This window comes from Mycobacterium intermedium (assembly GCF_002086275.1).
GTDB lineage: Bacteria > Actinomycetota > Actinomycetes > Mycobacteriales > Mycobacteriaceae > Mycobacterium > Mycobacterium intermedium.
Map to the genome: position 1 here is coordinate 1 of NZ_MVHT01000031.1, position 57,671 is coordinate 57,671.

At 65.6% G+C, this 57,671-nt stretch carries 51 protein-coding genes and 1 tRNA gene (1 of these 52 running past the window's edge); 34 read left to right on the forward strand and 18 right to left on the reverse strand.

Translation table 11 applies throughout. The annotated features are described in order from the left end of the window. Positions 1–319: 319 nt before the first annotated feature. The 4 genes from BST27_RS12930 (at position 320) to BST27_RS12945 (ending at position 3,044) form a co-directional block, all read left to right on the forward strand. Positions 320–1,132, forward strand: a complete 813-nt coding sequence (locus BST27_RS12930) for a PPE family protein, SVP subgroup (protein ID WP_069422597.1) — start codon at positions 320–322, stop codon at positions 1,130–1,132. Positions 1,133–1,193: 61 nt separating this feature from the next. Continuing rightward, complete coding sequence (locus BST27_RS12935; protein WP_069422598.1) at positions 1,194–2,369, forward strand: PPE family protein; 1,176 nt, start codon at positions 1,194–1,196, stop codon at positions 2,367–2,369. Positions 2,370–2,430: 61 nt separating this feature from the next. Continuing rightward, complete coding sequence (locus tag BST27_RS12940; RefSeq protein ID WP_069422649.1) at positions 2,431–2,727, forward strand: WXG100 family type VII secretion target; 297 nt, start codon at positions 2,431–2,433, stop codon at positions 2,725–2,727. A 32-nt stretch (positions 2,728–2,759) separates the two neighbouring features. Continuing rightward, a complete protein-coding gene (locus tag BST27_RS12945; protein ID WP_079220028.1) occupies positions 2,760–3,044 on the forward strand; it encodes a WXG100 family type VII secretion target in 285 nt (94 codons plus the stop codon). A gap of 122 nt (positions 3,045–3,166) precedes the next feature. Here the strand turns inward: BST27_RS12945 and BST27_RS12950 are convergent, their stop codons facing one another. Beyond that, positions 3,167–5,152, reverse strand: coding sequence for a TPM domain-containing protein (locus tag BST27_RS12950; RefSeq protein ID WP_069420791.1), 1,986 nt, complete (start codon positions 5,150–5,152; stop codon positions 3,167–3,169). A gap of 70 nt (positions 5,153–5,222) precedes the next feature. On the opposite strand from BST27_RS12950, the gene BST27_RS12955 reads away from it, so the two are divergent. Next, complete coding sequence (locus BST27_RS12955) at positions 5,223–6,536, forward strand: deoxyguanosinetriphosphate triphosphohydrolase (protein WP_083148497.1); 1,314 nt, start codon at positions 5,223–5,225, stop codon at positions 6,534–6,536. Positions 6,537–6,540: 4 nt separating this feature from the next. Continuing rightward, the gene (gene dnaG / locus BST27_RS12960; RefSeq protein WP_069420789.1) at positions 6,541–8,472 is read left to right on the forward strand and encodes a DNA primase; all 1,932 of its coding nucleotides are present in this window, start codon (positions 6,541–6,543) and stop codon (positions 8,470–8,472) included. 21 nt (positions 8,473–8,493) lie between these two features. On the opposite strand, the gene BST27_RS12965 is transcribed toward dnaG, so the two are convergent. Further along, complete coding sequence (locus tag BST27_RS12965; protein ID WP_069420788.1) at positions 8,494–8,787, reverse strand: hypothetical protein; 294 nt, start codon at positions 8,785–8,787, stop codon at positions 8,494–8,496. 176 nt (positions 8,788–8,963) lie between these two features. Here BST27_RS12965 and BST27_RS12970 point away from each other — a divergent pair. From BST27_RS12970 to mtnC, 4 genes are all read left to right on the forward strand, one after another. After that, positions 8,964–9,036, forward strand: a tRNA-Asn gene (locus BST27_RS12970). 6 nt (positions 9,037–9,042) lie between these two features. After that, positions 9,043–10,659, forward strand: coding sequence for a bifunctional S-methyl-5-thioribose-1-phosphate isomerase/methylthioribulose 1-phosphate dehydratase (locus tag BST27_RS12975; protein ID WP_069420787.1), 1,617 nt, complete (start codon positions 9,043–9,045; stop codon positions 10,657–10,659). Then, the gene (locus BST27_RS12980) at positions 10,656–11,231 is read left to right on the forward strand and encodes a 1,2-dihydroxy-3-keto-5-methylthiopentene dioxygenase (RefSeq protein ID WP_069420786.1); all 576 of its coding nucleotides are present in this window, start codon (positions 10,656–10,658) and stop codon (positions 11,229–11,231) included. The genes BST27_RS12975 and BST27_RS12980 overlap by 4 nt, the downstream gene beginning before the upstream one ends. Next, entirely contained in the window at positions 11,228–11,950 is a 723-nt protein-coding gene (gene mtnC, locus BST27_RS12985) for an acireductone synthase (RefSeq protein ID WP_069420785.1), read from the forward strand. The genes BST27_RS12980 and mtnC overlap by 4 nt, the downstream gene beginning before the upstream one ends. 13 nt (positions 11,951–11,963) lie before the next feature. On the opposite strand, the gene BST27_RS12990 is transcribed toward mtnC, so the two are convergent. The 6 genes from BST27_RS12990 to BST27_RS13015 form a co-directional block, all read right to left on the reverse strand. After that, entirely contained in the window at positions 11,964–12,245 is a 282-nt protein-coding gene (locus tag BST27_RS12990) for an ANTAR domain-containing protein (RefSeq protein ID WP_069420784.1), read from the reverse strand. Positions 12,246–12,526: 281 nt separating this feature from the next. Beyond that, positions 12,527–13,003 carry a DUF4395 domain-containing protein gene (locus BST27_RS12995; protein ID WP_069420783.1) on the reverse strand — a complete coding sequence of 159 codons (477 nt, stop codon included), beginning with the start codon at positions 13,001–13,003 and terminating at the stop codon, positions 12,527–12,529. Positions 13,004–13,044: 41 nt separating this feature from the next. After that, a complete protein-coding gene (locus tag BST27_RS13000; protein ID WP_139805135.1) occupies positions 13,045–13,488 on the reverse strand; it encodes a thioredoxin family protein in 444 nt (147 codons plus the stop codon). A gap of 87 nt (positions 13,489–13,575) precedes the next feature. Further along, positions 13,576–14,295, reverse strand: a complete 720-nt coding sequence (gene cysE / locus BST27_RS13005) for a serine O-acetyltransferase (protein WP_069420782.1) — start codon at positions 14,293–14,295, stop codon at positions 13,576–13,578. 1 nt (position 14,296) lies between these two features. After that, positions 14,297–15,229 (reverse strand): cysteine synthase A, encoded by a 933-nt coding sequence (cysK, locus tag BST27_RS13010; protein WP_069420800.1) that lies wholly within the window; start codon positions 15,227–15,229, stop codon positions 14,297–14,299. Next, a complete protein-coding gene (locus BST27_RS13015; RefSeq protein ID WP_069420781.1) occupies positions 15,226–16,557 on the reverse strand; it encodes a thioester domain-containing protein in 1,332 nt (443 codons plus the stop codon). The genes cysK and BST27_RS13015 overlap by 4 nt, the downstream gene beginning before the upstream one ends. A gap of 370 nt (positions 16,558–16,927) precedes the next feature. On the opposite strand from BST27_RS13015, the gene BST27_RS13020 reads away from it, so the two are divergent. The 14 genes from BST27_RS13020 to BST27_RS35055 all read left to right on the forward strand — a co-directional run bounded on the left by BST27_RS13020 (position 16,928) and on the right by BST27_RS35055 (position 31,271). Next, a complete protein-coding gene (locus BST27_RS13020) occupies positions 16,928–17,866 on the forward strand; it encodes a family 2A encapsulin nanocompartment shell protein (RefSeq protein ID WP_069420780.1) in 939 nt (312 codons plus the stop codon). Further along, positions 17,853–19,748: a family 2A encapsulin nanocompartment cargo protein cysteine desulfurase gene (locus tag BST27_RS13025; RefSeq protein ID WP_069420779.1), complete on the forward strand. Its 1,896-nt coding sequence runs from the start codon at positions 17,853–17,855 to the stop codon at positions 19,746–19,748. Before BST27_RS13020 ends, BST27_RS13025 begins: the two co-directional genes overlap by 14 nt. A gap of 251 nt (positions 19,749–19,999) precedes the next feature. Next, positions 20,000–20,767: an MlaE family ABC transporter permease gene (locus BST27_RS13030; protein ID WP_069420778.1), complete on the forward strand. Its 768-nt coding sequence runs from the start codon at positions 20,000–20,002 to the stop codon at positions 20,765–20,767. An 83-nt stretch (positions 20,768–20,850) separates the two neighbouring features. Next, on the forward strand, positions 20,851–21,687 hold the full coding sequence (locus BST27_RS13035) for an ABC transporter permease (RefSeq protein ID WP_069420799.1): 837 nt from the start codon (positions 20,851–20,853) through the stop codon (positions 21,685–21,687). Between the two features lie 5 nt (positions 21,688–21,692). Beyond that, positions 21,693–22,961, forward strand: a complete 1,269-nt coding sequence (locus BST27_RS13040) for an MCE family protein (protein ID WP_069420777.1) — start codon at positions 21,693–21,695, stop codon at positions 22,959–22,961. Further along, positions 22,958–23,995, forward strand: a complete 1,038-nt coding sequence (locus tag BST27_RS13045; RefSeq protein WP_069420776.1) for an MCE family protein — start codon at positions 22,958–22,960, stop codon at positions 23,993–23,995. The genes BST27_RS13040 and BST27_RS13045 overlap by 4 nt, the downstream gene beginning before the upstream one ends. After that, positions 23,992–25,161 carry an MCE family protein gene (locus BST27_RS13050; protein ID WP_139805136.1) on the forward strand — a complete coding sequence of 390 codons (1,170 nt, stop codon included), beginning with the start codon at positions 23,992–23,994 and terminating at the stop codon, positions 25,159–25,161. Before BST27_RS13045 ends, BST27_RS13050 begins: the two co-directional genes overlap by 4 nt. After that, on the forward strand, positions 25,158–26,492 hold the full coding sequence (locus BST27_RS13055; RefSeq protein WP_069420775.1) for a virulence factor Mce family protein: 1,335 nt from the start codon (positions 25,158–25,160) through the stop codon (positions 26,490–26,492). Before BST27_RS13050 ends, BST27_RS13055 begins: the two co-directional genes overlap by 4 nt. Further along, positions 26,489–27,613: a virulence factor Mce family protein gene (locus tag BST27_RS13060; protein ID WP_069420774.1), complete on the forward strand. Its 1,125-nt coding sequence runs from the start codon at positions 26,489–26,491 to the stop codon at positions 27,611–27,613. Before BST27_RS13055 ends, BST27_RS13060 begins: the two co-directional genes overlap by 4 nt. After that, positions 27,614–29,095: an MCE family protein gene (locus tag BST27_RS13065; protein WP_069420773.1), complete on the forward strand. Its 1,482-nt coding sequence runs from the start codon at positions 27,614–27,616 to the stop codon at positions 29,093–29,095. A gap of 25 nt (positions 29,096–29,120) precedes the next feature. Then, complete coding sequence (locus BST27_RS13070; RefSeq protein WP_069420772.1) at positions 29,121–29,765, forward strand: Mce protein; 645 nt, start codon at positions 29,121–29,123, stop codon at positions 29,763–29,765. Continuing rightward, entirely contained in the window at positions 29,762–30,442 is a 681-nt protein-coding gene (locus BST27_RS13075; protein WP_372515499.1) for a hypothetical protein, read from the forward strand. The genes BST27_RS13070 and BST27_RS13075 overlap by 4 nt, the downstream gene beginning before the upstream one ends. An 8-nt stretch (positions 30,443–30,450) precedes the next feature. Next, a complete protein-coding gene (locus BST27_RS13080; protein ID WP_069420771.1) occupies positions 30,451–30,942 on the forward strand; it encodes a CAP domain-containing protein in 492 nt (163 codons plus the stop codon). A gap of 137 nt (positions 30,943–31,079) precedes the next feature. Further along, positions 31,080–31,271, forward strand: coding sequence for a hypothetical protein (locus tag BST27_RS35055; RefSeq protein ID WP_372515500.1), 192 nt, complete (start codon positions 31,080–31,082; stop codon positions 31,269–31,271). Positions 31,272–31,373: 102 nt separating this feature from the next. Here BST27_RS35055 and BST27_RS13090 read toward each other — a convergent pair whose 3' ends face one another. The 3 genes from BST27_RS13090 to BST27_RS13100 form a co-directional block, all read right to left on the reverse strand. Then, positions 31,374–33,020 (reverse strand): NAD-dependent malic enzyme, encoded by a 1,647-nt coding sequence (locus BST27_RS13090; RefSeq protein WP_069420769.1) that lies wholly within the window; start codon positions 33,018–33,020, stop codon positions 31,374–31,376. Between the two features lie 90 nt (positions 33,021–33,110). After that, on the reverse strand, positions 33,111–33,437 hold the full coding sequence (locus tag BST27_RS13095; protein WP_232007368.1) for a hypothetical protein: 327 nt from the start codon (positions 33,435–33,437) through the stop codon (positions 33,111–33,113). Positions 33,438–33,543: 106 nt separating this feature from the next. After that, complete coding sequence (locus tag BST27_RS13100; RefSeq protein ID WP_249025699.1) at positions 33,544–37,737, reverse strand: bifunctional nitrate reductase/sulfite reductase flavoprotein subunit alpha; 4,194 nt, start codon at positions 37,735–37,737, stop codon at positions 33,544–33,546. Between the two features lie 316 nt (positions 37,738–38,053). Between BST27_RS13100 and BST27_RS13105 the strand changes: the two genes are divergently transcribed. Continuing rightward, on the forward strand, positions 38,054–38,536 hold the full coding sequence (locus tag BST27_RS13105; RefSeq protein WP_069420768.1) for an LppP/LprE family lipoprotein: 483 nt from the start codon (positions 38,054–38,056) through the stop codon (positions 38,534–38,536). A gap of 30 nt (positions 38,537–38,566) precedes the next feature. On the opposite strand, the gene BST27_RS13110 is transcribed toward BST27_RS13105, so the two are convergent. Continuing rightward, positions 38,567–40,498 carry an acyl-CoA dehydrogenase family protein gene (locus tag BST27_RS13110; RefSeq protein WP_069420767.1) on the reverse strand — a complete coding sequence of 644 codons (1,932 nt, stop codon included), beginning with the start codon at positions 40,496–40,498 and terminating at the stop codon, positions 38,567–38,569. Positions 40,499–40,669: 171 nt separating this feature from the next. On the opposite strand from BST27_RS13110, the gene BST27_RS13115 reads away from it, so the two are divergent. After that, positions 40,670–41,359, forward strand: a complete 690-nt coding sequence (locus tag BST27_RS13115; protein WP_232007372.1) for a VIT1/CCC1 transporter family protein — start codon at positions 40,670–40,672, stop codon at positions 41,357–41,359. Here the strand turns inward: BST27_RS13115 and BST27_RS13120 are convergent. Beyond that, positions 41,282–43,747: an ABC transporter permease gene (locus BST27_RS13120; RefSeq protein WP_232007367.1), complete on the reverse strand. Its 2,466-nt coding sequence runs from the start codon at positions 43,745–43,747 to the stop codon at positions 41,282–41,284. The two genes, BST27_RS13115 and BST27_RS13120, sit on opposite strands and share 78 nt — an antisense overlap. 108 nt (positions 43,748–43,855) lie before the next feature. Continuing rightward, positions 43,856–44,332: a MarR family winged helix-turn-helix transcriptional regulator gene (locus tag BST27_RS13125; RefSeq protein WP_069420764.1), complete on the reverse strand. Its 477-nt coding sequence runs from the start codon at positions 44,330–44,332 to the stop codon at positions 43,856–43,858. A 208-nt stretch (positions 44,333–44,540) separates the two neighbouring features. Between BST27_RS13125 and BST27_RS13130 the strand changes: the two genes are divergently transcribed. After that, the gene (locus BST27_RS13130) at positions 44,541–46,508 is read left to right on the forward strand and encodes an ATP-binding cassette domain-containing protein (RefSeq protein ID WP_069420763.1); all 1,968 of its coding nucleotides are present in this window, start codon (positions 44,541–44,543) and stop codon (positions 46,506–46,508) included. Further along, entirely contained in the window at positions 46,505–47,368 is an 864-nt protein-coding gene (locus BST27_RS13135) for a CbiQ family ECF transporter T component (RefSeq protein ID WP_069420762.1), read from the forward strand. Before BST27_RS13130 ends, BST27_RS13135 begins: the two co-directional genes overlap by 4 nt. 6 nt (positions 47,369–47,374) lie before the next feature. Here the strand turns inward: BST27_RS13135 and BST27_RS13140 are convergent, their stop codons facing one another. Beyond that, positions 47,375–47,821, reverse strand: a complete 447-nt coding sequence (locus BST27_RS13140; RefSeq protein ID WP_069420761.1) for an Rv2324 family transcriptional regulator — start codon at positions 47,819–47,821, stop codon at positions 47,375–47,377. A 125-nt stretch (positions 47,822–47,946) separates the two neighbouring features. Here BST27_RS13140 and ddaH point away from each other — a divergent pair, with 125 nt between their 5' ends. From ddaH to BST27_RS13165, 5 genes are all read left to right on the forward strand, one after another. Further along, complete coding sequence (gene ddaH, locus BST27_RS13145; protein WP_069420760.1) at positions 47,947–48,804, forward strand: dimethylargininase; 858 nt, start codon at positions 47,947–47,949, stop codon at positions 48,802–48,804. Continuing rightward, complete coding sequence (gene rocD, locus BST27_RS13150) at positions 48,801–50,018, forward strand: ornithine--oxo-acid transaminase (protein ID WP_069420759.1); 1,218 nt, start codon at positions 48,801–48,803, stop codon at positions 50,016–50,018. Before ddaH ends, rocD begins: the two co-directional genes overlap by 4 nt. Positions 50,019–50,048: 30 nt before the next feature. Next, complete coding sequence (locus tag BST27_RS13155) at positions 50,049–51,515, forward strand: amino acid permease (RefSeq protein WP_069420758.1); 1,467 nt, start codon at positions 50,049–50,051, stop codon at positions 51,513–51,515. Beyond that, the gene (locus tag BST27_RS13160) at positions 51,512–52,390 is read left to right on the forward strand and encodes a universal stress protein (protein WP_069420757.1); all 879 of its coding nucleotides are present in this window, start codon (positions 51,512–51,514) and stop codon (positions 52,388–52,390) included. Before BST27_RS13155 ends, BST27_RS13160 begins: the two co-directional genes overlap by 4 nt. A gap of 164 nt (positions 52,391–52,554) precedes the next feature. Beyond that, positions 52,555–53,214, forward strand: coding sequence for a TetR family transcriptional regulator (locus BST27_RS13165; protein WP_069420756.1), 660 nt, complete (start codon positions 52,555–52,557; stop codon positions 53,212–53,214). Between the two features lie 134 nt (positions 53,215–53,348). Here BST27_RS13165 and BST27_RS13170 read toward each other — a convergent pair whose 3' ends face one another. From BST27_RS13170 to BST27_RS13180, 3 genes are all read right to left on the reverse strand, one after another. After that, complete coding sequence (locus BST27_RS13170; protein WP_069420755.1) at positions 53,349–54,671, reverse strand: ABC transporter substrate-binding protein; 1,323 nt, start codon at positions 54,669–54,671, stop codon at positions 53,349–53,351. A 79-nt stretch (positions 54,672–54,750) separates the two neighbouring features. Beyond that, positions 54,751–55,584, reverse strand: a complete 834-nt coding sequence (locus BST27_RS13175) for a carbohydrate ABC transporter permease (RefSeq protein WP_069420754.1) — start codon at positions 55,582–55,584, stop codon at positions 54,751–54,753. Next, positions 55,571–56,440 carry a carbohydrate ABC transporter permease gene (locus tag BST27_RS13180; protein WP_197518157.1) on the reverse strand — a complete coding sequence of 290 codons (870 nt, stop codon included), beginning with the start codon at positions 56,438–56,440 and terminating at the stop codon, positions 55,571–55,573. The genes BST27_RS13175 and BST27_RS13180 overlap by 14 nt, the downstream gene beginning before the upstream one ends. Before the next feature lie 62 nt (positions 56,441–56,502). On the opposite strand from BST27_RS13180, the gene BST27_RS13185 reads away from it, so the two are divergent. After that, a protein-coding gene (locus BST27_RS13185) for a TldD/PmbA family protein (protein WP_069420752.1) crosses the window boundary here: on the forward strand, positions 56,503–57,671 show its 5' portion. It continues 349 nt past the right edge of the window; only the first 1,169 of its 1,518 coding nucleotides appear in the window; its start codon is at positions 56,503–56,505; the stop codon falls past the right edge of the window.

Below are 57,671 nucleotides of genomic sequence, written 5' to 3' on the forward strand. Positions count from 1 at the left end.
CCCCTCCCCCCTCCGAGCCCCCTCCGAGGCCGACATGCGTCCCGGCCGTGATCTGTGTAGGATCGCGCGCCGCGCCCGAACAAGGGGTGCCGCGGGGACCAACACATATGACAGGTCTATGTCGGCCGCCAAAAAATCGTTGACACAGGCCGCGCGGGCGTTAAAACGCCGTAAACGTCCGTCACCCAACGCACTTCGGCCAGGAATCTGGACCCGCGGCTGATTAGCGTTACGCCAACGCACAGGGGCTAATACGCAAACACACAGGGTCGGCCTGGGGGATCACAGGTCGCAATGTTTCACATTTAAGGAGCCACGGATGTCATTCCTGCAGATATTGCCCGAAGAGCTGACCGCTGCGGCCACTCAGCTGGGCGCTCTTGGCACAACGTTCACCGCACAGAACGCGGCCGCCGCGGCCCCCACAACCGCGATCGCTCCGGCCGCCTCTGACCTGGTGTCGACGCTGCAGGCCGCGCTGTTCGCCTCGTACGGCACTCTCTACCAGCAGATCAGCGCCGAGGCCGCCGCAATTCACGACCAATTCGTGAACACCCTGGGGATCAGCGCCGGTACCTACGAGGCCACCGAATCCATCAACCAGGCCGCGGCCGTCTCGCCGTTCGACGGGTTCGCCGCCGACATCGGAGCCCTGAGCCAGGCGTTTGCCGACGTCTTCCCGCCGGAGTTCTCCGGCGGTATCGCAAACATCATCAACATCGGGCTCGGCAACTGGGCCTCCGCGACATCCGTCCTCGTCGGCCTTGCCGGCGGTGGTCTGCTTCCCGCCGAAGAGGCCGCGGCGGCCGATGCCGCTGTCGGCGGCGACCTCGCCTTGGGCGAGATTGGTGCGGCGGCGGCAGCCGAAGGCGGCGCAATCGCGGCCGGGATCGGCACCGCCGGCGCAGTCGGCGGCCTCTCGGTGCCGCCCGCTTGGGCGGGGGCGACCCTGGTCTCGAGCACGACGCCCGCAGCGCTCACGGGTGCTGGATTCACCGCCGCCCCGGCGGCGGGCTCGCCCGGGATGCTCTTCCCCGGCGGTCTGGCCAACGCCGCGCGCAACAGCGCCGGCTTCGGTGCGCCGCGCTACGGCGTCAAGCCAATCGTCATGCCGAAGCTCGCCACGGTCTAAGCACCAGCCCATCCGCACCATCAACAACTTGACACAAACCTAAAAAGAACGGGGATACACAATGGATTTCGCCGCTTTGCCGCCAGAAGTCAACTCCGCGCTCATGTACTCCGGCGCAGGCGCCGGCCCGCTTCTCGCAGCCGCGTCAGCCTGGAGTGGTCTGGCCGCCGAATTGAACGCCACCGCAACAGGTTTCGAGTCGGTGGTCACCGAGCTCACCGGTGAGCTGTGGCTTGGTCCGGCGTCGCTTTCCGCGGCTGCCGCGGCCCAGCCCTACATCGCCTGGCTGACCTACACCGCCGGAGCGGCGGAGCAGGCGAGCGTGCAGGCCATGGCATCCGCGGCCGCCTACGAGGCAGCGTTCGCCGCCACCGTTCCCCCGCCAGTCATCGCGGCCAACCGGGCCCAGCTGGCGGCACTGGTCGCGACCAACTTCCTGGGCATCAACACACCGGCGATTCTGGCTACCGAGGCCCTCTACGCGGAGATGTGGGCTCAAGACGCCCTGGCGATGTACACCTACGCGGCCGCCGCGGGTGCCGCCAGTGCACTCACACCGCTGGAGCCCCCGACACCGAACACCAACCCGGCCGGACCGGTCGCCCAGGCCGCGGCCGTCGGCGCCGCAGCCTCGGTGTCACCCGCGACGCAATCGATCGTCGACCTGATCACCCAGTTGCCGACCGCAATCTCGCAGCTGGCTTCACCGATCACTTCGGCTCTCGAGACGGTGGGCGTGATGGACATCCTTCCGGTCATCGACGGCGTCTTGGGCGAACCGTTCATTGCGAACATCATCAACAGCGCCATCAACACCACGGCATGGTGGGTCATGTCCGCTATCCCCACGGCGATCTTCCTGGCAAACACCCTCGCCGGCAGCACGCCGGTGGTGGCGGAGGAGATCGCCGAGGGCGCGGGCGTTGCTGCCGGTGCAGCAGCGGCGGGCTTGGCCGGCGATGTGGAGGCAGCGGGCGTTGGCGCCGCCGTGGGCGAGGCGTCACTGGTCGGAAGCCTTTCGGTGCCGGCCAGCTGGGCCAGTGCCGCCCCGGCTGCCGCGAACGTCGGTACGGCGTTGGCGGGCAGCGGCTGGACGGTTCCCGAGGAAGCAGCGGCGCAGGGTGGTGTCATGGCCGGGATGCCGGGCATGGCAGCCGCCGCCAAGGGTGCCGGCGTCGGTTCGGCACCGCGCTACGGGTTCAAGCCGATCGTCATGCCCAAGCAGGTCGTTGTCTAACGCCCGAAGTAACAGCCACTACCAGAAGTTCAAACACCAAATTTCGAGATAAGGAGATAGCATGACCGCGCGTTTCATGACCGACCCGCACGCTATGCGGGACATGGCGGGCCGTTTCGAGACCCACGCCCAGATCGTTGAGGACGAGGCCCGTCGCATGTGGGCTTCCTCGCAGAACATCTCGGGTGCCGGCTGGAGTGGTCTGGCCTCGGCCACCTCGTTGGACACCATGGGCCAGATGAACACGGCGTTCCGCAACATTGTGAACATGCTGCACGGCGTGCGCGACGGACTGATTCGTGACGCCAACAACTACGAGCAGCAAGAGCAGGCCTCGCAGCAGATCCTCAGCAGCTAACCCCAGCCCAAAGACTCAGGAGGACAATCACAATGACCATCAATTACCAGTTCGGCGACGTCGACGCGCACGGCGCTCTGATCCGCGCCCAGGCTGCCTCGTTGGAAGCAGAGCACCAGGCCATCGTTCGCGATGTGCTGGCCGCTGGCGACTTCTGGGGTGGCGCCGGTTCGGTGGCTTGCCAGGAGTTCATCACCCAGTTGGGTCGCAACTTCCAGGTGATCTACGAGCAGGCCAACCAGCACGGCCAGAAGGTTCAGGCCGCCGGCCAGAACATGGCGCAGACCGACAGCGCCGTGGGCTCCAGCTGGGCCTGACCCACACGCGTTAACCAACGTGGCCGCACACTCCGAGTGTGCGGCCACGTTGCTGTTTGTGCCCTGTTGGTGCCGTGCACCCGACGGCGTGCGCCGAATCGCGTACCCGGGTAGCTGCGGGTTCAGAACCGCCCGCCGCCACCCATGAAGTCGCCCCCGGACGATCCGCCGGAACTCGAGCTGCCGCCATACGAGGTGGGGCTCCAGCCACCGAAGCCGCCTCGCATGCCACCGCTGAGTAAGTCGCCGATGATGATGCCGCCCAAGACCGCGCCGGTGTTGTCTCCGCCGCGATAGCTGTAGGCGCGCTCAGCGGCCATTACGTCCGCGTTGGCCCGCGATTGTGCGTCGGCCGCCAGGGTCGACGCGTGGTTGGCGTAGGCGATCGCCTCGGTCAGGCTGGTCGCCTTCTTTTCCCGCGCCGCCTCGAGCTGTCGCTTGGCTTCCGCGAGGCGGGTCCTGGCTTCGGGTCCGACGCTGCCGCGACGGGTGTCGATGTATTCGGACACCCCGCGCACCCGAGACTCCGCAGTGAACAACGCCTGCTCAAAGGAGCGGTTGAGGCGTTCGCGATTTGCACGTTCTTGGGCCAGGGTCGCCAGCAGTTGGTTCAGATCCGCCTCGGCCTTGGTCAGCCGCGCGAAGGCGTCCAGCGGATCGGTGGTGCCGCGGGCGTGGTCCACGGCTCTGGCCGCCGCATCGCGCACCTCGATGAGTTCACCGCTGTGTGCGGACTGGGTGCCGTGCTGCTGCTGAAGTTGTTCATTGGCGCGCTTGATGCCCGCCTGAACCTCGGCGAGCACCGACGGCAGGCCGGCGACGGCGTGGCGGATGTCGTTGTCCGCACTGGCCACCGCGTCCAAGAGCGTGCGGGCCTGTCCGAGTGCGGATTCCGCGGCGCGCACTGCGTCCACCAGCCGGCTCTGCTGGCCGCTGACCGCGCGGGTGGCCAGCTCGCGAGCCGTGCTGATGTTGCGGTCAGCGAACGCCAGCCGCTCTTTGGCGGTCGTGACGTTGCCCGATATCGACGCCAACGCTTCAGCGCCGAACTCCTTGTTCAACTCGGCCAAGCGTTGTTCGGTGGGCTCGAGGCGTGAGGTGAGTTCGACGTACTGCTGGGTGAGCAGGTCCAGGCGGGACGGAGCATTGATCACCAAGTCGCGCAACTTCTCGAACGCCTCGGTCTGCGACTCCAGCTCGCGATCGGCCCGCGCCGCCGACACGATCACGCGAGTGAGCAGTTCACGCCGCTGCGCCGGTGTCTCCGGGATGGCGTCGTCGAGTTGCTGACGAACCGTGAAAGCCTGGGCCAGGGCCGCCTTGGCGTTGTTCACCGCCTGGGTGAACGGCGCCGTCCGCTCCTCACCGAACTCCTCGATGGCCAGGGCTAGTTCGTTGGTGCTGGTGCGCAACGCGTTGTCGACCTCGACCACCATCGAACGGGACAGGTCGTCGAGGATGTCCACGGGCACGGCGGCCAAGGCCGTCGGATCGGTGGGATCGACTCGTCGTGCCGCAGCCACGGCGGTGGCGTGGCGTCGGCGCTTGCGCCAGCGCATCACCACCAACAGGATCCCCACGGCCAAGGCGATGACACTGAGCGCTGCCAGCAGCGTCCAGCGCCCCGAGGCACTGGGTGATTTGTCCAGACCGTTGGCCGCGGCGATGGCTGCGCCGCTCCAATCGTTTGCCCGCAATGCCGGCTCGATCCGGTTGCGCCTCAGATCGTCGACGTCCCGCGAACTCACGCCCTGCACTGATGAGGGCACCAGGAACGCGTACGCGCGACCGGCGGTGGCCACGGCGAGCAGCGCATCCGAACTGCCCAACTCACTGAGCTGGTACGTGCGTCGGGCCCAACTCTCCGCCTGCTGCCCCGAGAAGTCGTCGACGTAGACGACCCACAGTCGGATGTGCCGTTCGGTGTAGAGGTGGTCGAGGGCCGTCGCCACCGCGGAGCGACCCGAATCCGTCAGCGCGCCGGAGTTGTCGGTGACATAGGTGGGCAGTCGAAACGGTGGTTGAGCGCCCGCCGGTGGCGCGAGCAGACCCCCGGCGAGGCTCACAGTGACGATCGTCAGGATCACACCGAGCAGGCGAGCGCGCATAGGACGCAATCTAATCTAGCCGGGTGACGATGCGGACCGTCGCGCGTCGTCCCTGGCAGACTGTGGGTCGGTGAGCACGAATCAGCAAGAGCCCTACGGCGACTTCGATCGTCAACGGCGGGTCGCGGAAGGGCCGAAGACCGCAGGTCTGCCGGGTACGGAAGGCCAGCATCGCACCGACTTCGCCCGCGACCGCGCCCGGGTGCTGCACAGTGCCGCGCTGCGCCGATTGGCCGACAAGACCCAGGTCGTCGGACCGCGTGAGGGCGATACTCCGCGCACCCGCCTGACCCACTCGCTCGAAGTCGCCCAGATCGGCCGCGGGATGGCGGTCGGCTTGGGTTGCGACCTCGACCTGGTCGAGCTGGCCGGGCTGGCCCACGACATCGGTCACCCGCCCTACGGACACAACGGGGAACGGGCGCTCAATGAGGTTGCGGCCGACTTCGGCGGCTTCGAAGGCAATGCCCAGAACTTCCGCATCCTCACCAGTCTCGAGCCCAAAGTGCTTGACGCCGACGGAATCAGTGCGGGCCTGAACCTCACCCGCGCGGCCCTGGACGCGGTCACCAAGTATCCGTGGTTGCGTGGTGGCGATCGTCAATCCGGAGAGGACCGGCCGAAGAAGTGCGGCTTCTACGACCAACACCGCGAAGCGGCCGAGTGGGTCCGCGACCGAGCCCCCGCGGACCAGCCGTGCCTGGAGGCCCAGGTGATGGATTGGGCCGACGACGTCGCCTATTCGGTGCACGACGTCGAGGACGGAGTCGTCTCCGAACGCATCGACCTGCGGGTGCTCGCCGACGAGGACGATGCCGCAGCGTTGGCCAAGCTGGGAGAGCGCGAATTCCCCAGGGTCGGTGCCGATGAATTGATGGAAGCCGCACGCCGGTTGTCGGGCCTGCCCGTTGTCGCCGCGGTCGGCAAGTACGACGCCACCCTGTCGGCGGCGGTTGCGCTCAAGCGGCTGACCAGCGAGCTGGTGGGCCGGTTTGCCTCAGCGGCGATCGCCACCACCCGCGAAGCCGCCGGACCTGGGCCGCTGGTCCGCTATCAGGCGAACCTGGTGGTCCCCGACCTGGTGCGCGCCGAGGTGGCGTTGCTGAAGATGTTGGCGTTGCAGTTCATCATGTCCGACCCGCGGCACCTGGAAGCCCAGGCTCGACAGCGCGAACGCATCCACCGGGTAGCGCAGTGGCTTTCCGCCGGTGCCCCGCAGTCGCTCGATCCGATCTTTGCCGCGGCTTTCAATGCGGCCCCCGATGACGGGGCGCGACTGCGGGTCATCGTCGATCAAATCGCGTCGTACACCGAGGGGCGGCTCGAGCGCATCGATGCCGCACAACTCGGGCACAACCCACTCGCACGCAGCGGCCTAGACTGAGGCCGTGTCGAGTCCAGGTCGGTCCAGGATCTCCGATCGCGACATCGCCGCAATCCGCGAAGGGGCCCGCATCGAAGATGTCGTCGGCGACTACGTCCAACTGCGCCGCGCCGGCGCCGACTCGCTGAAGGGCCTGTGTCCGTTCCACAACGAGAAGTCGCCGTCGTTTCATGTGCGGCCCAATCACGGCCACTTCCACTGCTTCGGCTGCGGTGAGGGCGGCGACGTCTACGCCTTCATCCAGAAGATTGAGCACGTCAGCTTCGTCGAGGCGGTGGAACTGCTCGCCGACCGGATCGGCCACACGATCAGCTACACCGGGCCGGCGACCAGCGTGCAGCGCGACCGGGGCAGCCGCAGCCGGCTCGTCGCCGCCAACGCCGCCGCGGCCGAGTTCTACGCGCAGGCGCTGGAATCCGACGAGGCGGCGCCCGCCCGGAAGTATCTGACCGATCGCAGCTTCGACGCCGAGGCGGCCCGCCGGTTCGGCTGCGGGTTCGCGCCTTCGGGTTGGGACACGTTGACAAAGCATTTGCTGCGCAAGGGTTTTGAGTTCAAGGAACTGGAGGCCGCGGGTCTGTCCCGGCAGGGCCGGCGCGGCCCGATGGACCGGTTCCACCGTCGGCTGCTGTGGCCGATCCGCAGTTCGGCCGGTGAGGTGATCGGTTTCGGCGCGCGCCGACTGTTCGACGACGACCCGATGGAAGCCAAGTACGTCAACACCCCCGAGACCCTGCTGTACAAGAAGTCATCGGTGATGTTCGGCATCGACCTGGCCAAACGAGACATCGCCAAGGGTCATCAGGCGGTGGTCGTCGAGGGCTACACCGACGTGATGGCCATGCATCTGGCCGGGGTCACCACCGCCGTCGCGTCCTGCGGCACCGCGTTCGGCGACGAGCACCTGGCGATGTTGCGTCGGCTGATGATGGACGACAGTTTCTTTCGCGGCGAGTTGATCTACGTTTTCGACGGCGACCAGGCCGGTAAGGCCGCCGCGCTCAAGGCCTTCGACGGCGAGCAGAATTTGGCGGGCCAGTCCTTTGTCGCGGTGGCCCCAGACGGCATGGATCCCTGTGACCTCCGACTGAAGTCGGGAGACGGCGCGCTCCGCGACCTGGTTGCGCGTCGAACGCCGTTGTTCGAGTTCGCCATCCGCACGGCGCTTGCCGAGATGGACCTGGACAGCGCCGAAGGCAGGGTGGCCGCCCTGCGCCGTTGCGTCCCGATGGTGAGTCAAATCAAGGACCCCACATTGCGCGACGAGTACGCCCGGCAGCTCGCGGGGTGGGTCGGTTGGGACGACGTGGCCCAGGTCATCGACCGGGTGCGGGGCAACGCCAAGAAGACCAGGGGTGCCGGCCGGGCGGGTCCTGCGCCCAGATCCGGCCGCCGAGGCGCGGCCGCCGCAGCGGCGGGCCCCGCCGAGCCCGCAGCGGCCCGTCCAGACCCGCGTGACCCGACCCTGTGGCCGCAGCGGGAGGCGCTGAAGTCGGCGCTGCAGTACCCCGCGCTGGCCGGTCCGGTGTTCGACACACTGACCGTCGAAAGCTTTACCCACCCCGGTTATGCGGCCGTGCGTGCGGCAATCGAGAGCGCGGGTGGTACCTCGACCGGCATCACCGGGGCGCAGTGGCTGGACCTGGTGCGTCAGCAGACCACGTCGGCGCTGACGACGGGTCTGATCAGCGAGCTGGGCGTAGAGGCGATCCAGGTCGACGACGACAAGCTGCCCCGCTACATCTCCGGTGTCCTGGCCCGGCTGCAGGAGGTGTGGGTGGGCCGCCAGATCGCCGAGGTGAAGTCCAAGTTGCAGCGGATGTCGCCGATCGAACAGGGCGACGAATACCACGCGTTGTTCGGCGATCTGGTAGCGATGGAGGCCTACCGGCGCAGCCTGTTGGAACAGGCCAGCGGCGACGATCTCGCCGTCTGAGACGGCGGCAGGCGGCCGTCGTCAGTTGACGCTGTTTACCGGCTGCTCGGCACGGTGTTCGACCGGGGGCTCGGCGGGCCTGTCCACCGGTCGCTCGACTACCGACGTCTGCTCGTCGATCTCTTTCAGGGTCACAAATCCGGTATCGGGCGAGATCCGATTCGCGATCCTGCGACGACCGCTCTCGATCATCGACCTGGCCACTGGACTACCCGTCAGCGCGCGGTAAGTGCCCGCGATCTGCTCGTACCGGCGGCGCCCGGCCTTTGAGCCCAGCACGTAACCCAGTCCCAGCATGGCGACATACCCGATCAAGACGATCCCTCCCGACACAAAAAGCGGTTGGTCCCATCCTGCCTCATCGCGTGGGGTGTGTGTGCGCCCGATCGGTCACTGCAGGTAGTTCTTCGAGTCCCTCTAGTTGGGACCCTCTAGTTGGGACCAGCCATGCCAGTACGCTAGAGTCGTCCCGCGATCCAGCATCGCGGCGATCCCCTGTAGCTCAACTGGCAGAGCATTCGGCTGTTAACCGAAGGGTTGAAGGTTCGAGTCCTTCCGGGGGAGCCGATAATGGCCTTCGTGGCATTCCAGTCCGCGGTGAGCGCGGAGAATTCGATCGAGTGGTCCGGCGGCGCGCTGGTTGTCATCGATCAGCGGGTATTGCCCCGCGAATTCGTTCGGCTGCGGCTCACGACGGTCGACGAGGTCATCGACGCGATCAAGACCCTGGCGATCCGGGGAGCACCCGCGATTGGTGTCGCGGGCGGCTTCGCCGTCGCGTTGGCGGCCTTCGCGCACGACGGCGATCCGGACAAGATCGGGCTGGAGGCCCAGCGCATCGCCGCGGCCCGGCCCACCGCGGTCAACCTGGTCTGGGGTGTGCGACGGGCGCTGGCCAGAGTCCCCGACGGCCCCCAGGCCGTGCTGGCCGAGGCCCTGCAGATGCTGGCGGAGGACGGTCAGCTCAACCGGGTCGCCGCCACGCACGCGGCCGACCTGATCGAGCGATTGTGTCCTGGTCGCCCGCTTCGTGTGCTGACCCACTGCAACACCGGGCGACTGGCTACGGCCGCGTTTGGCACCGCGTTGGGCGCGTTGCGGGTTTTGCATGCCCGTGGCCTCATCGACAGCGTGCTGGTCGACGAGACCCGACCGCTGCTGCAGGGCGCCCGGCTGACCGCTTGGGAGCTGGCCGAGGCCGGCATCCCGCATCGTCTGACCATCGATTCGGCCGCAGCGTGGGCCATGGCCACCGGCCAGGTGGACTGCGTGATCGTCGGCGCGGACCGGGTCGCCGCCGACGGTTCGGTTGCCAACAAGATCGGCACCTACGCGCTGGCCGTGGCGGCGGCGCGGCACGACATACCGTTCGTGGTCGTCGCACCGGAATCGACCCGCGATCCGGCCACGCCGACCGGGCGCGAGATCGTGGTGGAAGAGCGGGGCGCGGCGGAGGTCACGCACGTCGGTGACCGTGCCATGGCCCCGGAGGGCATCGCGGTGTTCAACCCCGCCTTCGACGTCACCCCACCGGAACTGGTCACCGCTGTTGTCACCGAGAACGGTTTTGTCGAGCCGAAAGGTGTTGTCGAGCAGGAGATTACGGATATCTCGCATGCGTTGTATGCGCGCGGCTGGATGCCGGGAACGGCCGGCAACATCTCGGTTCGCACCGGCGAAACCGCGGTGATCACCGGCAGTGGGCTCTCCAAAGGCGAACTCACCGAGCACGACATGGTGACCGTGAAGATCGCCGACTCCCAGCCGGTGTCGGGGAAGCGCCGTCCGTCGGCGGAAACCGCCATCCACACTGCCATTTATCGCGCCACCAACGCCGAGGCGGTTGTGCACGTGCACCCGCCACACGCGACGGCCCAGTCGATCGACGCGCGGGAGGCGTTGCGGTTCAGCGGGTATGAGCTGATCAAGGGCCTCGGCGCAGCGGAGACGATCGACATTCCGGTGTTCGACAATCACTCCGACGTCGCCCGCATCGGCACCGACATCGAGCGCCACCTGACCGAGAACCCCACCGCCGCACCAGTACTCATCATCGCTGGCCACGGAATCACCGCGTGGGGCGCCACCCTGGCGCAGGCCCGCGACCGGGCGGAGTGCCTCGAAGGCATTTGTGAGCTGGTGACGTTGACCGGCCGGCGCGAAGTCGGGAGGAATCTGACGACATGACCCTGCTGCAGATCATGGCCGACACCGATGCCACCGATGTGCGGCTGCTTACCGACGATGCCGCCGTCATCGGCACCGAATTGGCAAGGCGCGGAATAGCGTTCGACCGCTGGCCGGCGATGCCCGATCTGGACGCGGCCACGCCGACCACCGACATCCTGGCGCGCTACCGCGAACACGTCGCTCAACTGAACGCCGATGGCCGCTACAAGTTCATCGATGTGATACGCCTGCAACCCGACGACGGTGACCCGGATTGGGCCGACAAGGCCGCTGAGGCTCGAGGGAAGTTTCTGTCCGAGCATCGCCACGCCGAGGACGAAGTGCGCTTCTTCGTAACCGGCCGCGGCTGTTTCTATCTGCACCTCGAACCGGAAGTGGTCGCGGTGGTGTGCGAGGGCGGTGACCTGTTGTCGGTGCCGGCGGGCACCCGGCATTGGTTCGACATGGGTCTGCGCCCCGACTTCGTCGCGATCCGGTTCTTCGAGCAGCAGGATGGCTGGATTGGTGACTTCACCGGTGACCCGATCGGCCAACGGTTCCCGAGCATCGATCAGCTTGTCGCGGCGTGATCGACGCAGTCGTCCTCGACATCGAGGGCACCACCAGTCCGACGAGTTCGGTGCGCGAGGGTCTGTACGGCTATACCCGGCAGCATCTGGCGCGCTGGCTGGCCGATAACCAAAGCGGCGCAGCGCATTCGGTTCTCGCCGGCGCTCGCGAGATCGCCGGGCGACCCGACGCCGACATTAACGAGATCGCCGGGCGACCCGACGCCGACATTAACGAGATCGCCGAAGTAATGTGTCGCTGGCTTGATTCCGACATCAAAGCGGAGCCGCTCAAGACCGCGCAGGGCTTGATCTGTGCCGCGGGATTTCGCGGCGGTGATCTGTACGGCGAGTTCTTCGATGATGTGCGGCCGGCGTTGACCGCCTGGCACGCCGACGGGATTTCGCTGTCGGTGTTCTCGTCGGGTTCGGTTCGTAATCAACAAGACTGGTTTAGCTACGCCCGCGGTGGCGAGATGGCGTCGCTGATCAGCAGTTGGTTCGATCTGACCACGGCCGGGCCCAAACGCGAGGGCACGTCATACCGCCGAATCGCCGACGAGATCGGTCTGCCTGGCGGGAATATCCTCTTTCTTTCCGACCAGCCCGACGAGCTCGACGCCGCGGTCTCGGCAGGATGGTCGGTGGTCGGCGTGGCCCGGGCCGGCGAGCCCAATTCGCCTCGGCCGCCGCACCGTTGGGTCGACTCGTTCGCCGATGTCGATCCACGAGCCACATAGCCGGGCACGGTCGTCACGACGAGTTCTGCGCGCCCCACTCCCGCTCGGCGGCCAACTGGGCTGGTGTGTCGGCGGGCTGACTTTCGTCGTCACGACTGGCCAGGTTGACCAGGGCCCCGGCGAGGGCAAAGACCGGTATCCCGTGTCGCTCGCTGGCCGAGACCAACTCTCGGAAGGCTGTGTAGGTGCTGCAGCGGCGCCAACCAACAAGTATGCCGACCGCGGTGTCGAGAGCGCGCGTCGACCCGTTGCGGCGATCTCTAATCGTCGTATGACTTTCCAACCCCTGAGTCATGTGTCATCGACCTTCCTATTCCTGTCGCTATTCCTGTCGCGGCCAGTGTCAACCGTGCGACGCCTATGCGTCGGTCAGCGGCGCGTCGCGTAGCTCACACTCGGCGCCGGATTCAGCTATTTTGTTGCGGGAGAAGGAAATCAATGACAACGACAGCGCAGGGGCGAACGGCGCGTGGTATCGAAGCGCGCCCGTGATCGCATCGCCTAATTGTAGGACATGAAGATGGCGAAGGTTTGGATTCGGCGTGTTTGGCTCGCCCGCGTCTTGAAGCTCGAGAGTTAGGCCGCGGCTGTCCGGCGGAACCGGGCGACGAGCGGATACATCTGGCAGCCAAGGCAAATCCCGAAGGCAGCGTTGAGGAACGAAGCGAACAGCGCGAAGGCCGTCGCGACCACGCCCACCACCGGCAGCGACGCCACGAACCCGGCGACCCCGACGACGGCGAAAACCAGCCCGACCAGCTGTGCAAACTTCAGCGGCGGAACCGGTTCGCGTTCCTTCACCGGTGCGAGCCGCGGCGCAACGAGCTTCCGGAAAATGAGCCCGTAAGGACCGTTGCGTGGGCCGCGCAGGGCGGTGATCGCGAAGACGACGGCCTGAGCGGCCAGGATCACCGTGGCGGCGGGAATGCTGAACGCTGACACCGCCAACGTCGTTACGAGGACGGTGCTGGTGATCCATGCCGCAAACCGCGGACCCCGCACGTCTACTAGGCCCGTGTCTTGGCCCTTGTTTTGGCCCAAGTCGGTCGACATCAATGCGCTCCTGTCGGTAGGGGTGTTTCGGTCGAAAACATCTAGTCACTGGCCTTTCCGGCCAACAGCGATTGCACAGCCGTTTGCAACTCGGGGGCCTTGGGCACGCCCGCGGTGCGGTAGTGCTGACGGCCGTCGGCGTCGAAGATGAAAGTGGTGGGTAGCGACAACACGGAGAACCGTTTGGCCGCAGCGGGGTTCGCGTCTATGTCCAACTCCACGTGCGCCACCTCGGGCAGGGCCGCGCACACCTGGTCGACCACCCGCCGCACCGCGGCACACGGGCCACACCACTCGGCGCTGAAGTGGACGATGGTCGGGCCGCTCTCGGACAAGCCCAAATCCGAGGTGTCCTGCCGCGCTTCGGCGTCGCTCGTTGAGGTCTGGCGCAACGTACCCGAACGACGATTGACCGCGACGCCGATGACGCTCGCGGCACCCAGCGCGGCCGCGGTCGCCGCAACCGCGACTACCAGAGTGCTCACCAGCGCACCATTTCCATGCAACTCCAACGAATTCTTGTCTTCGACGACGCAGTAGCCAATAACCCCGCGCCCGGCGGCGCGTATTCCTCAGATCGAAAAGTCCTCGCCGTACCAGACCCCCGCCTCGGGCGGCCGGATGACGCGCTCGGGCTGTTGCCCGGTCTGCGCGGCGCCGGCGGAATCGCCCGCCTTGCCGTTACTTCTGGATTCCAGCCGGGCCACCCGGGTGAGCAGCGACTGAAGGCTGACACCGACCAGGTCCGGCAGCCGCGACTCGTCCTCGCTGGCCTTCGCGGGCCTGCTGACGATCTGCCCGGGAACCCCGACCACGACCGAGCTGGCCGGGACCTCCTTGACCACGACGGCGTTGGCGCCGATGCGACTGCCGTCGCCGATCTTGATCGCGCCGAGCACCTTGGCTCCGGCGCCGATGGTGACGCGATCACCCACGGTGGGGTGGCGCTTACCGGTATCGGCGCCGGTCCCACCGAGGGTGACTCCGTGGAAGATCGTGACGTCTTCACCCACCTCGGCGGTTTCGCCGATCACCACGCCGGTCGCATGGTCGATGAACAGGCCCGGGCCGAGCACGGCACCTGGGTGAATCTCGACACCGGTGAAGATGCGAGTCAGCTCCGCCAGCGTCCGGGCCAGCACCCGTGCGCCACGCAGCCACAACCAGTGGTTGATCCGATGAGCCCATACGGCGTGTACGCCCGGATAGGCGAAGATGACTTCCAGCACGGTCGGTCGGGCGGGGTCCCGCTCCCGGGCCGCTTGGATGTCACGCCGGATGGCTGCCAACACGTCAGTCGCTCAGATCCTTGAACAACACGGTGCTCAGGTAGCGCTCACCGAAGTCGGGTAGCACCACAACAATCAGCTTTCCGGCGTTCTCCGGGCGCCGTGCCACCTTGAGGGCGGCCGCGACGGCCGCACCCGAGGAAATGCCGACCAGCAGACCTTCCTCCCGGGCAAGCCGGCGCGCCAGCTCGAGCGACTCTTCGTTCTCGACGGTGACGACCTCGTCGACCAAACCCAAGTCCAGCACCGGGGGAACGAAGCCCGCGCCGATGCCCTGGATCGGATGTGGTCCCTTCTGGCCGCCGGAGAGCACCGGCGACGCGGCGGGCTCCACCGCAATGAACTGCGTGCCGGGCTTGCGTTCCTTGATGACCTGGGCGACGCCGGTGATGGTGCCGCCCGTTCCGATCCCGGAAACGAAGATGTCGATCTTGCCGTCGGTGTCGTTCCACACCTCTTCAGCGGTGGTGACGGCGTGCACGGCAGGGTTGGCCGGGTTCTCGAACTGCTGGGGGATGAAGTACCGCTGATCTGTCTTGGCCAGCTCTTCGGCCTTGGCGATCGCACCGGGCATGCCCTCGGCGCCGGGGGTGAGGACGAGTTCGGCGCCGTAGGCGCGCAGCACCTTCCGCCGCTCGAGGCTCATCGTTTCCGGCATGGTGAGCACCAATTTGTAGCCGCGGGCGGCGGCCACCATCGCCAGGGCGATGCCGGTGTTTCCGCTCGTTGGTTCGAGGATGATGGTGTCGGGCCCGATCAAGCCGGCCTTCTCGGCCGCGTCGATCATGGCCACGCCGATCCGGTCTTTCACACTGTTGGCCGGGTTGAACGATTCCAGCTTCGCGACCACGTCGGCGACGGCGCCGTCGGTGACCCGGCGCAGCCGAACCAGGGGGGTGTTTCCGATCAGTTGTGTGATGTTGTCGGCAATGGTCATCCACATTCTCCAACGAGGTCGGCGTGGGCCTGGTGTGCATCCCAGGTGATGTCAACTTCCATTGTCACGTGTGTGGGGGTGGTTAGTGCAACCGGTGTCAGGCGATGGGACGGCCCCGCCAGCGCCACTCCGGTCAGTACGCGCCCACTGAGCTGGTGCGACGTCGTGGCGGTGAGCGCGGTCGCGGTCGTGCCGGGGGCGCAGCGCACGTAGAAGTTGGTGCCCCGTTTGATCGTCTCGGTGATCGGGACACCGTCCGCGTCGACCACTTCGCTGCCGGCCGCGGCGGTCACCCGCAACGGGACACGCGCTCCGAACGGCCCCACCCGCTGGGAACCGGCGTTCCACTCGGCGACCGCAGCCTCGTCAACCAGCGGGTTTCGGTTTCCCCGAGCCGCGGTGAACGCCCCGGCCAACAGGTAGTTGTAGAGGTGCACGATGCGGTCGGAGTTGCGGTAGTGCCCGGAACCGGTCAGCCAGAAGTCGACGTGGTCGATGTCGAGGGCACCGGTCGTGCGGCCGGAATCGGCACCGGCGGGAACCAGTCGGTAGTAGCGGTAGCCCAGGGCGCCACGCGAACGGCTGCTGGTCGACAGGGTGCTGCCCACCCCGAGCGTCTTCTGATAGCGGCCCTTGCCTGTGTCCGTGGTCAGCTGTGACCCGGAGACGTCGTGCCAGATCAGCCCGTCAGCCGACTTTTGCAGCCGCACGCTGGTTTGCGACCCGGTCCATAGCGAGTAGCCGCCCAGCTGTGGCTGACCGTCGAATTCGAAGGTCAGCACCGGCCCCGGGCCGCGGTGCACCGCGATGGGCGCATTCAGGGGACGGGTGTCGAGCGTCATGCCGTTGGTGAAGTACCAGATGGCGGCCTGTGTTCCCGCGATGGCCTCGTGTTCGCTGATGTTGCCGGGGCCGAGGGGATACCCCGCGGCGCGCAGGCGTCGGCTGAGGTCGGCGATCGAGCGCATCGGAAAGGAGTGCCGCAGGATCCACTCCACCTCGGCCTCGCAGCCCCGGGTGCTCAGGTGCGGCAGTGCCGACCAGGTGCCGAGCCGATATGGCGACGGGTGATGTGGTGCGATGCCCATGAAGTCCAGCGAGTATGCCCGCAGGTTCGGGTGCAGCTTGATCAGGTCGGTCCGCGCGGTGGTGCCGTCGGTGAACACCACCTTGTCGACGGTGTGGGAGTAGGTGCCACCCCGATAACGGGTCATGCGACTCGGCTCGATCGCCGGTCGCACCCGGATGCGACGACGGGTTCTCACCGGAGCCGCGAGGCGACTGGGCGCGGAAATCGGCTCAGAAATAACGTCGGAAAGCACGGACATGGCTGGTTGATCTTCCTCAAAGAATGTGGCTGCGCATCACCGTGCCGCCGGGCGGTGTGCCATACCGCCGCCTGCGGGGGAGCGCGAGGGTAGCTGAGGGGCTAGACGATCAACAGCAACAACAACAACAAGGCATGACGAGGCTGCGCGAAGGAACGAAGCGCGGCTGAAGGGCCTGTTGCATAGGGCCACTATAGGCCATGGGTGTTCGAGGCTGTTTCAATCACGCTTGGTCAAAGATTTGTGTGTGAACGTTGCAGTCCCTTACCCTCGCTGGGCGCCGGCACTCCATGTGGGGCAAGATTAGGTCCTGCGCCACTAGCTTTCGCTTAAAATCGACGTGATTTGAACGGTGGAGGGAAGGACCAACATGACTTCGGCTGCACAAGGGGCTCAGAACGAGTCTCAGGCACTTGATGATCTCGCTGCCCGGCAGCTCGCCAATGCGACCAAGACCGTCCCTCAGCTCTCGACGATCACCCCGCGCTTTCTGCTGCATCTACTCAGCTGGGTGCCGGTGGAAGCCGGCATTTACCGCGTCAACCGCGTCGTCAACCCGGAGCAGGTCGCCGTCAAGGCCGAGTCCGGGGCAAGCGGCATCGACGAGGTGCTGCCCGAGACTTACGTCGACTACGAGACGAGCCCGCGCGAGTACACGCTGCGCAGCATCTCGACGCTGCTCGATGTGCACACCCGCGTCTCCGACCTATACTCCAGCCCCCACGACCAGATCACCCAGCAGCTGCGGCTGACCATCGAGACGATCAAAGAGCGTCAGGAGTCCGAGCTGGTCAACAACCCCGAGTACGGGTTGCTCTCCCAGGTGACTCCCGAGCAGACCATCCAGACGCTGGGCGGGGCGCCGACCCCAGACGACCTGGACGCGTTGATCACCAAGGTCTGGAAGACCCCGAGCTTTTTCCTGACGCACCCGCTGGGCGTCGCCGCGTTCGGCCGCGAGGCCACGTACCGCGGCGTGCCGCCCGTCGTCGTGAACCTGTTCGGCGCCCAGTTCATCACCTGGCGCGGCATCCCGATCGTTCCGTCGGACAAGGTGCCGGTGGAGGACGGCAAGACCAAGTTCATCCTGGTGCGCACCGGCGAAGAGCGCCAAGGCGTGGTGGGTCTGTTCCAGCCCGGTCTGGTCGGGGAGCAGGCGCCGGGGCTGTCGGTGCGGTTCACCGGCATCAACCAGTCGGCGATCGCCACCTACCTGGTCACGCTGTACACGTCCCTCGCTGTGCTCACCGACGACGCGCTGGGCGTGCTCGACGACGTCGCTGTGGACCAGTTCCATGAGTACAAGTGAGTACCGCTCGGTAGACGCCGAAAGCGACCTTCCCGTCAGCGCGGCTGAGTTGGCCGCGCTCGCCAGCCAGCTGTATGCGGCGAGTATCCGGCCCGGGCCGGACAGCCCACCGCAGACGGCGCCGCTGGCGCCGCGCGGGAATGTGCCCGACACGACGTCGGCGGCCTCGCTGGGCCGCACGGCCGGCGGTGCCTCCGATCCACTCTCCGCGGGTGTGCCGGCAATAGCCTTCACCGATACGTATGTGCCCGCGCCTTCGTCGCCGGGGCCGGAAGCCACGCCTCCCGGCGTGGTGCCGGTGGCGCCGCGTGGCAATCTGCCGGACACCACAGCGGCCCCATCGGCAGCCTCGGCCGCGGCCGGGGTGGCGGACCCGTTGCTTCCGCCCGGTATCGGCGATTTCACCGCCTTGGCGGTGCCGACCGAGGGCATTGTGCCGACGGTGCCCGGCGTCCTGGCAGGAGCGTCACCCAGCGTGCCTGTGGCGCCACGCGGATCGGCACCTGGCTGGCTGCCCGAGGCTCCATCCGTCGGTGACCTGGGTTGGTCCGACGCCCCGTCGGTCGCGCCCGGCGGGGACGAGGGCAACTATTGGTTCCTGAGCCGGCCGGAGGTCGTCTCGGAGCCGGTGCCGGAATTGCCGGACCAGCACGAGGTGTTCGACGTCAACGCCGTGCGGGCGGATTTCCCGATCCTGAAGGAAACCGTCAACGGCAAGCCGCTGATCTGGTTCGACAACGCGGCGACCACCCAGAAACCGCAGGTGGTCATCGACCGGCTGGCGTACTTCTACGCCCACGAAAACTCCAACATTCACCGGGCGGCACACGAACTGGCGGCGCGTGCGACCGACGCGTATGAAGAGGCACGCGAAACGGTGCGCCGCTTCATCGGCGCTCCGAGGGCCGAACAGAACATCTTCGTGCGCGGCACCACCGAAGCCATCAACCTGGTGGCCTACGCGTGGGGCGGCAAGCACCTCAAGCGGGGCGACGAGATCGTCATCACGCACTTGGAGCACCACGCCAATATCGTTCCGTGGCAATTGCTTTCGCAGCAGACCGGGGCAATTCTGAAGGTCGCGCCCGTCGACGAGGCGGGCAATCTGCTGCTCTCGGAGTTTGAGGACCTGCTCGGGCCGAAGACCAAACTGGTGGCCGCCACGCAGGTGTCCAACGCGCTGGGGACCGTGACGCCGGTGGAGAAGATCGTCGAACTGGGGCACCGCTACGGCGCGCGCGTCCTCATCGACGGCGCTCAGTCGATTCCGCATCTGCCCATCAACGTCGCCGAACTCGGCGTCGACTTCTTCGTGTTCTCCGGGCACAAGATCTATGGCCCCACCGGCATCGGGGTGCTGTACGGGTCCGAGGATGCCCTCGAAGAGACCCCGCCGTGGCAGGGCGGCGGCAACATGATCGCCGATGTCACCTTGGAGCGGTCGCTGTACCAGGGCATACCGAACAAGTTCGAGGCCGGAACCGGAAACATCGCCGACGCGGTCGGCCTGGCCGAGGCGCTCCGTTATGTCGAACGGGTGGGTATCGAGCGCATATCGGCCTACGAACATTCGCTGCTGGAATACGCGACTCCTCGGCTGGCGGACATCCCCGGTGTTCGACTGGTGGGCACGGCGACCGAGAAGGCCAGTGTGCTGTCCTTCGTGCTGGCCGGGCACGAGCCACTCGAAGTCGGCAAGGCGCTCAATGCCGAGGGCATCGCGGTGCGCGCGGGCCACCACTGCGCCCAGCCGATTCTGCGTCGCTATGGTCTGGAGGCGACGGTGCGCCCGTCGTTCGCCTTCTACAACACCTTCGAAGAGATCGATGTTTTCCTGCGCGCGGTGCGCCGGATCGCCGAAGGCGGCGCGAACGTAGGCTGAACCGCCCACCCGTTCCACCGTTGTTCTCTGCTTGATTCCAAACCTGGGAACCGACTTGCGCTGCTCGTAAGCTGGCGATGTGTTTCTATCCGCAATTCGGTGGCGTTGCGCCATACCTTGCTGTGGATACCGTTAAGCCATTGCGGGACAAGGAATTTCACTTAGAGAATCCATTTGTCGAGTAGACGTAAAAGAGGGTCTGGCATGAGACGCACTCCGTTGTGGACCACCCGGGGGGGTACATCGACCCGATGAATACCGCCACCATTGCGAAGCCCATGCAGGCGCTGGGTGAGTTTTTCCAGCTCTGCGCGGAGACGTTCCTGGTGATGGTGCGACGCCCGTGGGCCTGGCGTGAAATTCTCGAGCAGATCTGGTTCGTGGCTCGGGTGTCGATCTTTCCGACCATCATGCTGTCGATTCCGTACACCGTCCTCATCGTGTTCGTCCTCAACATCCTGCTCGTCGAGATCGGCGCGGGCGACCTGTCCGGAGCGGGGGCGGGACTCGCGTCTGTGACTCAGGTGGGGCCGGTCGTCACGGCGATGGTCGTCTCCGGTGCCGGCTCGACGGCCATGTGCGCGGACCTGGGCGCGCGCAAGATTCGCGAGGAAATCGACGCGATGCAGGTGATCGGGGTCAACCCGGTGCAGGCTCTGGTGGTCCCGCGCGTCTTGGCCGCCACCTTCGTTGCGGTGCTCCTCTATTCGGTCGTCGCGGTCACCGGACTGGTCGGCAGCTACATCTTTGTCGTGTATGTGCAGCACGTCACGCCGGGGGCCTTCGTCGCGGGGATGACGTTGCTCGTGGGCCTGCCGCAGGTGGTGATTTCGCTCATTAAAGCCACCCTGTTCGGAATCTCCGCCGGCCTGATCGCCTGCTACAAAGGACTTTCGGTGGGGGGAGGTCCCGCCGGCGTGGGTAGCGCGGTGAACGAAACCGTGGTCTTCTCGTTCATGGCTTTGTTCTTCATCAACATCTTGACGACCGCGCTTGGGGTAAAGGTGACCGCCAAGTGACTCGCGTCAACGAAGTTGCGGAGCGAAGCGACGAGTTGGGGCCACCTCCGCGGGCGCGGGTAGCGCCCGCGAGCCAGCCGGCGGTGCGGGAGCCGTCGTGGTTCGCCACGGTCGGCCCAAGGTTGGTGGCCGCCACGCGCCGGATCGGCGAACAAACCGCCTTCTACGGACGGTCCCTGGCCAGCACCGGCGACGCGGTGCGCCGCTACCCCGGAGAATTGCTGCGGCTGATCGCCGAGATGGGAATGGGCACCGGCGCACTGGCGGTGATCGGCGGCACCGTCGGCATCATCGGCTTTCTCACGCTGACCACCGGCGCCTTGGTCGCGGTCCAGGGTTACGACACGCTGTCCAACGTAGGTGTGGAGGCGCTGACCGGCTTTCTCTCGGCGTTCCTGAACGTCCGGATGATCGCGCCGTGCACCGCCGGCGTGGCACTGGCGGCCACGATCGGTGCGGGCGCGACGGCGCAGCTGGGCGCCATGCGAATCAACGAAGAGATCGACGCGCTGGAAGTGATGGGCATCCGCGCAATCACCTACCTGGCGTCCACCCGCATCATCGCCGGTGTCTTCGTTGTCATCCCGCTCTATGCGGTCGCCGTGCTGGCCTCGTTCGTCGCCGCCAAGTTCCTCACCATTGCCGTTTACGGCCAGTCACGCGGCGTCTATGAGCACTATTTCGTGACGTTCCTGCATCCCACCGACCTGATGTGGTCGTTTCTGTCGGCGCTGACAATGGCCGCGGGTGTGATGGTGGTGCACACCTACTACGGTTTCACCGCGACGGGCGGCCCGGCCGGTGTGGGGGAGGCCGTCGGTCGTTCCGTGCGGTCGTCGATGATGGTCACCGCCTTTGTCTGCCTGATGATTTCGCTTTCCGTCTACGGTCAGCACGGCAACTTCAACTTGTCGGGATAGCGGCCATGACCAATCGCAGTGACCGTGGAGCATTCCGGCTGAACCGAACGCGGGTCAGCAAGATCGATCCGATCTGGTACGCGCCAACGCTGTTCATCGTCATCACCGGTCTCGTAGCGCTGACCGCGGCGTCGTTCTCCGGCAAATTCGAGAGTTTCGTCCCACTCACGGTGGTCTCGGACCGCGCGGGACTGGTGATGGAAAACGGCGCCAAGGTCAAGCTGCGCGGTGTGCAGGTGGGACAGGTGGCGTCGATCGGCACGGACACGAAAACCGCTCAGCTGAAACTGAAGATCTACCCGGACGTATTCAAGTATCTGCCGAGCGACGTCGAGGCGGAGATCAAGTCGACGACCGCGTTCGGAGCCAAGTTCGTCGATCTCATCGTGCCCGAACACCATAGTTCGGTGGCTTTGAAGCCAGGCGCAGTCCTGCGCTCGCGCAATGTGACCGTCGAAGTCAACACCGTTTTCGAGAACCTGCAAGCGGTGGTCCAGGCCCTTGACCCGGCCAAGCTGAACGCGGTCCTGTCCGCTTTCGCGCAATCGGTCCGCGGCAAGGGCGATCGGATCGGACATGCCATCACCGATGCCAACAAGGTGCTGCTGGCGGTCAATCCCCGGCTGGGCACCGTGCACGAGGATTGGCGGCTGTTCCGCAAGACCATGGCCGTCTATTCCGCTGCGGCGCCGGACATCCTGTCGATCCTCAGTTCGTTCACGACCACCAGCGACACCATCACCGCGAACCAGCAGTCGTTGGATGCGCTGCTGTTGTCGACCATTGGCTTCAGCCAGACCGGTATCAACGTGATCGGCCGCAACGAATCGAACATCGTGAATGCCATCAACCTGCTCGATCCGACCACCAGACTGCTGGAGATGTATTCGCCCACCTATACGTGCCTGTTCCAGGGCGCGCAGTGGTATGTGGAGCACGGTGGCCGGGAAACATTGGGCGGCAACGGCTATTCGTTCATCATGGATGCCGGTCTGCTCTTCGGCGACGACCCGTACCGGTACCCGAAGCATCTGCCGAAGGTGAATGCGAAGGGCGGTCCCGGCGGAAAGCCCAGTTGCGGTTCGCTGCCCGACCCCAGCGCAAACTACCCGGTCAAGGCTCTGGTCACCGACACCGGTTGGGGCACCGAGCCAAATGAGATCCGCACCAACATGGCCGTCGGAAATCCCTGGTGGTCCAACTACTTCCCGACGACCAAGAACCCGCCCGAACCACCGCGCTACTTCTTCCGTGGGGGCACGCCGCCGCCATGAGTAAAGGAAGGCAGAGTCTTTGGAAGATCTGGGCGCGCGTCGGGTTGTTCACCGCGGTGTGCCTGGTGTTCACGTTCGCATTGATCACTGTGTTCGGACAGTTTCGCTTCGAGGATCGGGTCGGCTATCACGCGGTCTTCACCAATATTTCGGGGCTGAAGTCGGGCAACTTCGTGCGTATCGCCGGCGCGGAGGTCGGCAAGGTCGGCGACATCACCCTGCACCGCGATGGGACGGTGACCGTCGACTTCGCGGTGGACAAGAAGCTGCGACTCACCGAAGGCACCAGGGCCGTGGTGCGGTACGAAAACCTGATCGGCGACCGGTTTCTCGCTCTCGAACAGGGCGCCGGGTCGCCGCACCGACTGGCGCCGGGCGCCACGATTCCGCTGGCGCGGACGTCGCCGGCGCTGGACATCGACGCATTGATCGGCGGGTTCCGGCCGCTGTTCCGCGCGCTGGACCCAGACCAAGTCAACGCCCTCTCGGGGCAACTGCTGCGCGTCTTTCAGGGACAGGGCGGCACCCTGTCGTCGGTGCTGGCGCAGACCGCGTCACTGACCTCGACGCTGGCCGGCCGCAGCGAACTGATCGGCGAGCTCATCACCAACTTGAACACCGTGCTGCACACCTTCGCCACCCGCGACCGCGAATTCGCCGACGGCCTGGACAAATTGGTCGAGTTCGTGGACGGCCTGGCGGAGCGCAAGACCGACATCGCCAACGGGCTGGCATACATCAACGCCGCGACCGGCTCGATTACCGACCTACTCGTGCAGGCGCGCCAGCCGATCAAGGACCTGGTGCACGAGACCGACCGCGCGTCGGGTCAGATTCTCGCCGACGGCGAGTATGTCGACAACCTGCTCAGGTCGCTGCCCGACGTCTACCAAGTCCTGTCCAGACAAGGTCTGACGGGTGACTATTTCGGCTTCTACTTCTGCGAGGTCTTGCTCAAGGTCAACGGCAAAGGAGGTAATCCGATCTACGTGAAGCTGATTGGCCAGCCCTCCGGACGGTGCACGCCGCAATGAGCCGGTTCAAAGGCAAGCCGGGCAAGAACCGCAACCCGGTCGTGCTGGGAGCGATGGGTGCCGTGATCGTCACCTGCGTAGTCTTCATCGCCTTCCAGTACGACAAGTTGCCGTTCGTCAACAACTACGACAACTACGCGGCGTACTTCTCCGAAGCCGGTGGCATCAAGCCCAGGAACCAGGTCCGGGTGTCCGGCGTGGGTGTGGGGCGGGTGTCCGACGTTCGCTTGGAAGGCAACAAGGTTCGGGTCGGTTTCACCGTCCGAAAGAACGTCGAGTTGGGCGATCGCACCGAAGCGGCGATCAAGACCGAGACCATTCTCGGATCCAAGATGCTGGAGCTGACCTCGCGGGGCGGTGGCCGCTTACGCGGCCCGATCCCGCTGGAACGCACCACCTCGCCCTACGACCTGCCCGATGCGTTGGGAGACTTGACCACTCAGATCAGCGGCCTTGACACCATCCAATTGTCAAAGGCGCTGACGACATTGGGGGACACCCTCAAGGAGACGCCGCCGAACCTGCGGCCGGCGCTCGACGGGGTCGCCAGGTTCTCGGAGACCCTCAACAATCGCGACGCGCAACTGCGCAGCCTGCTGGCCAACGCCAACAATGTCAGCTCAGTGTTGGGCCGCCGCAGCCAACAGATCGCCGTTCTGGTCCAGAACTCCAACGCGCTGCTGGCAGCGTTGCTGCAAGAGCGCGATTCGATCGACGCCCTGATGAACAACATCACCGCGGTTTCACACCAGATTTCCGGGCTCGTCGATGACAACCGCACCCAACTCAAGCCGGCGCTCGACAAACTCAACGGCGTGCTCGAGGTCCTCGACAACCGCAAAGAGGAAATCCAAAGGACGCTGCCGAAGTTCAAGCGGTATGCCATGTCGTTCGGCGAGGTGCTGGGCTCCGGCCCGTTCTTCAAGGCTTATGTCGCGAACCTGATTCCCGGCCAGCTGAGCGGTCCGATCCTCGACTCGCGCATGTATGACCGGTATTTGGACCCCAACCAACACCTGCCGTCGGAGTCAGTCGACCCGCCGACCGGAAGTCCGCCCGTCCCACCGGAACTCGCCCCGGTGCCGATTTGGTCTCAGCCGCCCTCGCCGGAGCCCAGGCCGGGCCCGCCCCCGGACTACGTGCCGCCCGATCGGGGGGCGCCGTGAACATCAGCCGGAGCCTCATTCGCCGAGCCACGGCGGTCACCTTGATCGCGACTCTCGTCTTCGCTTCGTTTCTGGTTGGCAACAAGCTGTGGAAACACGTTGATACCAACACCTATTCGGCGTATTTCCAGAATGCCAACGGCTTGTTCGTCGGCGACGAGATTCGCATCCTCGGCGTCGCGGTCGGCACGGTGGACAAGATTGAGCCGCTGCCCACGAGCTCGAAAGTGACCTTCTCCGTCGACAAGCAGTACCCGATCCCGGCCGACGCCCGCGCCGCGATCCTGTCGCCGTCGTTGGTGACCGCGCGGGCGATTCAGCTCGTCCCCGCCTACTCCGGCGGCCCCACCTTGGCTGCCGGGACATCCATACCGCTGAGCCGCACCGCGGTGCCCGTCGAATGGGACGACTTCCGAAAGCAGTTGAAGGCGCTGACCGAGTCGCTGCAACCGGGTCCGGACGGCGTCAACTCGCTGGGCGAATTCATCAATGCCACCGCGGACAATGTGCGCGGTGAGGGAGAGACCGCGCACGACACCATAATCAAGCTCTCCGAGGCGATTTCAGCCCTCGGCGATCACGCCGACGACATCTTCAGCACGGTACGCAATCTGCAACTGCTGGTATCGGCCCTGCACTCCAGCAGCGATCTGCTGGCCTCGTTCAACCGCAACCTGGCAAGCGTGACGACGGTGCTGTCCAACAGCCCCAATGAGGTCGCCAACGCCCTGCAGGGCCTGGACGGGGCGTTGGCGGATGTGCGCGGTTTCCTCGCGGAGAACCGGGAATCGATCGGTGTCACGTTCGACCGGCTGAGTTCGATCACCACCGCGCTCAATGACAGCCGCGCCGATATCAAACAGATCCTGCATGTGGTCCCGACGGTGTTTCAGAACTTCGTCAACATCTACCAACCCGCGCAGGGCGCGATGAGCGGCATCATTGCGCTGAACAACTTCGCCGACATCCAGCAATGGATCTGCAGCTCAATCGAAGCGGCGTCCAGGCGGGGCTTGGACAGGGTGTCGAAGCTGTGCATGCAGTACGTCGAGCCGATCATCAAGAACCGCATCTACAACTTCTTGCCGTTCGGACTCAACCCGTTCGTCGGCCCGCAGGCCCGGCGCAACGAGATCACCTACAGCGAAGACAGACTTCGTCCCGACTACATGCCCCCTGAGCCGCCCGCACTGCCCGAGCCGCTGGCCGCGCCGCCCGAGGCGTTGCCCGCCGAGCAGACAGCCGCCACTTCACCCGCACCGGGCCCGGTCGTGGTGGACCCGAGCCTAGGTCTGCAGGGCCTGATGGTTCCGCAGGGGCCCCCATCATGAAGCGCGCCGTCGTCGTTGTACTCAGCGTTGCGTGCATCGCCGCGCTGCCCGGATGCGCTGGTTGGCACGGCCTGAACTCGTTGACCCTCCCGGGAACCGCGGGTGGGGGCCCGGGCTCGTACACCATCCAGGCGCAACTGCCAGATGTGGTGAACATCCAGGAAAACACCCGGGTTCGGGTCGCCGACGTCAACATCGGCAACGTCACCAAGATCGAGGTGCAGGACTGGCACGCGCTGGTCACCATGCGCATCAACGGCGATGTGCACCTGCCGGCGAACGCCACCGCCAAGATCGGCCAGACCAGCCTGCTGGGTTCGATGCACATCGAACTCGCGCCGCCCAAGGATGAGCCGCCGGTGGGCGAACTCAAAGACGGTTCGCTCATTCCGTTGTCGCACGCGAGCATGTACCCGACCACCGAGCAGACCCTGGCGTCCGTCTCGGTGCTGCTGAATGGCGGCGGGCTGGCTCAATTGCAGGAGATCACGCAGGCCGTCGCGAAGGCGTTCGCCGGCCGCGAAGACGACATGCGCAGCTTGTTGCACCAGATCGACGAGTTCATCGCCGGCACGAATGAGCAGACCGACGACATCATCGGCGCCGCCGAGAATCTCAATGCGCTGGCCGGCCAGTTCGCCGCCAAAGACGAGGCCGTCGACAAGGCGCTGACCAGCGTGCCCAAAGCGTTGGCGGTGCTGGCCAAGGAGCGCGAGCAGATTGCCGACGCTATCGATCAACTCGGCAAGTTCAGCGCGATCGCGGCGGACGTCCTGCATCAGAGCAAGGAGTCTCTGGTGAACAATCTGCGGCAATTCGCGCCGGTGCTGCGGCGGCTCGCGGACGCCGGTCCGGCGCTGACCAAGGGCCTGGACGGCTTGGCAACGTATCCCTGGCCGACGTCCACGGTGACCAACTGGTTCCGTGGCGACTACGCCAACCTGACGATGATCGTCGACCTGACGCTGAGCCGGATAGATACCGGAATATTCACCGGCACTCGCTGGGAAGGCAACATGACCCGCCTGGAACTGCAGTGGGGCCGCACGATCGGCATGCAGCCGAGCCCGGCCACCGCCGGTAACCCGCTGACCTTCCCTTACCACTTCGAGAGTTACTAAATGCTGCGCCTGAACCGCAAGACCTGGATCCAATTGGCAGTCCTGTCATTGGTGACGGTGTTGTCCTGTGGTGCAATGGTTTTCAACTACATGCGGCTGCCGGAGACGCTGTTCGGGGTCGGCGAGTACACCGTGACGGTCGACCTGAAGGAGTCGGCCGGGCTGTACCAGAACGCGGTCGTCACCTATCGCGGCACTGACGTGGGTCAGGTCAAGTCGGTCGATGTCACCGCGGACGGCGTGCAAGCGGTGCTCGCCATGCGATCCGGCGTGCAGGTGCCGTCCGACGTCAGGGCTTCGGTGCACAGCCGTTCGGCAGTGGGAGAGCAGTACATCGAGCTGACTCCGCTGCCCGGCAAGGATCTCGAGCATTCCCGCTTGCTACGTGCCGGAGACAAGATTCCCGCCGGCAATGTCGACGTGCCCATCGACATCGGACTGCTGCTCGACATGACCAACCGTGCGTTACAAGCCATTCCGCGGGAGAACCTGCGCACGGTGATGGACGAGTCCGATCGGGCGGTTGGCGGCCTTGGGCCCGAATTGTCCCGGATCGTCGACGGGTCGGCGGCGCTGGCGATCGCCGGCGGACGCAGCGTCGACTCGCTCGCCACCCTGATCGACCAGACCCCACCGGTTTTGAACTCTCAGGTGCAGACCTCGGAGGCGATTGCCACCTGGGCAGCGCAAACCGCCGCGATCACGGCCCAGTTCAAGGCGCAGGATGCCGCGCTGCGCGACCTGATGACGCAGGGCAGCGAGGGCCTGGAGGAAGGCCGCGCGCTGTTGGATCGGGTCGCGCCGGCATTGCCGGTGTTGATGGCCAACCTGGTCAGCCTCGGCGACATCGCCGTCGTCTACCGCCACGACATCGAGCAGATCCTGGTGCTGCTGCCGCAGGGCATCGCCGTCATGGCCGGCTCCCTGGTGCCGAACACCGGCACCAAGCAGGACTACCGGGGCTTTTATCTGGATTTCAATCTCAACATGAACCTGCCGCCACCGTGCACCACCGGCTTCCTGCCGCCGACGCAACGACGCGCGCCGTCCAACGTCGACGCGCCAGACCGGCCCGCCGCGGACTTGTACTGCCGGATACCGCAAGACTCGGAGCTCAACGTCCGTGGGGCACGCAACATTCCATGCGAGACCAAGCCGTGGAAGCGCGCACCCACTGTGGAGCTGTGCGAAAGCGACGAAGAGTACGTACCGCTCAACGACGGTTACAACTGGAAGGGCGACCCCAACGCCACCTACAGCGGCCAGGGCGTGCCGCAGTATCCGCCGGGACAGGATCCGCGCCTACCACCGCCGCGGGGCACCGCGCCGGCACCTCCGCCCGTAGCCCCGCCGGTAGCGATTGCCACCTACGACCCAGCCTCCGGTGAGTACATCGGACCCGACGGGCACCGTTACACCGAAACCGATTTGGCGCACCCGCGCGCCAAGAACTGGCAATCACTCTTAGTGCCAACACCGTGAGCCATTGCGGTGAGTAAGGAGCAACATGGCCGACGAACCTGACACCGTCGAAGTCGACGACGGCACCGAAGTCGAGGGCGTTGCCGAGGCCAAAGATGTCGTGGACGTCGAGGACGTCGAGGAAGCCGAAGAGGTGGATGAGGCCGACGAGGACGAAGGCACACCGACCGACCGGCCCGCTCGCCGTCGCTCAACCCCCGTCGTCTGGGCACTGGTCGCTTCCGGCGTCATCGTGGCATTGCTGATCGGATTGACCGGCTGGTACGGATACCGCGCTTACCATGAGCATGAGGCCAAGGCGCAGCGCGAGTTGTTCTTGGCCGCCGCACGCCAGGGAGCGGTGAACCTGACAACCATCGACTACACCGAAGTCGACACCGACGTCCAGCGGATTCTGGACTCGTCCACCGGAACGTTCCGCGACGACTTCGAGCGGCGGGCCGCTCCGTTCGTCGAACTCGTCAAGGCGGCGCAGTCGAAGTCGCAGGGCACGGTCACCGAGGCCGGATTGGAAGAGCAGCACGGTGATTCGGCTCAGGTGTTGGTGGCGGTCGCGGTGAAGTCGCGCACCGCCGCAGGCGAGGAGGCACCAAGGGAATGGCGGATGCGAATAGAGGTCAAGGCGGTCGGCGACGACGCCAAGATGTCGAACGTGGTGTTCGTGCCATGACGACCGTGAGCGAAAAAACCGACGGCGCGATCGCCGCTTCGAGCTACCCGGATCTGGAGCCGACAGCCGAAAGCGCATTGGCACTGGAAGATTCGGACGTTGCGGAGGCCGACGCCGAGGGAGCCGAGGAAGACTCCGATGAGGCGGTGGACGCCGAGTCCGAGATCGAGACCTCAAGGGACAAGACGCCAATCGCTTGGACACGGGTGCTCGCGTATGGGGTACTCCCCGGTCTGGCGTTGGTACTGGCTCTGACGGCGGGATACTTCCGATGGATAGCCGTATCGGAGGCCGATGCCGCTCAGGCGCGGAGCGAAACCGTGCGGATTGCCAGCGAAGACGCGGTGGCGTTGCTGTCCTATAAGGCCGATACGGCCGACAAGGAACTGGGCGCGGCGCGTGACCGACTGACCGGTGACTTCAAGGACGCTTACACGTCCCTTACCCGCCAAGTCGTCATTCCGGGCGCAAAGGAAAAGCAGATCTCGGCGGTCGCGAAAGTCAGCGCGGCGGCGTCGGTATCGGCCACCGAGAACCACGCGGTCGTCCTGTTGTTCGTCAATCAAACCGTGACGATGGGCGAGGGTGGCACTCCCACCGACACCCAGCCCGTCATTCGGGTGACGTTAGAGAAAGTCGATGGCCGATGGCTGGTTTCGCACTTCGACCCGGTATGACCCCCGGTATGAGCCGTAGTCTTGGCGGGCTGTCAGCGCTGCCGGCCGCCGTAATCCTCGCGGGGGTGTTGGCGGCCCCGGCCGCGCACGCCGACAACAAGCGGCTCAACGACAGCGTCGTCTCCGCCGTCTACACCATTCAGCACCAAGCCGGCTGCACCAACGATGTCATCCCGAACAACTCGCTCACGCTGGCCGCTCAGTGGCACGCCGACGACATGTTGAGCAACCGAAGCATCAACGACGACATCGGATCCGACGGATCGACGCCGCAGGACCGCGCCAATGCCGCCGGGTTTCGCGGCCGAGTAACCGAGACGGTGGCGACCAACCCGGCCTTGTCGATCAGCAGCCTCGAACTGGTGAAACAGTGGTACTACGACGACTATTCGATGTCCATCATCCGGGACTGCGCCAACACTGCCATCGGGGTGTGGTCGGTGAACAGCCTGGATCGCACCGTCGTGGTCGCCGTGTATGGACAGCCCGCAGCGCGCTGACAACGCCCGTCTGCTCGGCATCACCGGCAGGAGGAGCAGATGATCTGGGTCGACCAGATCTGTTGGTAGGCAATGGGATATCGGCGGAGAGCCTACCCCGCCGACTCTACCGATCTCTGCACGGCAAGCTGCTCAAGTTGCCCGACGCCACGCGAGTGTTTCCCGCACACGGTGCCGGGTCTGCCTGCGGCAAGAACCTGTCCAGCGAAACCTGCTCCACCATCGGCGAACAACGCCGAACCAATTACGCGGCCAGTATCACCGACGTGGACGAATTCGTCGCCTCGCTCACGTCGGACCAGGCGACGCAACCGCGCTACTTCGAATAACCTGTCCGGCGGTTTCGGCGCCTGGCGAGCAACCCTCGCGAGCAGACACAAAGTTGTACAAAACGGGCCGCTCTGATACCAGTTTGCGTCTGCTCGGCGTGATTAGTCGTAGGTGGGCCACCACATCGTGTCCTGGATGGCCTGTTTGACGTTGTCGTGCGTCCTCGTCGCCACTCCGTCGGCCACGGCGGCCGCACAGACGGCCTCGGCGACCGCAGCCGACGTGGACCGCAAGTCGCAAACATCGGGCAACAGCGAGTCGCCCGGATTTTTCGGGTTGGCCAGCAGCGCAATCGCTTTGGCGGCGGCGTGCAACATGTTCTGGGTCAGCAACCGAGCCCCGGAGATGATCACCCCGAGCCCGATGCCCGGGAACACCAGCACATTGTTGGCTTGGCCGATGGTGTAGGTGACCCCGTCGTATTCCACCGGCGCGGCCGGGCTGCCGGTGGTAATGAGGGCCTTGCCCTTCGACCATTGCACGATGTCGACCGGCATGGCCTCCATCCGTGAAGTCGGGTTGGACAGCGGGAAGATCATCGGCCGATCGCAGCAGGCCGTCATGGCCTCGACCACTTCTTGGGTGAAGGCGCCGGAAACCGCTGAGCTGCCGAGCAAGACGGTAGGGGAGGCCAACTTGATGGCCTCGAGTAATCCGACCCGTTCCCCGGGCTCGACGCCGAGTTGTTTGCGGTTCTTCGCGTAGGGCACCTGGAAGTCCCGCAGGTCCTCCATGTCGTCGAAGAGCAGGCCCTGCTTGTCGATGGCCCAGATCTGCGACTCGGCCTGCTCGACGGTGGCGCCGTCGGCGACGATGGCGTCCCTGATCTGATCGGCGACACCGATCCCGGCCGTGCCGGCGCCGAATACGATGATGCGCTGATCGCGGAAGCGGGTGCCGTTGGCTTCCGTCCCGCCATCGACGGCGGCCACGACCACCGCGCCGGTCCCTTGCACGTCGTCGTTGAACACGCAGTATTTCGAACCGTACTTCTGCAAGATCTTCCGCGCGTTCGCCGGGCCGAAATCTTCGAAATGCAGCAGCGCCCGAGGAAACATCTGGTGTGCGGTTTCGATGTAGTGGTCGATGAACTTGTCGTATTCCTCACCGCGCCGCCGACCATGGCGAACACCCAGATAGAAGGGATCCTGCAGCAGCTGTTCGTTGTCGGTGCCCACATCGAGTGACACCGCCAAGGTGCGGCGCGGGTCGATGCCGCCGCCGGCGGTGTACAATGCCAATTTGCCCACCGCGATCTGGATGCCACCCACGCCCCAGTCGCCGATACCCAGGATCGCCTCGGCGTCGGTGCACACGATCAGGTCGATGTCGTCGGGCCCTTGCCCCAGCGTTTCGAAGGCCGGGCCGACGTCCTCGGGTTGGTCGATGCTGAGGAAAAGCCCCCGTTGCCCCCGGTATTCGTCGGAGAACCGCTGGATGGCTTCCCCGACTGTGGGCGTGTACACCACCGGCATCAGCTCGGGCAGATGATCGGTCAGCATCTTGAAGTACAGCAGCTCGTGCCGGTAGTGCAACTGCTCGAGCAGCAAATTCCGTCCCAAATCCGTTGCCATGGTTTGCAATTGGCGCCACACCCGCTCGGCTTGTTGCTCGAGCGTGAGTACCGCCGATGGGAGCCGCCCAGTCAGGCCCAGCCGCCGCCGCTCTTCGTGGGTGAAGCCGACCCCGCGATTGAGGCTGGGGGTGGACAGCGCGGCGGGAAAACGTGGGACGTTGACATCGCCCATGACGACCTCCGGGGGTGACTTGCTCGCGTCAAGTCACCGTAACGTCAGTCGAGGCCGACGGGCCTTAAGTAAACGCGATGAATACCGCGATCAGACACTGAGCGCGGCGTCCGCAGCGTTCGGGGTCGAGTTCTGCATCGTGGCGGCGGGCGAGGCCTCCGCCGAATCGTTGGCGGCAGCCATCTCACAGACGCACGGCGCGGCACGCTTCCGCGACTCACGCCACAACTCAAAACCGCGTTTGCGCTTCATGTGCTGCGCGTAGACCCGGTCGCACTGCTGCTGCGAGAATGCCAGATCCAGCTTGACGGGCAATCCCGCCCAGTCAACCCGGTCGAATGGCGACGCCCCGTCGGTCGGGCCGTCATCTGTCGCGGCGGCGCGTAGCTTGCATTGCAACGGGCATTCCCGAGTCACGACTGCATTCCCTCCCGCTAGTGCTAACTCGACTCTGGGGTGAATGCTGCGACTGAGATGTTTCCAGCGCGGGATTCGGGATGTTTCCGCCGTATTAACTCTTGTGTTAGTAGACGTCGCGGTGGTAGCGCTTGTCGGCGCTCAGTGCGCGGACATAGGCCTGGGCCTCGTCCGCCGCCAGCCTGCCGTGCTCGGCCACGATCTCGCACAGCGCGCGATCGACGTCTTTGGCCATGGGGTCGGCGGTCCCGCACACGTACAGCTGTGCCCCGTCCTGCAGCCACTCCCACAGCTGGGCGCCGCGCTTGCGCATCAGGTGCTGCACGTAGACCTTCTCGCGCTGGTCACGCGAAAACGCGAGGTCCAGCTCGGTGAGCAGCCCGTCGGCGTGCATCGCCTCGATCTCGTCCCGGTAGTAGAAGTCGGTGGCGGCGTGCTGCTCCCCGAAGAACAGCCAGTTGGGCCCGGTGTGGCCGAGTGCGCGCCGCTCCTGCAGGAAGCCGCGGAAGGGCGCGATCCCAGTACCCGGCCCGACCATGATCATCGGGGTGTCGGGATCGCTGGGTGGACGGAAATTCGACGGCCGGACGTAGACCGCGATCTGATCGCCGGGGGAGCGGTCCGCGAGGTAGGTCGAGCAGACCCCGCGCCGCGGAATGCCCTTGAAGTTGTAGCGCACGGGCGAGACTGTCAGGTGAATCTCGTTCGGGCTCACCTTGGGACTCGACGAGATCGAATACAGCCGCGGTTGCAGCGGTTTGAGGATGGTCAGCCACTCGTCGGTGGTCGCTCGCACCGGCAGCTGCGCAAGCAGGTCCACCGATTGGCGGCCCCACGTCCAGTCGGCGAGGGCGGTCCTGTTCTCCGGACGCAGCAGGGCGGCCAGTTCGCTGTCACCGGAGCGTTGCTGCACGAACCTGAGCAGGTCCGGGCTGATGTGGGCGATCTCGAGCCGGTCGGTGAGTGCGGCACGCAGTGACATTGCCCCCTGGTTGGCCAGCTCGACCGTCGCATCGCCGTCCAGGCCCGTCACCGTCAGCCACTCCTCGACGAGGTGGTCGCTGTTGCGTGGCCAGACACCAAGCGCGTCGCCGGCCTCGTAGCGCAGCGCTGATTCCGGAAGGTCGAACACCAACTGCCGTACATCTTTCGCCGACTGCGCACGGGTGAGCGTGCAATTGCGAACCAGGCTGGTGAGTAGCGGCCGCTTCCTGGTGAACCGTTGCGAATCGGGTCGGGTCTGTTCCCGGGTGGTCGTGACCGCCAGCCCATTCGGCTTGGCCCTGTCCGGCTCGGCCGTCAGTGCGCGCAGGACCGCGTCCAACCAGCGTGCCGCGGCGTCCTCATAGTCCGGGTCGCAGTCCACCCGCTCGGCGATGCGGGTGGCCCCCAGCGCGGCGAGGCGCTCGTCGATTTTGCGTCCGTGGCCGCAAAAGTCGTGATAGTTGGAGTCGCCCAACGCGAGAACCGCGTACCGGGTGCCGCCGAGGCGGGGGGCGTCGTCCGATGTCAACGTGTGCCAGAATCCGGCGCCGTTGTCGGGTGGGTCGCCATCCCCGGTGGTACTGGTGATGACCAGCAGCTCCGTCGTCGTCGACAGGTCCGCGGTGGGGTAGTCGTCCATGCTGTGCAGGGCGACCGGCAGCCGAGCGTCACGAAGCTTGGCGGCGATCTCCGCGGCGAGATCTTCGGCATTGCCGGTCTGTGACGCCCACAGGATTACGATCGTTTTTCGCTCGGCGACCGGCCTGTCTGGGTGGAAACCGATCAGCGGCGGGGCCACCGGCTCCACGGGGGGGTCGGTCTGGGGCTCGGTGCGCGCGAACATCCCCGCGAGCAGACCGTCCAGCCACAACCGGGTGGCGGTGTCGAACGGAGCGCTGGCGGGAACGGTGGGCACGCCAGGCATGCGGCGACCCGTTTCCGACCGGAGCCCGGCCAGCAACCCCGCTAGGTAGGAGCGGCCGAGGGGACCGAACTTCGGCATCGGTTCACTTGCCACACCGAGCATCTCGGCCAGGGCGTCGACGTGCGACACACTGAAGTTCTCGATCTCGTTCAAATGAACGGGCGCGGCCTCATCCATCTTGGCGGGCACGGCAGAGATGTCACCCGAGTCAGGCTGAGCGGCCGCGACTTTGGTGAGGCTGACCGCGCACACCTTGTATTCGGGCTGGCGCGATATCGGGTCGATGGCGTCGTTGGTGACGGCGTTGATCGACAGGTACTCGCCGTAGCTGTCGTTCCAGTGGAAGGGTGCGAAACAGCTCCCGCGTCGCACTCGATCGGTGATCATGGCGGGCAGCACCGCTCGGCCGCGGCGCGAAGCGATTTCAATGCGGTCGCCGTCCTGGACCTGGAGCGCTTCGGCATCGTCGGGGTGAATCTCGACGAACGGCCCGGGATTGAGTTTGTTGAGCTTGGCGACCTTGCCGGTCTTGGTCAGCGTGTGCCATTGATGCGCCAGGCGTCCGGTGTTGAGCAGGAACGGGTATCCAGCGTCGGGCATCTCCTCTGCGGGCAGGTGTGGGCGCGCGAAGAACACGGCACGACCGCTCGGGGTGGGGAAGGCCAGACGCGGCACGGTACCGTCCTCGCGCACTAACTGAGGTCGGCTGACACCGTCATTGAGGTAGCGGATCGGGTTGCGGCCGCTGGTTGCCCCGGGCGGACACGGCCACTGCACGGGTTGCTGACGTAGCCGCTGGTGGCTGATCCCGCGCAAGTCGTAACCGGTTGCCGGGTTGGAGAACCGCTTGATCTCGTCGAACACGTCCGAGGCGGTCTCATAGTTGAAGTGGTCCGAATACCCCATCGCGCAAGCGATCCGGGCGATGATCTCCCAGTCCGGCAGCGCTTGTCCCGGCGGCTCGACGGCCTGTTGGGACAACGTCATGGTGCGTTCGGAGTTGACCATGACGCCGTCGGACTCGGTCCACAGTGCACCCGGCAGCAAGACGTCGGCGTACGCGTTGGTCTCGGTCTCGAAGAACGCATCCTGGCTGATCACCAGTTCTGCCTTCTCCAGGCCGGCCAGCACCGTCTTCCGGTTCGCCACCGTGGCAACGGGATTGGTGCAGATGATCCAGCATGCCTTGATCTGCCCGTCGGCCATCCGGGAGAACAGGTCGATCACGCCGCCACTGACGTCGGTGCGCAGCGACTCACGTGGAATGCCCCACTGGTCCTCCACGAACTCCCGGTCGTCCGCGGACAGCACCGACCGCTGGCCCGGCAAACCTGGCCCCATATAACCCATTTCGCGACCACCCATCGCGTTGGGTTGCCCGGTGAGTGAGAACGGCCCGCTGCCGAGTTTGCAGATCGCGCCGGTAGCCAGGTGCAGGTTGCAGACTGCGTTGGTGTTCCAGGTGCCGTGGGTGCTCTGGTTGAGTCCCATGGTCCAGCAACTCATCCAGTTCGCGGCTTCACCGATCCAGCGGGCGGCCGTGCGGATGTCGTCGACGGGAATTCCGGTGATTTCGCTGACCACCTCAGGGGTGAACTGCTCCAGCAAGCCGGGCATGTCTTCCCAGCCTTCGGTGAACTCGGCAATGAATTCGGCGTCGGTGTGGCCGTTTTCGACGATCAGGTGCAGCAGGCCGTTCAGCAGTGCCAGATCGGTGCCTGGCGCGATCTGCAGGAAGAGATCCGCCTTTTCTGCAGTGGCGGTGCGGCGCGGGTCGACGACGATCAACTTGGCGCCCGCTTTGACGCGCTCCATCATCCGTAGGAACAGGATCGGGTGGCAGTCCGCCATATTCGCGCCGATGACGAAAAAGACGTCGGCGTGGTCGAAGTCTTGGTACGAGCCGGGCGGGCCGTCGGCGCCCAGCGACAGCTTGTAGCCCGAGCTGGCGCCGGCCATGCACAGCCGTGAGTTGGATTCGATCTGGTTGGTGCCGATGAAGCCTTTGGCCAGTTTGTTCGCCAGGTACTGGGCCTCGATCGACATCTGACCAGACACGTAGAGCGCGACCGCATCGGGGCCGTGCTCGTCGATGATCGCGCGCAACCGTTGCGCGCATTTGTCGATGGCTGCATCGATATCGATGGCCTCGAGGGGCTCGGCGCGGACGTCCCGGTAATGCGCCGATTCCATCCGGCCCGGCCCGGCGAGCATGTCCGCGGTGGTGGCGCCCTTCGTGCACAACCGGCCGAAATTCGCCGGATGAGTCGCTTGCCCAATGGATTTGGCGATGTGACGGCGGCCGCTTTGCGGGTCCGTTGTGATCTGCAACACGACGCCACAACCCACGCCGCAGTAGGTGCACGTGGTGTTCACGGCATCCCCAGCCACGTGACTTCCTTCCGGATTCATGGCGCCAACCAGCGCAATGGTGCGATCGCAATCGTGCGACAGCGATGTTTCGGGATGAGATTCCCGACGTTTCGGCGGGTTTACGTACTTCTCGCACGGGTCTTTGTCCGCAGTGCGTTCTGTGAAACAGCGCCAAAACACTGGTCGACGGTGACCATGGGAACGATCCGGCGATCGTTGCCCAGGCTACTAGCGGAAGCACCCGTGAAAGGCCCACCACCTGGGGTTTTGACCAAACCGGGGGGACATTCACAGGGTTCGCTAAGCTCGCCACGTGCGTGGTCAACTCAGCGTGATGGCGGTGATTGCTGGTCTGGTTGCCTGCCTGCCGGCCGGCGGCTGCGGCGACAAACCGCGACCATCGGCGGCGGCCCGCTCGGATACCTGCCGGGTTTCGGACGGACCGTCGGCCGACACGGTGCGGCGGGCGATAGCTTCGGTTCCGGTCGAGGTGCCGGGGTCCTCTTGGGTCGAGATCGCCCGGGGGCACGCCAAGAACTGCCGTCTGTACTGGGTGCAGATCATCCCCACGATCGCCTCGGAATCCACCCCCCAGCAGCTGTTGTTCTTCGACCGCGACACTGCGCTGGGCCCGGCCACTCCCAAGCCGAAGCCGTATATCACCGTGCTGCCTCCCGCCGACGACACTGTGCAGGTTCGGTATCAGTGGCGGGTGGGCTCGGATGAGGAATGCTGTCCGAGCGGCAGCGGCACCGTGAAATTCCAAATCGGACCGGACGGCAAGCTAACGGCGCTGGGGCCAATACCTCATCAATAGCGTTGGTGTGCAACGCTTCACGGTTGTTCTCTAGTCGGGCAGATTCTCCGGGTGCAGCATCTCGGCGTACCGCAACGGTTCTGGGATGCCGAAGCCGTCCACCAGTGTCTGGGCGTGCGGGCGCAACCGCCGGCAGCGGTCGTTGATGCCGCGGGTGACCGCCTTGGCACGCTCTGTCGACAGATAGGTGTGCTCGATGTACCACGCCTTGTCTTCTTCGATCACCGACAACGCGTAGAGGTCGCACACCAAGTCGAGCAACTCGCGGGCCTCTCGGTCCTCGCACGACTCGATTCCGGCGACAAAGGCTTCCAACACGACGCGGTCGATGTGCGCCTGCGCCGCGTGCAGCACGTGGTCCTGGACCGCGTTGAAGGCGTCGAAGGCCGACATCTCCTTGGATTTTGCCTGTAGCCGACGGGCCACCGACGACACCAGATACTCTTCGCGTTCCTCGAACATGTTGACCTGGGTACCGCGGTTGAACAGGCTGCCCTCTTCTTCGCTGTCCTGTCGGGCATCCACGATGCGTTGCATGATCGCCTCGGCCGCAGTGCGTTTCATCACCCGATCGCTAACGGTGTTGGCCGCGAACCGGACCCACTCCACCGGGCTCATGCTCTTGATGTCGTCGGCGTAGGCGGTCAGCAGTTCTTTGGCCACCAGCTGGGTCAGCACGTGGTTGTCGCCTTCGAAGGTGGTGAAGACATCGGTGTCGGCCCGCAGGGCGATCAATCGGTTCTCGGCCATGTAGCCCGCACCGCCACAGGCCTCTCGGGCCTCCTGAATGGCCCGGCTGGCATGCCAGGTGTTGGCCGCCTTGAGCCCGGCGGCACGAGCCTCCAGCTCGCGTTGCTCTTCGCTGTCGACGACGTCCGAGGTCTGCAGGTCGTGGGTCTTGGACACCAACTCGTTCTGCGCGAACTGCAGCGCATACGAGCGCGCGATCAATGGGAGCAGCCGGCGCTGATGCACCAGGTAGTCCATGATCACCACTTCCTCGCCGTCGGGTCGGCTGAACTGCTTGCGCTGCAACGCATATCGGGTGGCGATGTCCAACGCCACGCGGGCGGCGGCGCCGGCGCTGCCGCCCACCGTGACCCGGCCGCGGATCAAGGTGCCGATCATGGTGAAGAACCGGCGATTCGGGTTGTCGATCGGTGAGCTGTACGTGCCGTCCGGCGCAACCTCCCCGAACTTGTTCAGCAGGTTCTCGCGCGGAACCCGGACGTGGTCGAAGATGATGCGCCCGTTGTCCACACCGGGCAGACCCCCCTTGTAGTGGCAGTCCGATGTCGTCACACCCGGGAGGTCATTGCCGTCGGCGTCGCGGATCGGGACCAACACACAATGCACACCGTGGTTGATCGGTTTGCCGTCTTCGTGGGTGATCAGCTGCGCGAAAACCGCTGCGATGGTTGCCGTCTCGGCGGCGCCGCCGATGTAGTCCTTGCGCGCCGTCGGGGTGGGGGAGTCGATGATGAACTCTTCGGTCTCGGGATCGTAGGTCGCCGTGGTCTCCAACGCCTGGACGTCGCTGCCGTGCCCGGTCTCGGTCATCGCGAAACAACCGAGCAGTTCGAGGGTGATGGTCTTCTTCACGTATTCCGCGTGCCGCTCGGTGCCCAGGTTTTCCACCGCACCACCGAACAGGCCCCATTGCACGCCCGCCTTGACCATCAGCGACAGGTCCGACATGGCCACCATCTCGATCATGGTGATCGCCGCGCCGACGTCGCCGGTGCCGCCGTGTTCTTTGCGGAACCCCTCGTCGGACACGCCCGCCGTGGCCATGATCTGCATCTGCTCGGCGACCTTCGCGCGGGCGATGGCCGTGTTGGGCGTGTAGTGCGGGCGGAACGCTTCGTGATGCAGCTGTTTCCGCGTCAGGTTCTTGACGTCGCGCCAACGCCCGTCCAACGCGTTGCGTAGATGTTCGGCAGTACTTGTCGTTTGGGCCATACTCGACCGTAACGCGCAATTTGCGTCGCGGGAATAAAGTTATGCATTCAATTGCGTGCGTGACGCCGCCATGGCCGACCGCCCGAAAACACCCACCGCGAGTTGAGTTTAGATAGCGCAATGCCCCAGAAAGATTTGGACGACGCGGACGGTCATTCCGAACCGGCCCAGATGTCTGATGTCGGACACTCTCACTCCGACGTCAGCGGGGGGTGGCTGCGAGCGGCCGCCTTCGGGGCGATGGACGGCCTGGTCAGCAATACCGCGTTGATCGCGGGCGTGGCCGCCGCGGAAAGCGCCCACGCCACCGTTGTCAGCGGCATCGCCGGCCTGTTAGCCGGGGCGTTTTCGATGGCCTTGGGTGAGTACACGTCGGTGACCACCGCCAACGAACAGATCGACTCGGAAGTGCACGTCGAACGTCGCGCGTTCCGCACCCGTCAGGAGGCCGAACGCGAGGAACTGGTCGCAATGCTGATGCGGATGGGCATGACCGAGGCGACCGCGCGTGCCGCTACCGAGGAAATCCACCGCGATGAAAACAAGGCGATCGGCTTCCATCTGGTGCAGGAGATCGGCGTCGATCCCGCCCAGAAACCGTCGGCCCGGTTGGCCGCGACGTCATCCTTCGCGATGTTCGCCATCGGAGCGTTAATCCCGCTGCTCCCATACCTTCTCGGGTATGGGTCATTGGTGCCCGGGCTGCTGTGCGGGGGGATCGGGTTGATGGTTGCCGGTGGCCTGACCGCGCCGTTCACCCGCAGGCCGATCTGGTGGGCTGCCTTACGGCAGCTGGCCTTCGGCGCGATCGCCGTGGCCGCCACCTATTTGGTTGGCCTGCTCGTTGCCTCCCTCATCTGAAGGATGGTCGTGCTGGCCTCGAGCGCTGGCAGGGGTCACCGGGCGTAGTCGATAGAGGACAAAGCCGGCCCACAGCGCCCCGAGGACGGCGAGGATGCCCATGTCGAACACCCACCAGCCCGCGTAGTGGGTCCATGTCTCGTTGTGGATGGCCAGCGCGTCGACCCTGCGCACGTCAACCGTGGCGGCCGACGCCGCGAATCCCCAGCGGGCCGGAATCAACCAGGAAATCTGGTCGAGGCCCCATTTGCCGACCAGCGGCAGAATGCCTCCCGCGAACAGCACCGATGCCAACACGACCGGCACGAACAGCGGTAACACCTCGCGCAGCGACCTGCCCAACGACGACAACGCGAGCCCGACGATCGCCGACACGACGGTCGTTGCGGCCACGGCCGCATAGAGCTCCACATCCGCACTGCCGAGCAGGGTCGCGCCGTAGGCCGGGCCACCTTTGACGACGATGACGACGGTGGTCAGGATGGCGGCCTGAACGGCCGCGACCGCCCCGAAAACGATGAGCTTGGCGAGCAGATACGCCGACGAGGCCAGCCCGACGGCCTGCTCTCGTCGAAAAATCAGGCGCTCGCCGACGATGTCGCGGATGGTCAGTGTCGTGCCCGCGATCACCGCGGCGATGTTCAGCGCGGCCAGGATTTCGATGGCTTGATGTGGGTTGGGGCCGGACGGATCGGACCGGTTGAAGCCGGAACTGCCAGGGACCAGCAGCGGCAACGCGGCCAGCGCAGACGTCAGTAGCAGCAGGAAGAGCAAGAAGAAGTGGCCGGCGACCAACAGTCGAGCCTGCCGCCGGAGCATCAACCACAGTTGCCGGCCAACACCGGGACTGGCCGGCGGCCGCATCGGTCTGGCCACCGACGGCGGCGTAAGCCAGACCGACGCCTGTTGGCGGTCGAGAAACGCCTGGTGGGCTCCCTGCGGGTCGGCGCTGATCCGCCCGAAGATCTGATACCAGTCGACGGTGCCGAAGGCGGATTCGAGCTGCGTGGGTGGCCCGGCGAACGCCAAGGTTCCGGTCGGGGTCAGCACCAGCACTTGGTCGCACGTGTTGACATGCGCCAGTGCGGGGGTTGCTACGACGACCACACAGCCAAGGTCGGCCTGTCTGCGCAGTACCGACATGACGTGATTTTCCTGCACGGGATCCAGGCCCGCGGTCAGCTCGTCGACCACCAGCAGCGACGGCCTGGTGAGCAGCTCGACCGCCAGCGATGCGCAGCGGCGCAGTTCGGGCGGCAGTTTGCCCACCCGGGTCTCGCGGTATGGGGCCAACCCGAGTTCATCGATGAGTTGGTCCACCACCCGACGCCGATGGTCGGGTGGCGTGTCGGCAGGTAAACGCAGCTCGGCGCCGTATTCCAGTGCTCGTTCGACGGTGAGATGCCGATGCACGCGTTCGTCGCCGGACACGACCCCGACCCGGAAGCGCATCGCTTCCGGCTCGGCATGCGCGTCGTGCCCGTCGACCGTCAACACCCCGGAAGTGAGCGCTCGGGTGGCGCCCAGCACCCCGAGGAGAGCGGAGTTGCGGCCCCGCGACGGTCCCGCGACCGCGACGAGCGAACCCGGGCGCGCCGTGAACGTGATGTTCGACAGCAGCGCCTGTCCATTGACGGTGAGGCCCAGCTGGTACGCGGAGATACCGATTGTCCGGGCGCCGGGTTGTAGCGGTAGCCGGCTGGTTGTCGGGTAGGGCTCAGCGGAGCCGGTGTCCGTCCCGGTGTCCGATATTGCGCCCGCGCCGGTGTGAGCTGGCGGTGTCGGGGCTTCTTCGCCGGCCGGCCGGTAGGGCACCTCGATCAGCTCCGTCGACGCCGGTTCGGGCGGCGCGGCCGGTGGCGGCTCCGGCGGGACGGGTAGCGGTGTGGTCTCCCATTCGGTCGGATGGTGCTGGGTGGCCGGTTCGGGCGCAACAGGTTCTGTGGGTGCGGCGGGCACGGGGGCCGGGGGTTCGGGATGCGCTTCGGCAGCCGCCGGATCCAGAGATGGCAGCGGCACCGGCCGCGGCGGATCGGTTGGTTGTGCCGACGGACCAGGGGGCGCCCCGAGTTGGAAGCTCAATCGCGGCCCTTGCTCCGGGTCGCTCAAAGTAATCGACTGCCCATCGGCGATATCCAGTGTCGACACCCGGGCGCGTCCGACGTAGAGGCCGCGGCCGCTGCGGTCGATGGCCACCCAATGGGCTGCGCTGTACCGCAGCACCAAGTCCGGGATCAGCTCTGGCGGGGTGTTCTGGTCCACCAGGCCGGGCCGGTCCAGCCGGATGTCGCACTCGTCGCCGACGCCGACGATCACGTCGCGGCCAGGATGAAAGACGTAATGCAACGGACCGACCCACACGGTCAATAGCGAGGTGTTCGATGTCAAAGTGCCTCGCTTCGCATGGCCGCCACCCTATTGATGCTGGGGCTAGATACCTACCCGCTTACGCCTACTACTCACGATTACCAGTCCAGCATGAGAAGGGACTACTGATTACAGAGTATTGCGGCCCGGTGCCGCGGCGGCATTGTCGAGCAGGCGGCGCAGCACCTCGACAGCCTCGGCCAACACCTGGCGCTCGCTCGGTTCGAGCCGAGCCAGTTGCGGTGCGATCGCGGCCGCCCGGTCGGCGCGGACCGCATTCAGGGTGCGAATTCCGTCAGGCGTGATGCGAATGCGGACCGCCCGCGCATCTCCGGGGTCGGTGGTGCGTGACACCAGGCCGGCTTCTTCGAGTCGGCGAACCTGGGTGGTCATCGTGGGTTGCGAGCAGTGGTCGACGGCGGCCAGATCGCCGATGCGTGCTTCGCCCTGAGCTTCGATCGTGGCCAGCAGTCGCGCCTGCGCCGCGGGCAGCGGCATTTGGATTCGCTGGGTGGCCAGCCTGTTGAGCCGCGCCACGACGGCCAGCAGGTCGGCTCCCAGGCCGTGCAGGGCTTCGGTGTCTCGACCGACGGCGGATGAACTCATATGCCCATCGTTGCATAGCTTTGCTATGCGAGACCAACCGTGGACCAGCGTGTTTCGCGAGCTCATGCGCGGGTGCGTGGAAAGCGGTGTAGTGCACCGGCTTAGCGTCTGTCCTGGCAGAATCGGTGAAGTGAGCTCGCCGGACCCCGCACATATCCACCATCAGCGTGGTCCGCTTCGTCCGGGCGAACTGGCTCAAGCATCGGTCATGGCCGCGTTGTGCGCGGTGACCGCCATCATCTCCGTCGTCGTCCCCTTTGCCGCCGGCCTTGCGCTGCTGGGTACCGTGCCCACCGGCCTGCTGGCGTATCGCTACCGGTTGCGGGTGTTGACCGCCGCGACGGTAGGCGCTGGCATGATCGCCTTCCTGATCGCCGGCCCGGGCGGCTTCATGGGCGTCGTCCACAGCGCCTACATCGGCGGGCTGACCGGCCTGGTCAAGCGCAAAGGTCGCGGCACGCCGACGGTGATTGTGGCGTCCCTGATCGCCGGACTGATTTTCGGCGGCGCGATGGTCGGCCTGTTGGCCGTAATGACCCGGCTGCGCTCGCTGATCTTCAAGGTGATGACCGCCAACGTCGAAGGGTTCTCGTCGTTCCTGGGCCGGATTGGCTTGCCGCGCGTCGGCGCCGACCTTGAGCGGTACTTCGCGCAGGGCTTGCACTACTGGCCCTGGGTGCTGCTCGTCTATTTCACCGTCGGCATCGTGATCGTGTCGCTGATCGGGTGGTGGGCACTGTCGCGACTGTTGGAGCGGATGCGCGGGGTGCCCGACGTGCACAAGCTGGACGCTCCCGTGCATGATGACGGCCCGATCGGGCCGGTCCCGGTGCGTTTGACCAACGTGCGCTTCCGGTATCCCGGAGCCGGCCAAGACGCGTTGCCCGAGATCAGTCTTGAGGTCAATCCCGGCGAACACCTGGCGATCACCGGCGCCAACGGCTCCGGAAAGACCACGCTGATGTTGCTGCTCGCCGGTCGCGAGCCGACGTCGGGCACGCTCGAGCGCCCCGGGTCGGTGGGCCTGGGCAAGTTGGGGGGCACGGCGGTTGTCCTGCAGCACCCGGAAAGCCAGGTCCTGGGCACCCGGGTTGCCGACGACGTGGTCTGGGGACTGCCACCGGGCACCAAGATCGACGTCGACAAGTTGCTCGCCGAGGTGGGCCTCGAGGGCCTGGCCGAACGGGACACCGGCGGCCTGTCCGGCGGGGAACTGCAGCGCCTTGCGCTAGCGGCGGCGTTGGCCCGGGAGCCGGCCATGCTGATCGCGGACGAGGTCACCACGATGGTTGACCAGGAAGGCCGCGAAGGGCTGCTGCGCGTGCTGTCCGGACTGACCAAACGACACCGGACCGCGCTGGTGCACATCACGCACTACAACAACGAGGCCGATTCGGCCGACCGCACGATCAAGCTCAGCGATTCGCCGGACAACGCCGGACTCGAGACCTCGGATGTGCCGATGCCGGCCGTCGGCGCCGACGGCGACCACAAGCCGGCCCTCGAACTCATCGGTGTCGGACACGAATACGGCAGCGGCACCCCCTGGGCCAAGACCGCGCTGCACGACATCAATTTCGTCGTGGAGCAGGGCGACGGCGTGCTGATCCACGGCGGCAACGGCTCGGGTAAGTCGACGCTGGCATGGATCATGGCCGGGCTCACGGTTCCGACGACGGGCGCCTGCCTGCTCGACGGCCGGCCGACACACGAGCAGGTCGGCGCGGTGGCCTTGTCGTTCCAAGCGGCTCGGCTGCAACTGATGCGCAGTCGCGTGGACCTCGAAGTCGCGTCGGCGGCGGGCTTTTCGCATCGCGACGAGGAGCGGGTGGCCAGGGCGCTGAGCGTGGTGGGACTGGATCCGGCGCTCGGCAAGCGCAGCATCGACCGACTCAGCGGTGGTCAGATGCGCCGTGTGGTCCTGGCGGGCCTCCTCGCGTGTTCGCCCCGGGCGTTGATCCTCGACGAGCCGTTGGCGGGGCTGGATACGGCCAGTCAACGCAGTCTGCTGCGGTTGTTGGAGAACCTGCGCCGCGAGCAGGGCTTGACGGTCGTCGTCATTTCGCACGACTTCGCCGGAATGGAAGGACTCTGTCCGCGCACGCTGCATCTGCGCAACGGCACGGTGGAATCGGCGCCGACGGTGTCGTTGCCGGGAGCGGGAGCAGCATCATGACTTCGTCCGTCGTGAAGTCCTCGACCGCGAACCGCCGCGGAGCGAAGCGGCCCGGCCGTCCGGTCGTGTTGCTGGTTCCGGTGCCCGGCGACTCGGTCATCCACAACATGTGGGCTGGAACCAAACTGCTTGTGGTGTTTGGAATTTCGCTGCTGCTCACGTTCTATCCGGGTTGGGTGTCGATCGGCTTGATGTCGGCCCTGGTGCTGGTCGCGGCGCGGCTTGCGCACATACCGCGCGGCGCGTTGCCTTCGGTGCCGCGCTGGCTGTGGATCGTCATTGCGATCGGCTTCATCACCGCCGCACTGGCCGGCGGCACTCCGGAGATCACCATTCACGGAGTCGAGGTCGGACTCGGCGGGGCGCTGAATTTCCTGCGGATCACCGCGCTGTCCATCCTGTTGCTCGGGTTGGGTGCGATGGTGTCCTGGACCACGAATATCGCCGAAATCGGGCCCGCGGTAGCCACCTTGGGGCGTCCGCTCCGACTGTTGCGAATACCGGTGGACGAATGGGCGGCCACGCTGGCGTTGGCGTTGCGTGCCTTCCCGATGCTGATCGACGAATTCCAGGTGCTTTACGCCGCCCGGCGCCTGCGACCCAAACAAGTGGTCAAGGGCCGCAAGGCGCGGCGCCGCCAGCGCTGGCTGGAGATGATCGATCTGCTCGCCGCGGCGATGACCGTGACGCTGCGGCGGGGGGACGAGATGGGTGACGCGATCACCGCACGTGGCGGCATCGGTCAGTTGTCGGCAAAGCCGGTGCGTCCCAAGCTCGCAGACTGGGTGACGATCGGGCTCACCCTCGCGGCCAGTGCTGCGGCCGTGGCGATCGACACGATCTTTATCACGAGCTACTAGAGCGTTTCAGGGCCGCATCCGGTCGATAAGGTTCGACAGCACGACAACACTTTCGCTGCGTTCGATGTCAGCGCTCGACCGGATGCGCTCGAGTGCGGTTTCCAGGTGCCGCATATCGCGGGCGAGGACGTGCAGGATCGCGTCGGACGTTCCGGTCACGGTGGCCGCGGTGACGACCTCGGGGATGTCGACCCACGCCGCCCGTAGCTGATCGGGCGCAATCCTGCCGCGGCAGAACACTTGCACGTAGGCTTCGGTGTTCCAGCCCAGCGCGTTTCGGTCGATGACGGTGGTGAAGCCTTTGATGACGCCGCTGTCGACCAGTCGGTCGACGCGGCGCTTCACCGCCGGCGCGGACAGGTTCACCTTCAGCCCGATCTCGGCGAACGTGGCCCGCGCATTTTCGGCCAGTTCGACCAGGATGCGCTCGTCAGTCTCATCAAGCCGGTCCACCTCGCACCCCCGTCTGCCCTTCGCGCAACAAATCATCGGTTAGCAGGATTTCGCACAATATTTTAGTCATATATAAGCAAGATTCGTCGTTTGCTTGTGCAAATAAGGGCAAATATGGTGGATTTATGACGGACTTTTACGTCGCTCCGGCATGGCAAGACGCCGAATGGCCGGCCCCCATCCGCACCTCACGGGCCCGCCGCTACGCCATGACCCCGCCTGCGTTCTTCGCCGTCGAGTACGCCATCAACCCCTGGATGGACACCACCACCCCGGTGGACGTCGGTGTCGCGATGGCCCAGTGGGAGACCCTTCGTCAGACCTATCTGCGCTTGGGACATACGGTGCAGGTTGTCGAACCGGTCCCCGGGCTGCCCGACATGGTCTATGCCGCCAATGGCGGGTTCATCGCCCACGACATTGCCGTGGTTGCCAGATTCCGGTTTGCGGAGCGATCCGGGGAGTCCAAGGCCTACTCCCGGTGGATGTCATCGGCGGGCTACCGGCCAGTGTCAACCCGCCATGTCAATGAGGGTCAGGGCGACCTGTTACTGATCGGTGAGACGGTGTTGGCGGGTTACGGCTTTCGCACCGACCTGCGTGCGCATGGTGAAATCGCCGCGCTGCTCGGGGTTCCGGTGGTGTCGCTGGAACTGGTCGACCCTCGCTTCTATCACCTCGACACCGCACTGGCCGTGCTCGACGACCGTACGATCGCGTACTACCCACCGGCGTTCAGCGAGGCGGCGCAGGCCACGTTGGCCGAGTTGTTCCCCGACGCCATCGCGGTCGGCAGCATGGACGCCTACGCTTTTGGCCTCAACGCGGTCTCCGATGGCCGCAACGTGGTGCTGCCCGCTGCGGCATCGGGTTTCGCCGCGCAGCTGCGGGCGGCCGGATTCGAGCCCGTCGGTGTCGATCTCTCCGAACTGCTCAAGGGCGGCGGTTCGGTCAAGTGCTGCACCTTGGAGGTACACCAGTGACGATTCTCGACACGCAGGCCTTGTCGCCTATCGACTTGATGGAAAGGCATGCAGCACACAACTATTCACCACTACCGGTGGTGGCGGCCAGCGCCGAGGGCGCATGGATCACCGACATTGACGGAAGGCGCTACCTGGACTGCCTCGCGGCGTATTCGGCGGTGAACTTCGGCCACCGCAACCCGGAGATCATCGCGACGGCGCACGCCCAACTCGACACCGTCACCCTGGTGAGCCGGGCATTCCACTCCGACCGGCTCGGGCCATTCTGCGCGGCGTTGGCCGACATGTGCGGCAAAGACATGGTGCTGCCGATGAATTCGGGTGCTGAGGCCGTCGAAAGCGGACTCAAGGTGGCCCGCAAGTGGGGTGCCGAAATCAAGGGTGTCCCCGACGGGCAGGCCAATATCATCGTCGCGGACAACAACTTTCATGGCCGCACCATCAGTGTTGTCAGCTTCTCCTCCGATCCGGTAGCGCGCAACGGCTTCGGGCCCTTCACGCCAGGCTTTCGCTCGGTGCCGTTTGGCGACACCGCCGCATTGGCGCGCGCCATCGACGACAACACCGTCGCGGTGCTGCTCGAACCCATCCAGGGCGAGGCCGGCATCATCGTCCCGCCGGATGACTACCTGCCGGACGTCCGAGCATTGTGCTGGGAACACAACGTGCTGATGATTGCCGACGAAATCCAATCCGGGCTGGCCCGTACGGGCTACACCTTCGCCTGTGACCACTGGGGTGTTGTGCCGGACGTCTTCCTGCTGGGCAAGGCACTCGGCGGCGGTGTGGTCCCGCTGTCTGCGGTCGTGGCCGACCGCGACATCCTCGGCGTACTGCACCCCGGTGAGCACGGCTCGACCTTCGGGGGCAACCCACTGGCGGCGGCCATCGGCAGCACGGTCGTGGCCATGCTGCAGCGCGGCGAATTTCAGGCTCGCTCAGCTCGATTGGGTGAGCGGTTGCACGACCGGCTGCGTGGGTTGATCGGTGCGGGCGTGGTGGCGGTCCGAGGTCTGGGCTTGTGGGCCGGTGTCGACGTCGAGCCGTCACTGGGCAGCGGCAAGCAGATCTGTCTGCGCCTGGCAGAGCGGGGTGTGCTGGTGAAGGACACGCACGACTCGACGCTGCGCTTCGCTCCGCCGTTGGTGATCACCGAACGCGAAATCGACTGGGCGGTGGATCAGTTTGCGGAGGTGCTCCAGGGGGCATAATTAGCTGGCTTAGCGACGGGAGGCGCGCAATTGCCGGCTACTTCGATCAGCCTGAAAAAGCAGATGCTGCGACGCCGCCCGGTCGGTGTCAGTTCTGGACAAGATGAGGCCGAGGGTGGCCTCAAGCGGAGCTTCGGCACCTTTCAACTGACCATGTTCGGCGTCGGTTCCACCATCGGCACCGGCATTTTCATCGTGCTGGGCCAAGCCGTACCCCAGGCGGGCCCCGCCGTCATCATCTCTTTCGTCATCGCGGGCGTCGCCGCCGGACTCGCCGCGATCTGCTATGCCGAGTTGGCTTCTGCGGTGCCCATTTCCGGGTCGTCGTATTCCTATGCCTACGCCACGCTCGGCGAAGCGGTAGCGATGTGCGTCGCGGCTTGCCTGTTGCTCGAATACGGCGTGGCCACGGCGGCCGTTGCGGTCGGTTGGAGCGGATATCTGAACAAGCTGCTGCACAACGTGTTCGGGTTCCACCTGCCGCGCGCGGTGTCCGAGGCGCCGTGGGATGCACACTCGGGGGCTGAGCCCGGGTACGTGAATCTGCCCGCCGTCGTCCTGATCGTGATGTGCGCGCTGCTGCTCATCCGGGGTGCCAGCGAGTCGGCCAAGGTCAACACGGTCATGGTGCTGATCAAACTCGGTGTGCTGGCCATGTTCGCCGTCCTCGCGTTCACCGCCTTCGACGCCGACCACTTCAGCGACTTCGCCCCGTTCGGGGCCGCCGGCGTCGGTGCCGCCGCTGGCACGATTTTTTTCACCTTCATCGGCCTCGATGCCGTGTCGACCGCGGGTGAGGAGGTCAAGGACCCCCAGCGGACCCTGCCGCGCGCCGTGATCGCGGCGCTCATCGTCGTGACCGGCGTCTACGTGCTGGTTGCGTTGGCCGGGCTGGGCACCCAGCCATGGCGCGACTTTGCCGGACAGCAAGATGCCGGACTGGCCACCATCCTGGACAACGTCACACGCGGACATTGGGCGAGCACCATTCTGGCGGCGGGTGCGGTGATCTCGATCTTCACCGTCACATTGATCACCCTCTACGGCATGACCCGCATCCTGTTCGCGATGGGCCGCGACGGGCTGCTGCCCAAACCGTTCGCGAGGGTGCACCCGCGCACCCTGACTCCGGTGAACAACACGCTGATCGTCGCCGCCGCGGCATCGGCCCTGGCGGCGTTCATCCCACTGGATCACCTGGCGGACATGGTGTCCATCGGCACGTTGACCGCATTCATCGTGGTGTCTCTCGGGGTGATCATCCTGCGGGTGCGCCAACCCGAGCTGCCCCGCGGCTTCCGGGTGCCCGGTTATCCCGTCACACCCGTTCTCTCCGTGCTGGCTTGTGGCTACCTGTTTTTCAGTCTGCATTGGTACACCTGGATCGCGTTCAGCGGCTGGCTCGTCGTGGCGCTGGTCTACTACTTCGTGTGGGGGCGTCACCACAGTGCGCTCAACGAGGCTCCCAACACGGTCGCGGACAAGGATCCTGCGTGACCGTCGTCGTGGGCTACCTGGCCGGCAGGGTCGGTCCCTCGGCGTTGCAGTTGGCGGTGCGAGCGGCGCGGACCCTGGGTACGTCGCTCACCGTGGCCACGATCGTGCCGCCGCGCTGGCCGACACCGTCACTGGCGCGCGTCGACGCCGAATACGAGCAATGGGCCGAACAGCTGGCCGTCGACTCCGCCAAAGAGGCCCAGCGCTACCTGCGCACGTTGGCCGACGGGGTCGAGGTCAACTACCGCCGTAGCGCCCACCGGTCGGTTCCAGGTGGATTGCTCGCGGTGGTGGCGGAGACCGGCGCCGACCTGGTGGTGTTGGGCTCGTATGCCGGCGGGCGACGCACGCGGGTGTTGATCGGCTCGACGGCCGACTCGCTGCTCCATTCCTCGCCGGTGCCGGTTGCCCTCAGCCCCCGCCAATACGATTGCCGCTCAGCCAGATTCACCCGGCTCACGTGCGGCTACGCGGCGACCGCGGAATCGACCCACGTGGTGCGCCGCTGCGCCGGGATGGCCAAGCGATACGGGATGCCGTTGCGAGTGATCACCTTTGCGGCCCGCGGACGCACGATGTATCCACCCGAGGTGGGACTGCACGCCGAGGCCGGCGTCCTCGAGGCGTGGGCTGCGCAAGCGCGCGAGATGCAGCAACGCCTCAAGGCGGACGGCGTCGTCGACGAAGACGTTGTGCTGCAGGTGGTTACCGGAAACGGCTGGCAACAGGCGCTGGAATCGGCGGACTGGAAGGACGGCGAGGTTCTGGTCCTGGGCACCTCGCCCCGGGGCGAGATCACAAGGGTTTTTCTCGGCTCCCACAGCGGCAAGATCATCCGGCATAGCCCGGTGCCGGTGCTGGTGCTGCCGGGTTGACGGCGCCAAAGACGGCCTGACCTCGGCCTATGCCAGATTTTGAACAAATCTGGAGAAAGATGTACCACTTGAACAAATTGCCTGATATGTTCATGACCAGTGGTCATATGACCGGTGGTCATGAACACTGTTCCACCCAGCAGTGACGAGGTGAGGAGCCCTCGATGACGCTTCAACACGGACTCGCGCACGCGCGACATGACCCTCGCCCCTCGGCACTGCCGCGAAATCGCAGCAGGTACCAGAACACTGCCGTGTCGATGATGCGCAACGCGGTCCTAGACGCGATGCAACGGATGCTTCTGGAACGGAAATGGTCGTCGATCACCATGGCAGGCATTGCGGCCGCGGCGGGCATCAGCCGGGGCACCCTGTACAACGAGTTCGGCTCGCGAATCGGACTCGCTCGCAAGTACGCGCTGCGACTGACCGACGCCATCATCGTCGGACTCGAAAAAGCCATAGAAGCCAGGCCCGGCGACGGCTACCACACCCTGTATTTGACTTTCACCGAGTTCTTCAACCACGTCGACAACGACCCACTCGTGCGTGTGCTCCGCAACGAGGATGCCCCCAACGATCTTCTCCGCATGATCACGGTCGAAAGTCAATTCATCCTCGACTACGCCGGCGAACAACTAGCGGAGATCTTTCAGCGAAGCTGGGTGCGCGCCAATGCGGATGACGCGGCCATGATGGCTCGGGCAATCGCGCGTGCCGCGCTGAGTTTCCTGGCCCTGCCGCCGGACAATTCGGCGGATGCCGCAGTCGAGATTGCGCGCGTATTCGCGCCCTGCATCGACGTCATCGCAGAAGCAAGCTGAGGCGCGCCCGTGTGGCCGCGCAGGCCGCGCCGAGCGTCACGCCAGAGTGGCGGCGGCCGTCGAGCGTCACACCAGAGTGGCGTTCGCGCCGGGCTAACCCGGGCTAACCCGGGCTAGCCGGGGCTAGCGCCGGGCTAGCGCCGCGCTGCGGCATTGGCCGCGTCTTGGGCCTGCCGTAAAGTTGTTGCCACATCGGTGCGGCCAAGGAACATGTCGTCGAAATAGGATTCCAGCACCTCGTATCCAGCGGGAAAGCCCGGACCGCCGGGGGCCGGAATGCGTGGACCTTTGAGGACGTCGAAGAACGGTGCGACGTCCACTCGCTTGGCTTTCCAGTACTCGAAGTACACCGGCTGGGCTGACAACACCGCGGGGATGGCCGCGCCCTCGCGACCCAGATAGACATTCCCTTCCCTGCTGCCCATCCACGCCAGTACCTCACGTACCGCCTGCGGGTGCTTGGTCGCCGAATTTCCTGCTGCGGCAATGCCATTGGTGACGCTGACCCGGCCCTTCGGGCCGGCGGGCATCATCGCCACACCCCAGCGGAAGGGGGCGTCGCGGGCCACGGACGCGAGGTTGTAGGTGCCGGACTGGAACAGGGCCATCTTGCCGGCCAGGAATTGGTTGCGGGAGAAATCCCCGTTGTCGTTGGTGTCGGATGCCGGGGGCGCGACGTTGTCCTCGTTGATCAGCCGCACGAGGTAGCGGAACGCTTCGATCGCGGCGGGATTGTTGAACGCGAACTCGTCGTCGCGCTGGAAGACACCGCCTGCCGAGCCGATGTAGTTGAGATAGATCCCCTGGGGGTCGTTGGCCGCGTTGTACCCCCACTGCCAGACGCGTCGAGAATCGAAATCCGGTGAGTTCGCCCGATGTCCGTCGGCGTCAACGGTGAGGCGGGCCAACAGTGGGCGCAGCGTGTCCTCCCGATCATTGGGACTCCACCGCAACGTGTCGAGGTCGACCGGATTGATGCCGGCCGCATCGAGCAGGTCCGCGTTGTAAAACAATGCGATGCCACCGTCGGTCAGCTGGGGAACACCCCACAACACCCCGTTGCGGGTGAACTGGTTGATCACCGCGGGTTCCCAGTCCGGCTCGACGTTGACCGGCATCAGCCGGCCGCTGTCGGCGTACGCTGCGAAATACGCGTTGGACACCCAGAAGATGTCTTCCGCGCTGTCACCAGCCACGTCGGTGCGCAGCGTGTCGAAGTAGTTCGCGTAGGACACGATGTTGGTGCGCACCTCGATGTCGGGGTGCGTGCGGGTGAACGCTTCGAACGATCGTTGGTACGCCGACGCGATGGGTTCGCTCCACAACCGCACCGTCACCACGATTTTGCCTTTGGGCGGCTCGCCGGCCTGATTGAGCAGCACGGCCATCACCGCCAACAGCACCGCGACCAGCACCAAGGCGCCCGCGGCCATCGTCGAGAAGCGAGGCCGGGTCATGTCTTCCGCCGAGATTGCCGTGGTGGTCGTGGATATGCGCGAACAGCAGCCGTGGCGGCAATCTCGTTGCCCGGCATGCTCACTTGAGTCCCGAGACGACGATTGACGACACGATGTGGCGCTGCGCGGCGACGAACAGAACGATCAGCGGCACGATCGCGATTGTCGTCGCCGCCATCACCAACGTCCACTGGGAATTGAACCGCGACTGCAGGTCAGCCGTGGCCACGGTCAGCACCCGCCACTTGCGTCCACTGGTGATCACCAACGGCCACATGAAGTTGTTCCACTGCGAGACCACCGTGATGAGCGTCAGCGTCGCCAGCACAGGACGGCTCGACGGCAGGATCACATGCACCAGCACGTCCAAGGTGTTGGCACCGTCGAGGCGCGCGGCGTTGATCAAGTCGTTCGGAATGAGGCGAAAGTGCTCGCGCAGCAGGAAGATCGCGTACGGCGAGCCGAACAGGAAGGGCAGTACCAACGCCCAGAAGGTATTGCGCAGACCCAACTGGGCCATCATCAGATACAGCGGCACGACCGTGACCGTGGCCGGGACCATCAAGGTCGCGATGTACACCCAGAACAGGACGTCGCGGCCGGGGAATTCCAGACGGGCGAACGCGTAGGCGGCCAGCACCGAAAACGTCATCTGGCCCAACAGAATCACCGCGGTCATCAACGCCGTCACCGCGGCGGCCCGGCCGAAGCCCGCGCCGGCCAGGTCGGTGTAGTTGTCCAACGTCGGAGGCCGCGGCCATTCCAGGGGAGTGCCCGTCGCGAACTGACGCGCTGACGTGAATGAGGTGAGCAGTCCGAGCAGGAATGGCGCCAACGTGATCACCGCGCCCAACAGCAGGACGGCGTAGATGGCCCACGTCGACAGATTCCAGCGAAAACTAGGTGAGGTCATAGGTGATCCGTCTGCGGAAATACAGGTGCTGAATGAAGGTGACGCCGACCAGGATGACGAACAGCACCACCGCCATCACCGACGCCCGCCCGATGGCCGCGGCGCCAAACGCTTCGGCGTAGATGCGGTGGGCCACCAGGTCCGTGCTGCCCCCCGGGCCGCCTCCGGTCAATGCGTACACGATATCGAAAATTTGTGCGGCGCTGACGATTCCGGTGACCACGACGAAAAACGTCGTCGGCCGCAACATCGGCAGGGTGATGCGCCAGAACCGCTGCCACACGTTGGCGCCGTCGGTGCGAGCCGCCGCGTAAATGTCGTCGGGAATGGCCAACAGCCCGGCCAAGAACGACAGGGCGGTATACCCGATGTTGGTCCAGACGACGACGGACGCGGTCAGCGGCAGCGCGAGGTCGGGATCGGTCAGCCAGTCGATGCGACGTCCCAGTATGGCGCTGACCGCCCCATCGGTCGGGGCCAGGATCCAGCGCCAGATCACCGCGATCGCCAGGGGCGCGCAAATCCAGGGTAGTACGTAGAGCGTGCGGAAGAAATTGTTGCCAGGCAGCTCACGTGCCAGCAGCATCGCGGCGAGCAGCCCGAGCGCAGTCTGGGCCGGGACCACGATCGCCACGAAGATGGCCGTCACCAACAGCGAGTCGGCGAAGGTGCCGTCGGTCAGCACCGCCTTCCAGTTGGCCAGGCCGACGTAGTGCAAGGGGCCCAGCAGGTCCCAGCGGTACAGGCTCAGCCACACCACGACGAGGATCGGGAGCAACAAGAACGCGACCACCCCGAACAGGCTGGGGGCCAGCAAGGCATACGCCAGGGCGGTTGTCCGAGACCGCTTCTTCATCGCCGCGCCGGTCATGGAGGTATTAAAGCCTGCAGTCTGGGTAGGTCGTTACGGTGTTAGCCGTGACGCCACATCGGGAGATCGATCCGGACTTCCTGAACCTGCCCCGCGCTGAAATAGCCGAGGCCGCGTTGTCGGCCGCGACCGCGGCGGGAGCCAGCTACGCCGATGTGCGGATCCATCGGATCAGCACCGAGATCATCCAGCTGCGCGATGGCGAGTTGGAGACCGCGGTCATCAACCGCGAATGCGGCCTGGCCGTGCGGGTGATCGTCGCCGGGACGTGGGGATTTGCCTCCCACGCGGAGCTGTCGCCGTTCGTCGCGGCGGCGACCGCGCGTCGGGCGGTACACGTGGCGACCACGCTGGCGCCGCTGAACAAAGAGCGCATCAAACTGGCCGCCGAACCGGTGTACACCGACGCCACCTGGGTGTCGAGCTACCAGATCGATCCGTTCGACATTCCCACGGCCGACAAGATCGAAGTGTTGGCCGAATACTCCGGGCGGTTGCTGGCGGCCGACGGCGTCGACCATGCGTCGGCCCGGTTGACCGCCGTCAAGGAACAGACGTTCTATGCCGACACGTTCGGGTCGTCGATCACCCAGCAACGGGTACGGGTGCTGCCGGTGCTGGAGGCGATGACTGTCGACGCCGCGGAGGGCAGTTTCGAATCGATGCGGACCCTGGCGCCGCCGACAGCCCGCGGCTGGGAAGCGGTGGCCGGCGACGAGGTGTGGAACTGGAGCGAGGAACTCGCCGAACTGCCGTCGTTGCTGGCCGAGAAGGTCAAGGCGCCCAGCGTGATGCCGGGCCCGACGGACCTGGTCATCGACCCGACGAACCTGTGGCTGACCATCCACGAATCCATCGGTCACGCAACCGAATACGACCGCGCTATCGGTTACGAGGCCGCCTACGCCGGAACGTCGTTCGCCACGCCGGACAAGCTGGGCAACATGCGTTACGGCTCGCCGGTGATGAACGTGACCGCCGACCGCACCGCCGAATTCGGTTTGGCGACGGTGGGTTACGACGACGAGGGGGTGGCTGCCCAAAAGTGGGATCTGGTGCGCGATGGGATTTTCGTGGGATATCAACTCGACCGGGTGTTCGCGCCGCGGTTGGGGCAGGAGCGCTCCAACGGGTGCTCTTATGCCGACTCGCCGCACCATGTGCCCATCCAGCGGATGGCCAATGTTTCGCTGCTGCCCAGCGAGGAAGACATCAG

What these genes read in the sequence shown, in the direction of transcription:
- BST27_RS12930 (WP_069422597.1), top strand. Translation starts at nt 320, where the DNA reads ATGTCATTCCTGCAGATATTGCCCGAAGAGCTGACCGCTGCGGCCACT.
- BST27_RS12935 (WP_069422598.1), top strand. Translation starts at nt 1,194, where the DNA reads ATGGATTTCGCCGCTTTGCCGCCAGAAGTCAACTCCGCGCTCATGTAC.
- BST27_RS12940 (WP_069422649.1), top strand. Translation starts at nt 2,431, where the DNA reads ATGACCGCGCGTTTCATGACCGACCCGCACGCTATGCGGGACATGGCG.
- BST27_RS12945 (WP_079220028.1), top strand. Translation starts at nt 2,760, where the DNA reads ATGACCATCAATTACCAGTTCGGCGACGTCGACGCGCACGGCGCTCTG.
- BST27_RS12950 (WP_069420791.1), bottom strand. Translation starts at nt 5,152, where the DNA reads ATGCGCGCTCGCCTGCTCGGTGTGATCCTGACGATCGTCACTGTGAGC.
- BST27_RS12975 (WP_069420787.1), top strand. Translation starts at nt 9,043, where the DNA reads ATGGCCTTCGTGGCATTCCAGTCCGCGGTGAGCGCGGAGAATTCGATC.
- BST27_RS12980 (WP_069420786.1), top strand. Translation starts at nt 10,656, where the DNA reads ATGACCCTGCTGCAGATCATGGCCGACACCGATGCCACCGATGTGCGG.
- BST27_RS12990 (WP_069420784.1), bottom strand. Translation starts at nt 12,245, where the DNA reads ATGACTCAGGGGTTGGAAAGTCATACGACGATTAGAGATCGCCGCAAC.
- BST27_RS12995 (WP_069420783.1), bottom strand. Translation starts at nt 13,003, where the DNA reads ATGTCGACCGACTTGGGCCAAAACAAGGGCCAAGACACGGGCCTAGTA.
- cysK (WP_069420800.1), bottom strand. Translation starts at nt 15,229, where the DNA reads ATGACCATTGCCGACAACATCACACAACTGATCGGAAACACCCCCCTG.
- BST27_RS13015 (WP_069420781.1), bottom strand. Translation starts at nt 16,557, where the DNA reads ATGTCCGTGCTTTCCGACGTTATTTCTGAGCCGATTTCCGCGCCCAGT.
- BST27_RS13020 (WP_069420780.1), top strand. Translation starts at nt 16,928, where the DNA reads ATGACTTCGGCTGCACAAGGGGCTCAGAACGAGTCTCAGGCACTTGAT.
- BST27_RS13025 (WP_069420779.1), top strand. Translation starts at nt 17,853, where the DNA reads ATGAGTACAAGTGAGTACCGCTCGGTAGACGCCGAAAGCGACCTTCCC.
- BST27_RS13030 (WP_069420778.1), top strand. Translation starts at nt 20,000, where the DNA reads ATGAATACCGCCACCATTGCGAAGCCCATGCAGGCGCTGGGTGAGTTT.
- BST27_RS13040 (WP_069420777.1), top strand. Translation starts at nt 21,693, where the DNA reads ATGACCAATCGCAGTGACCGTGGAGCATTCCGGCTGAACCGAACGCGG.
- BST27_RS13045 (WP_069420776.1), top strand. Translation starts at nt 22,958, where the DNA reads ATGAGTAAAGGAAGGCAGAGTCTTTGGAAGATCTGGGCGCGCGTCGGG.
- BST27_RS13050 (WP_139805136.1), top strand. Translation starts at nt 23,992, where the DNA reads ATGAGCCGGTTCAAAGGCAAGCCGGGCAAGAACCGCAACCCGGTCGTG.
- BST27_RS13060 (WP_069420774.1), top strand. Translation starts at nt 26,489, where the DNA reads ATGAAGCGCGCCGTCGTCGTTGTACTCAGCGTTGCGTGCATCGCCGCG.
- BST27_RS13065 (WP_069420773.1), top strand. Translation starts at nt 27,614, where the DNA reads ATGCTGCGCCTGAACCGCAAGACCTGGATCCAATTGGCAGTCCTGTCA.
- BST27_RS13070 (WP_069420772.1), top strand. Translation starts at nt 29,121, where the DNA reads ATGGCCGACGAACCTGACACCGTCGAAGTCGACGACGGCACCGAAGTC.
- BST27_RS13075 (WP_372515499.1), top strand. Translation starts at nt 29,762, where the DNA reads ATGACGACCGTGAGCGAAAAAACCGACGGCGCGATCGCCGCTTCGAGC.
- BST27_RS13080 (WP_069420771.1), top strand. Translation starts at nt 30,451, where the DNA reads ATGAGCCGTAGTCTTGGCGGGCTGTCAGCGCTGCCGGCCGCCGTAATC.
- BST27_RS13090 (WP_069420769.1), bottom strand. Translation starts at nt 33,020, where the DNA reads ATGGGCGATGTCAACGTCCCACGTTTTCCCGCCGCGCTGTCCACCCCC.
- BST27_RS13105 (WP_069420768.1), top strand. Translation starts at nt 38,054, where the DNA reads ATGGCGGTGATTGCTGGTCTGGTTGCCTGCCTGCCGGCCGGCGGCTGC.
- BST27_RS13110 (WP_069420767.1), bottom strand. Translation starts at nt 40,498, where the DNA reads ATGGCCCAAACGACAAGTACTGCCGAACATCTACGCAACGCGTTGGAC.
- BST27_RS13115 (WP_232007372.1), top strand. Translation starts at nt 40,670, where the DNA reads ATGTCTGATGTCGGACACTCTCACTCCGACGTCAGCGGGGGGTGGCTG.
- BST27_RS13125 (WP_069420764.1), bottom strand. Translation starts at nt 44,332, where the DNA reads ATGAGTTCATCCGCCGTCGGTCGAGACACCGAAGCCCTGCACGGCCTG.
- BST27_RS13130 (WP_069420763.1), top strand. Translation starts at nt 44,541, where the DNA reads ATGGCCGCGTTGTGCGCGGTGACCGCCATCATCTCCGTCGTCGTCCCC.
- BST27_RS13135 (WP_069420762.1), top strand. Translation starts at nt 46,505, where the DNA reads ATGACTTCGTCCGTCGTGAAGTCCTCGACCGCGAACCGCCGCGGAGCG.
- ddaH (WP_069420760.1), top strand. Translation starts at nt 47,947, where the DNA reads ATGACGGACTTTTACGTCGCTCCGGCATGGCAAGACGCCGAATGGCCG.
- BST27_RS13165 (WP_069420756.1), top strand. Translation starts at nt 52,555, where the DNA reads ATGACGCTTCAACACGGACTCGCGCACGCGCGACATGACCCTCGCCCC.
- BST27_RS13170 (WP_069420755.1), bottom strand. Translation starts at nt 54,671, where the DNA reads ATGACCCGGCCTCGCTTCTCGACGATGGCCGCGGGCGCCTTGGTGCTG.
- BST27_RS13175 (WP_069420754.1), bottom strand. Translation starts at nt 55,584, where the DNA reads ATGACCTCACCTAGTTTTCGCTGGAATCTGTCGACGTGGGCCATCTAC.
- BST27_RS13180 (WP_197518157.1), bottom strand. Translation starts at nt 56,440, where the DNA reads ATGAAGAAGCGGTCTCGGACAACCGCCCTGGCGTATGCCTTGCTGGCC.